This window comes from Ruegeria arenilitoris (genome assembly GCF_013030265.1).
Classification (GTDB): domain Bacteria; phylum Pseudomonadota; class Alphaproteobacteria; order Rhodobacterales; family Rhodobacteraceae; genus Ruegeria; species Ruegeria arenilitoris_E.
Map to the genome: position 1 here is coordinate 55,932 of NZ_WPZQ01000014.1, position 54,263 is coordinate 110,194.

Here is a 54,263-nt window from a genome sequence, read left to right on the forward strand (position 1 = left end):
CACACTGTATGCCTGTGCCTCTGATCCGGGTGGGGCCGCACAAGGCATCGGCAAACTGCGCCCGCCCGTTTATGGCAAACGGCGTGACCGCATTCTGCGGCAGGCGCAAGGTTGGGGTGCACCCAAGCTACAAACCGCACTTACGGTTCTGACCGATACGGACCTGTCTCTGCGGTCAGCCGGACAAACTGCGCCCGCTATGGCGCTGGTCGAACGCGCGATGATCCGGATCGCCATGCTGGCCCGTTCACGCTGAGGTGACCTCCCGTTTGACTTGACGCCCGCCAATTGAACTTCAGATTGGACACAGTCATGTCAGCCGGGAGATTCTCATGTACAAAGTCTATGGTCGCATCCAAAGCCGCGCATCGCGGGTAATCTGGTTGCTGGAGGAGCTGGGACAGGACTACGAGTTCATCAATGTCGGACCGCATGATCCTCAGGTGCTGGCTTTGAACCCGTCGGGTAAAATTCCGGTTCTTGTGGACGGGAACACTGTAATTTCGGACAGCTCGGCGATCATGACCTATCTGGCCGACAAGCATGGCGCATTTACCTTCCCGGCCGGCACCGAAGAGCGCGCTGCGCAGGATTCTCTGTTTCACGCGCTTCTGGATGAATTTGACGCAGTTCTGTGGGTCGCTGCGCGCCACGGGTTCGCTTTGCCCGAAGAAAAACGTGTGCCGCAGATCTCGGATTCAGCGAAATGGGAATTCGACCGAAACTTTCAGCGTATGGGTGATCGGTTCAAAGGTCCCTTCCTGCAAGGTGACACCATGACCATTGCCGACATCCTGTGCATCCATTGCATGAGTTGGGCAAAGTCCGCCGGTTTCCCGCTGAATTCGGACGTGTTGAAAGCCTACGGCAAAGAGGTACGCAATCGCCCTGCCTATCTCAAGTTGGGAGAGCTGGCTCAAGCCGCCTAAGCGTTAACGGTCTGCTGCAACCATTCCGCAGCAGACCTGCCAGCCCACCGACCAGTCGCGAGACACGCGGTCAACAGATACCCCCCGGTCGGGGCCTCCCAATCCAGCATCTCACCGGCACAGAACACGCCCGGCAAGTCGCGTAGCATTAACCCGTCATCCATGGCTGATTGTTTTATGCCACCAGCTGTTGAGATAGCCTCGTCCAAGGGCCGCAATCCCGCATGGCGGATTGGAAGCTTTTTCAGCATCCTGACCGGGTCTTCCTGCATTTGAGGATCGCCTTTTGACATCTCATGAAAAAGGGCAATCTTTTGCGGCGAAAGGCGCAATCCATTCTTAAGCCATTGGGAAAGAGTAGTTTTTGATTTTTTCCTGGCAAATCTGGCCTTCAATTCGTCCCGAGTTAAATCGGGCAACAGATCAACACAAAGCGGCACCCCGTCCCGCAATGCAGGGGTCAGAGGGTAGAGGCCACCACCTTCCAATCCGTTTGCTGATATCGTCGCCTCACCCCGGCTTTCCAATTCTCCGGCGGTCCAGCGCACCGCCTTGAGAGCGGCACCAAAATGGGGCTGCATATATGCGCTCCATTCTACTGAGAGTGCCGAGTTAGCGGGCGCAAACGGAGCGATCGGAACACCTTTATCAGCCAAAACCGGCGCCCAAGCACCATCCGAGCCCAGACGAGACCAACTGGCACCGCCCAGCGCCAGAATCGTCGCATCTGCCTGTACTTGATTGCGGTTGTCAGGGGTCTCAAACACCAGCGAAGGACCCTCCCAGCCAGTCCAACGCCATCGGGTTCTGATCTGAACACCTTTTTCCCCCAGACGCGCCAACCAGGCCCGAAGCAGAGGTGACGCCTTCATGACCTTCGGAAATACTCGTCCTGTAGAACCGGTAAACAACTCTTGCCCCAAATCCTGGGCCCAGCCTTGAACGGATTGTGCGTCGAACTCGGCAATGATCGGGTCCAGCCAGTTCTGCGCCTGATCGTAAGACTGGATCAATTGCTCGAACGGCTCATCCTTGGTCAGGTTCAGACCGGACTTCCCGGCCATCAGAAACTTGCGCGCGACCGAGGGTTTGGCTTCGGCTACGAGAACCGAATGACCAGCATCAGCAAGCTGCTCAGCGGCCATCAGCCCGGCTGGACCTGCCCCGATCACCACGGTCTGCGCCATCATCACCCTCTTGCGTTGCTCTGTTTTCAGCGCGAATTTGCTGTCATCATGACGAACAGCGATCCGATCTGCCCACTTTGCGACCGCCCCATTCCGGATGGGACCGGCAGCCTGCATCATCTGATCCCAAAACTCAAAGGGGGCAAGGGTGGACCAACTGTTTTGCTACATCAGATTTGTCATAAAGAGGTTCACGCCACTCTGACTGAGGCCGAGCTTGCGCGCAGTTTCAATACTGTCGATGCCCTGCGCACCCACCCTCGCCTTGAGAAATTTCTCAATTGGGTTCGCAAACGTCCGCCCGGATTTCGTTCCAAAGTTCCGGGCAAGCGACGCGGGCGATGATCAGCCGGGCAAGACCGGATCGCCTTGCACATCCTGCATCGGCTGGGTGAGGCCCTGAACCTCAATCCCCCGATATTCTGGCACAGAGGCAAACCGAGCCTCAGGAAGGTGTTGGAGTTCAAGCGTTGTATAGGGACGCTTCCAAAGCCACTCTCGGTTTTCAACGGCCCAGAGATCCGGGTTTGGCGGCCTCTCATCGGTGAAAGCATAAAAATGCAGATCGAAACCGTAGGGGGCAACTTCCTGTATCGAAAGCAATTGCATTCCCTGTTTGCGCCAGAATGTATCTTCAGAGGCTATATCCCCTGTCCGCAGCGTGATCTGACCAATGCAGGCTTCCGAAAACGGTAAAGCCGGATCGCCTACATTCTCAGGGCGATTGCCTTCGAAATCATGCTGCAGCAATTCGATGACAAAGCCTTCGGGATCGCTCAGATGGCACATATAGCCGATATCCAGAAACTGGTTCGGCTCACTTACGGGCACACCCATCCGGCGTAGATGCGAGGCTGCTAAATCCACGTTCGGAAGCGTGATGCCAATCTTCCAATACCGATGCCCCCTGTCGTGGCTGTACCCGTTGCCTCCGGGCATCAACAAAAGATCTGCATCCTGCCCGGGGTAACCAACGCGAAGGTTTGGCCCCTCGTGTGATACCGACATCCCCAGAACATCCCGATAGAAGTCGGCCAATCGACCCGGGTCGGCAACACGCAGGCGTAATGCGGAAAGCCTCATCCACATAGCTCCGCAATGCCTGCCGCAATCCTGGGCTCAGCGGCAACGCTGTCAGCAACGAGGTCACGTGCGGTTTGCATCAGCAGGTCGGGTTCAACGATGCGATCCACCAGTCCGAAGGCATAAGCCTCGTCTGCTGAAATTTTCTGCCCTGCCATCAGGATCATTTTGGTTCTCGATGGGCCGATCAATGCAGCCATCCGTTTAGGATCAGAGGGTTGCGGCAGGAAACCCAGTTTCATCACAGGATAGAAAAACCTAGCAGAAGGGACGGCAATACGAATATCGCAGGCCAGTGCCATCCCATTCGCACCGCCAGCCAATGTACCATTCAGAGCGGCAACAGTCAGGCACGGCAGAGCTGCAATAGCACCCGACAAACGCTCCCACACATCCGAGGTTGCAAGCCCGGCACGTGCCTCATCAAGATCTGCACCGGCGCTGAACACTTTGCCAGCACCGGTCAGAATCAAGGCCTTGGCGTCGGTCGCCGACTCGGCGATTTCGGCCAGTTCCGTCAGCATGGCCTCGGTCAGGGCGTTCGCCTTGTCGGGGTTATTGATAGTGACCGTCCACAGATCACCGTCCTGAGCGAGTTCGATCACGACAGTCCGATCCTTTTGCGAATGTCTTCCACTCTCAGCGAGATTTCCGCACCAAGAAACTCATCGGCATCTTCAGAACACATCCACAGCAGCGCGCGGGCAGGCCAATCCGCCGGGATGTGATCATCCCAGTCCAACTGGCTGACGGGGTTGATGCCGCTAGCCTTGATCACACGCTGCATTTCTGTGGCAACCGTTCCGGGCGACAGCCCCATTGCACGGATCCCGTGATGCGCTTCTTCCAGATGCAAACACTCGGTCAGCATCTTTGCACCGGCCTTCGAGGCACAATAGTGGCTCCATGCCTCTACCGGGTTTGATGCCGCACCCGAAGATACTGTCAACACAGTACCTCCGCCTGCCGCTCTCATGATGGGTAAAGCAGCACGCATTCCGTAGAAGACACCCTTGAGGTTGATATCAATCGCCTGGCTCCATGCATCTGTATCAGCGTTGGATAAATGGAATATCGGCTCGATGACCCCTGCATTGCCGATCAGGATGTCCAGACCACCGAACCGGTCAACACAATCAGCAACCGCCTGCTCGACCTGTGCAAAGTTGCTGACGTCGCAGGCCAGCGCGATTGCATTGTCACCCAGCGCGGCCGCGAGCGCCTCGATCTGGTCGCGGCTGCGAGCCACCAAAGCGACATTGGCACCGGCTGCGGCAAAAACGCGCCCCGCCTCTGCGCCAATACCCCTGCTCGCGCCGGTAATGAGTACTGTTTTGCCCTGCAACTGCATCGTCTGCTCCCCATGCTTTGAGATTGAGTAACGTCGTACCGTGCAAAGGGGGAATTGGTCCACCCCTTGCCCCCTTGACGACCGACGCCTCAGGCACGACGATGCGCCCAAAATTGATGAAGAAGGGTTCCCTTATGTCTGTTTTCCTTCGCCGCAGCTGCGGCGCGGCCTTGGCTTATGCCGTTATTACCCAAGGCGCATTTGCTGAAGTTACTGCAAAAGATGTCTGGTCGGACTGGCAGTCCTACATGAGCAGCATGGGTTACACCGTGAGCGGAGATGAGAGTGTCTCGGGCGATGTAACCACCATTTCCAATCTCACCATGACCATGGATATCCCGGAAAATGACGGGAAATTCGACATGGTCGTGCCTGAAATGAAGCTGACTGAAAACGGCGACGGCACTGTGAGCATCAACTTCCCCGATAGCTTCCCCATGACCATCTCCGGAGATGCTGAAGGTGAGGCGTTCTCGGTTGATGTTCTGTATACCCATAGTCAGCTTGAGATGCTTGTCTCGGGCTCGCCCGAAGATATGACATATGACTATTCGGCCGACAGCCTTGGAATCTCGCTGGACAAGATCGAGGTTGATGGGGAAGCCATGCCTGACGACGCGCTTGTCGTGAAAGTCTCGATGAATGACTTTGCCGGCAAATCGCGGATGCTGATCGGTGAAAACCGCGATGTTGATCAGAGCTTTACCGCAGCGGACCTGACTTATGATCTGATGTTCGATGAACCGGACTCAGATGAAAAGGCCCGGATCAACGGCAAGCTGGAGAAACTAGCTTTTGAGGGTGAAAACATCATCCCCGCTGGTTTCAACTTTGCAGACATCCAGAGCGCTTACGAAGCAGGCTTCTCGTTCTCGGGCGTCTTTGACTATGCTGCCGGGATGACAAACATCGCCGGGACCAGCGAAGGCGAAGACTTCTCAATGGCCAGCAGCTCGGAAGGGGGTCGCTTTGCGGCCAGCATCGACGCCGAGCGCCTTGCTTATGACGTTGAGCAGAACAGTTCGAAACTGGAAGTAACAACCGCTGAACTGCCTTTCCCGATCGAAATCGCTATGGCGAAAGCAGGCTTCAAGTTCGAATTCCCTATTAAAGCTTCGGAAGAGATTCAGCCTTTCGGCTTTGCCATGAACCTGACCGATTTCACCATGTCAGATGTACTGTGGAGCATGTTCGATCCTGCAGGCGAATTGCCGCGTGATCCGGCGACAATCTCGCTCGACACATCCGGCACGGCTAAGGTCATGGTGAACATTTTGGATCCTGAAGTCGCAGAATCGCTCGAATCTTCGGATGAGATGCCAGGTGAACTGCACTCGCTGAAGGTTAACGAGCTGCTGGTTTCGCTGGTTGGCGCAAAACTGACGGGCGATGGTGATTTCACCTTCGACAATTCCAACACCGAGAGCATTGACGATCTTCCGGTTCCGGCTGGCGTTGCAAATCTGCAATTGGTTGGTGCAAACGCTCTGATCGACAAACTGATCGGCATGGGTCTGATGTCTGACAACGACGCGATGGGCGCGCGTATGATGATGGGAATGATGGCCGTACCGGGCGAAGAACCCGATACGCTGAACTCGACCATCGAATTCACAGAAGACGGTCAGATTCTGGCTAACGGTCAGCGCATCAAGTAAGCGCCTCAGATTAGAAAAGACCGCACTGCGGTCTTTTCTTCCCTCGGGAACTCAGGGTTACAGTGATCGCTCCAATTTCGCTAAGAATTGACGGCAACCGAACCCTATGAATACCTTCATTATCTCAGGTATATCGCTCGTTTCGCTGGGTTTTGATGCACCCAACCAGGTGTCTGGTCTTGCGGGACGCGCCGTCCAAGGCTAGGTCCAATGAAGTCAGACGGAGGCCTCATGACCAGAACGCCCGAAGAAATAAGCCACCAGTTGCTGGATGCCGCGCGCAAAGCGGGCGCTGAATCTGCGGACGCCATCGTAATCGACGGCTCGTCGGTTTCGGTCGAGGTCAGATCAGGCGTGCTGGAACACGCGGAACGGGCTGAAAGCACAGATCTGGGGCTGCGGGTCTTCCTTGGCAAACGTCAGGCGATCGTGTCCAGTTCGGACAGCCGTACGGAAACATTGGCCGCGATGGCCGAGCGCGCAGTTGCCATGGCGCGCGAAGCACCCGAAGATCCGTTTACAGGGCTCGCAGATGCTGATCAGCTGTCCAAAGGCTGGGACATGGATGTGCTGGAATTGTTCGATCCCACGCCGGAACCCTCTGCTGATGAGCTTATGAACGACGCCATCAGTGCCGAAGCTGCGGCTTTGGCCGTTCAAGGCGTTTCGCAGGTATCGGACGCGGCAGCGGCCTATGGAACTCATGTTGTGCATCTGGCTGCAACCAACGGGTTTTCAGGCGGTTACGCACGCACCAGCCGCTCGACTTCCTGTGTCGCCATCTCGGGCGAAGGCACCGGGATGGAGCGTGATTATGATGGCGACAGCCGAAGCTTTCAGGCTGATCTGCGTGATCCGGAAGAAATCGGGCGTACCGCGGGCGAACGCGCAGTCCAACTTGTCGGCGCCCAAAAGCCTGCAACCGGCAGCTTTCCGGTTTTGTTCGACGAACGCATCTCATCTTCTTTGATTGGCCACCTTTTGGCGGCCAGCAACGGTGCCGCAATCGCGCGCGGTGCATCGTGGTTAAAGGAATGTTTGGGTGAGCAGGTTTTACCTGCGCATCTGTCACTGATCGAAGACCCGCATCGCCCTCGCATTGCGGGTTCCAGACCCTTTGACGCCGAGGGATTGTCCACTCAACGCCGCGCCATCGTTGAGAATGGTGTTCTGACCGGATGGACCCTTGACCTATCCAGTGCACGTAAGCTGGACATGAAATCCACAGGCAACGCCGCACGTGGCGTGTCGGGGCCGCCTTCACCCAGCAACTGGAACCTCAGCCTAACGCCGGGCGACAAGAGCCGCGCCGACCTGTTGCGGGATATGGGAACGGGACTTTTGGTAACCTCGATGATCGGTTCAACGATCAACCCCAATACGGGCGACTATTCCCGCGGTGCATCGGGTTTTTGGGTGGAAAACGGCGAGATCACGCACCCCGTTAACGAATGTACCATCGCGGGCAATCTGCGGGACATGCTGATGCGGATCATCCCAGCCAACGATGCGCGCCCATACCTTTCGCGCGTCGTACCATCGTTGCTGATCGAAGGAATGACACTTGCCGGCAACTGACCTGTCCCTGCTGATAGACGCCGCACTTGAGGCCGGAAAAATCGCCACCCGTTACTCGGGCAGCGAGGCGCAGCGCTGGGACAAGCCGGATGGAGCGGGCCCGGTGACCGAAGCGGACCTCGCAGTCAATGCGATGCTGGAGCAGCGCCTGCCATCAGCCAGGCCCGGATATGGGTGGCTGAGCGAAGAAACCGAAGACAACGCTGACCGTCTCTCACGCGATCGAGTCTTTATCATCGATCCGATCGACGGCACCCGCAGCTTTGCCGAAGGGTCCCGCACGTGGGCACATTCTCTGGCCGTTGCTGAAAATGGCGTGGTCACGGCCGCAGTGATTTATCTGCCTCTGCGTGATCTGCTGTTCGCCGCCGCCCACGATCAGGGGGCAACTCTGAACGGTGAACCGGTTCGGGTTTCGCAGACGAATGACGTCCAGAAAGCCGATATTCTGGCCGCAAAACCAAATCTCGATACCCGCCACTGGCGGTCCGGGCAGGTGCCGGAGTTCAAACGCTCCTACCGACCCTCTCTCGCTTATCGTATGGCGTTGGTTGCGCAAGGCCGGTTCGATGCGATGCTAACCCTGCGCCCCAGCTGGGAGTGGGATATCGCCGCAGGCGATCTGATCCTGCGTGAGGCAGGTGGAGTATGCTCGGACCGTATGTGCAGCCCCCTGCGCTTCAACAACCCACACCCACGACTGAACGGTGTCGTCGGCGCAGGTTCAGATTTGCACCCACTCCTATGTGCACAACTCGATCCTGCGGGTACCGGCATTGACGCATGAGTAAACCACGTTCTCTCAGCCTTGCGGCCTATCGCGTTCTGTCATGGGGTGTCCCAAGCAGCAATGGACGGCAACCCGAGCCTCGTCCCGATGGAGAGCTATTGTGGATTCATATAGGCTCTCACGACCGGCTACGGGCAGTAGAGGACTTTTGTCAGCGTTTGCTTCCGGTTCGTCCCGGTTTGTCTTTGCTGCTGACCACACCGCATGATGCAGATCTCAGGGATTGGGGGGATCACAGCGGTATTCTGGTTAATCTGCCTGCAGAGCAAACAGGTGCCGCGCGCGGTTTCCTCGACCACTGGCGGCCTGACATGGGGGTCTGGATTGGTGGTGGCCTGATGCCCAATCTGATCACCCGCGCCGAAGAACGCGGCATCCCGATGATCCTGCTGGAGGCAGAAGTAGACGTCAAAGTCGGCCGAGGTGGCAAATGGCTGCCCGACATCACACGCTATACTTTCGACTGTTTTCGAAAGATTCTCGCCACTTCCGAGGCTACAGCACGACAGGTTCGAAAACTTGGCATCCCTTCGTCGAAGGTCTCAGTGGCGCCACCCCTACACATCAGTCCCGCACCGCGACCCTGGCCCGAGGATGAATTGATCGAAACAAACCATGCGCTTGCCGGCAGACCGGTTTGGCTGGCCGCTTGGGTGCAGGACAAAGAATTCATTTCTGTGCTCAGCGCGCACCGGCAAGCCTTGCGAATGTTGCCACGTCTTGCACTTGTGCTTCATGTCGCCGACATGTCCGAAGCCGAACCCCTTCATCGTCGTTTGGAAGCAATGGACCTCAGATGCGCAAACTGGGACGATGGGGATATGATCGAAGATACCACACAGGTGATTTTGACATCGGACCCTGAAGATCTGGGTCTGTGGCACCGGGTTTCAGCCGTAACATTCATGGGCAGCTCATTGGAGAGAGGTGCAGGGGGCCGCGATCCTCTGGTCGCAACCGCACTTGGATCAGCGGTGGTTCATGGTCCTTACGTGAACAAGTTCCAAAGCCTCTATGATCAACTAAGACAGGCGAATGCTGCACGCGCTGTCAGGTCTGCCACAGAACTCGGCGATGCGGTTGTTGAATTGCTGGCTCCGGATCGTGCGGCCGACATGGCACTTGCCGGATGGCAAATGGTGACCGAGGGTGCCCCTCAGGCGGATCTGCTTATCGATATGGTACAGGAGACGCTGGATCAGCGGAGAGCGGAAAATGCGGGCGCCTGAATTCTGGAATACCTCGCCGGACCAGTTGGATTTACGCGCCCGGCTGTTGGCGCCGCTTGGGAGAATCTACGCAAATGCCACAGCTCGCCGGGTGGCCTCGGATAGCGGAATCAACCCCGGTATTCCGGTAGTCTGTATTGGCAATCTGAACGCAGGCGGAACCGGAAAAACACCAACGGTCATCTGGGTGGTCGAAAAACTGCGCGATGCCTGGCACACGCCACATGTCGTTACCCGCGGGCACGGCGGTTCCCTCGAGGGTCCTGTCCGCGTTGACCCAGGCAAACACACTGCCGCACAGGTTGGCGACGAACCACTCTTGCTGGCAGCTTTTGCCGAAGTGTGGGTTTCCAAGGATCGCGCAGCCGGAGCCCAGGCCGCCGCCGATGGCGGAGCGACAGTTATCGTGCTGGACGATGGGTTTCAGAACCCATCTGTTGCCAAAGATTTCTCAATCATTGTGGTCGATGCCTCTCGTGGATTCGGCAATGGGTTATGTTTACCGGCAGGGCCATTGAGGGAACCGGTCAAAGTCGGGTTGCGACGCGCAGATTTGGTTTTGTCTCTGGGTGACAATGCAGCTCAGGAACAGTTTGTTGATCGTTGGGGTGATGTGATCACGATCCCGCACGCCGCCGGTGAAGTCAGCCCGCTTCAGACCGGAATGGATTGGAGCGACACGCCGGTTCTGGCATTTGCCGGGATCGGCCATCCCGAAAAGTTCTTTGCAACCCTTCGCCAACAAGGCGCAAGGCTCTTGCGTGCCGAGGCTCTGGACGACCATCAAACCCTGACCCCTGCCTTGATGACCCGACTGGAAAACGAGGCAAAAGCCTTGGGCGCTCAGATGGTAACCACGGAAAAAGATGCTGTCCGCCTGCCACCTTCCTTTCGAAGCAAGGTGATTACGCTGCCGGTACGTCTTCAGATCACCGAGACCGAAATGGTCAAGGACATGTTATTGCAAACAGCGCCTTCGCCATGATCAATCGTCTTCGCCCAGTTTAGGGGCCGGTCGGGTCAGGGCCAGTTCCGCTTCTGAGAAGACAAAGGGTGACCGCACACCGGGCACACCATCCAGATCGATCTTCATCCCGCGTGCGACAACCTGCGGGTCCGCCATCACTTCGTCCAGCGTGTTGATTGGACCAGCTGGAATTCCGTGGGCTTCGCAAGCAGCCAGCAGGTCAGCCTTGTCTCGCATAACAGTTGCACCGTTGAGACGAGCGATCATGACCCGCCGATTGGCGAGACGATCCTTGTTGCGCAAAAACTCGGGCGCCTCGGCCATATCGTCCAGCCCCAGCACGCGGCACAGGCGCTGATACTGGCGATCATTTCCGGTGGCGATGATGATGTGACCATCGGCACAGTCAAATACCTGATAAGGTGCCAGATTTACGTGGGCATTACCCATTCGCTGCGGCACATCACCGGTTGTCAGATAGTTCAGAGCCTGATTTGCGGTGACAGCGACCGCCACATCCAGCAGCGCCATATCCACGTGCTGACCACGTCCGGTCTTTTGCCGTTGATGGAGTGCGGCCAAAACGCCCGTTACTGAATATATACCTGTAAACACATCAGTGATCGCGACACCCGCCTTTTGCGGCTGTCCGTCAGGCTCACCCGTCACGGACATAAGCCCAGACATGCCCTGAATGATAAAGTCATATCCGGCACGGTGGGCATAAGGCCCGGTCTGACCAAAGCCGGTGATGGAGCAATAAATCAGACGCGGGTTCAGTTCTTTGAGACTGTCATAGTCCAGGCCGTATTTTTTTAGGCCGCCGACTTTGAAATTCTCGATCAGGATGTCGGCATCCGCGACCAGCGCCAGAACCTTTTCCCGACCTTCCTCGGTCGTAAAATCCGCGGTGACAGATGCCTTTCCGCGATTGGCCGAATGGTAATACGAGGCTGAAACATCATCACCTCGGGTTACAAAAGGAGGCCCCCAGGCGCGGGTATCGTCACCTGCCGGGGATTCCACCTTGATGACCTCGGCCCCAAGATCAGCAAAAGTCTGGCCAGCCCAGGGGCCAGCCAGAATTCGCGCCAGTTCTACGACCTTAAGACCGGCCAGCGGTGCAGTCATCAGCTGCCCAGTTCTTCTTCGATCAGCTTCTTGAAATCGTCGTAGGACTGGTTCTCGACTTTCTTGCCGTTCACGATGAAGGAAGGCGTGGCATTAATCCCGTCACGTTCTGCGTTTTCCTGGTACCAAGCCACCAACGTTTGCGCACGGGTACCATCCTGCAAACAAGCCTCAAGCTGGTCATTGTCGATGCCAGCCCGACGACCGATCTTACGCAGTTCGTCAACGATTTCAGCAGGCCCACCAGCGCGGGTCCATTCCGACTGACCTTCATAGATCAGATCAGTAATACCAAAGAACTTCTCGGGTCCTGCACACCGCGCGACCATCGACGCCCACAGGCCGTAACGGTCAAAATAGACTTCGCGGTATGTGAATTTGACCTTACCGGTATCAATGAAGTCTTTCTTGAGTTGCTTGTAAGCCCCGGCGTGGAAGTTCGCACAATGCGGGCAGGTATAGGATGCATACTCGATGATCTCGACAGGCGCGTCTTCGGCACCCTGAACCATTTCGACGATGGTTGACGTGTCCAGATCAGCATCCTGCGCCTGGGCAGCGCCAACCAGCAGGTTCGAAGGTGCGGTGTTGGACGACTGCGTCAGCCAGTAGCCGCCTGCGGCCACGGCGACGGCCGCACAGATTACGGTTGCAATACGGCTCATTCTCAGCCCTTTCTCAGCGTTTCTGCTTGGATAAAACGTTGCGGCCCAGTCGTTCAAGGGCCGCGCGCAAATCACCATCGTGAATATCGCGTGACACTTTGTCAGCCTCGGCGGCAATTTCTGGTGCAATTGTGGGTTTTGCCTGTTTCGGCTTGTGATCGAAACTGGCCTGCCCCTCGGCAAATCCTGTCGGAGCGGTCTGCGTAATTCTGACACGGCTGATAGCGTTATAGCCATAAACCGCATTCACCTTGTCGCGCAGCTGTTCCTTTTGCATTTCCAGCATCGGAGCCTGCGGACCGGTGGTTAGCACGGTCAGCGTCGCGCCAAACCCGCCTTTGCCATATCCCACATTCACGGGTCGCGCGATCGAGGCGGTATCCTGTCCGACAATTTCGGCCCAATGAGTCAGCAATCTTGATACGGCAAAGCCCCGGCTTTCACCGGCACGCCGTATCTTGTCGTTCAGCAAAGTCGCGGTACGTTTGAAACCGCGGGTCGAGGAACGTCTGCGCTGCATCTGGTTTCCAACTCCTGCGCCGCTATTGTAATGGGCATGCAGCCGGGCGCCAGCGAAACCCGACAGGGAGTTAGATAAAACTTGCGTGACACCAATGAACTTGATGTGAGCTCTGCCCTGTTGGAGTGGTATGACCGCCATGCCCGCGAAATGCCATGGCGAATTGGTCCAGCAGATCGGGCGATGGGTGTCCTGCCCGATCCTTATCGGGTGTGGCTATCCGAAGTCATGCTGCAGCAAACAACAGTAGCTGCTGTGCGGGACTATTTCATTCGATTCACAACCCGTTGGCCGACTGTCGAATCTCTGGCAGCCGCCCCGGATGAACAGGTGATGGGCGAGTGGGCCGGGCTGGGCTACTACGCCCGCGCCCGAAACCTGTTGAAGTGTGCGCGTGTCGTCGCCAAGGAATACGACGGGAAGTTCCCAAATACCTATGACGCGTTGCTAAAACTGCCCGGCATCGGCCCTTATACCGCTGCTGCAATCTCTGCCATTGCCTTTGACCAACCTGAAACAGTTCTGGATGGGAATGTTGAACGCGTGATGGCGCGTCTCTACGACATCCACGACCCGTTGCCCGGATCAAAGCCATTGCTAAAGGAAAAAGCTGCAGCTTTGACGCCCGAAATTCGGCCCGGTGATTACGCGCAGGCGGTTATGGATCTGGGTGCCACGATCTGCACGCCAAAGTCCGCTACTTGCGGCATTTGCCCGGTGCGAGACCCATGTCAGGCACGGCTTGCAGGGACATACTCAGAGTTGCCCCGCAAATCTCCAAAGAAACCCAAACCCACCCGATTGGGGCATGTCTATGTCGCCTGCCGGTACGATGGCGCCATGTTGATGGAGCGGCGTCCCGACAAAGGTCTTTTGGGAGGTATGCTTGGCTGGCCCGGGTCCGAATGGTCGGAAAACCCTCACGAAACCCCTCCCTATCCGGCAGATTGGAAAGAATTACCCGGCGAAGTACGTCACACATTCACCCATTTCCACCTGATACTTCGCATCTGGTCTGCCGATCTGCCTGCAAATGTGGCCCCTGACACATTGGTCATTCTCGACAAGCACGAATTCCGACCCAGCGATCTGCCTACTGTAATGAGAAAGGCCTACGATCTCTGGCGCGGCCAATAGACCGCTGTGCAAATGTAAAGACGCCGACTAATCTGCACGTGGAATTCGGAGCACCAAACATGATCGCATCTGACACCATGTCTCGTTGGCAATCTGCATTGCCCTTCTGGATTTCATATCTTCTGATTCCACTCCTCTGGTTCTCAGCTTTGGTCGGAGGATGGTGGATACTGCTGGTTCCGTTGTCGACTTGGTGGGCGTTTGCAGTTCTGGATCGGCTGACAGGCCTCAACCTTGAGAATGCGGATCCTGATACTTCGGAAGACCAGTTAAGCTGGTACATCCTGCTGACCAAGTATTGGGCGCCGGTGCAATTCGTCACGCTTTATGGGCTGATCTGGTACACGACGCACACCGACCATCTTTCGACAATCGAGAAGATTGGCCTGTTTTTCGGAATGGGCGTAATTTCAGGAACGATCGGGATCAACTACAGCCATGAGCTGATGCATCAGAAGGGTAAGCTTGAGCGCTGGCTCGGGGATATTTTGCTTGCGATGGTTCTGTATTCTCATTTCCGGTCAGAGCATCTGCTGGTCCACCATCGATATGTCGGTACGCCGCGTGATCCCGTAACGGCACGCTACAATGAAGGCTTCCACCGTTTCTATCCGCGTGTGCTGCGGCAGAGCCTTGTTTCGGCCTTCAATGCTGAGCGCAATAAACTAGCGCGCAAGGATTTGCCCTGGTCCGATTCCACAAACCCGTTTTGGCGGTACTGGGCGCTGCAGGGTGTGATGCTGTTGCTGGCTGTTTTGATCGGCGGCTGGGCTGGACTGGCCTTGTTTCTGGTACAGGCGGGAACTGCCATCTGGCAACTGGAGCTGGTCAATTATGTTGAACACTACGGCCTGACCCGCAAATATCTGGGTGAGGGGAAATATGAACACGTCCGCCCGCGCCATTCATGGAATGCGTCGCAAAAAGCGTCGAACTGGCTGCTCATCAATCTGCAGCGTCACTCTGATCATCACTTCAAACCAAGTCGCCGCTTCCCGCTGTTGCAGCATCATGCCGAAGAGGCCGCCCCACAACTGCCTTACGGGTATCCTGTTATGACCGTGGCAGCGATGATCCCCCCGCTCTGGCGGCGGGTCATGAACCCACGCGTTCGCGCCTGGAGACGTCAGTACTATCCCGAAGTGACCAACTGGAACCCTTACAACAAAGCCCAGAATCCGATGCCGCGCACGTAACCCGTACGTCTCAACCGCATCAATACTCCGGCATCAACCGACAGGCTTGTCTGAAATTATATCATCCAGACATTCATGTTGTTTTCGACGCCCCGAACAGATTTATTATCGTGTCGAGAAAACCCCGCCATCAACTCCGACCCTGTTGGGCTTTCTCGGGCGACCTGTGTGCTTAAGTCGTCGCTCATCACCACGCGCGCGCCGAATTCACGGGTCATCGCCTCCAGCTTCGCCGCCACGTTCACCGCATTCCCGATCACGGCAAACTCCAGCCGATTGGCGCCAATGTCACCCAGAACGACCGAGCCATAGTGCAGCCCGATCCCCACGTGGATTTCCGGCTCGCCCGCACGGCGACGTTCAAGGTTCCAGTGATCAATCACCTCTACCATCGAGCGGGCACAGGCCAGCGCATTGCTGGCATCCAGGGGCGTCGGTACCGGCGTACCGAAAGTGGCCATCAATCCATCACCGAGATATTTGTCGAGCGTCCCGTGATGGCGGAACACCTCGGTCTCCATCCGCGCATGAAAGCCGCGCAAGACTTCGATCACATCATACGGATCACGACCTGAGGCGAATTTCGTGAAACCCACAATATCGATGAACAGAACTGCTACATTCTCTTTGCGCACCTGCTTAAGCGGCTCGTCATTCTGGCTGAGTTCATCGACCACGTTGGGCGAGAAGTAGCGCGACAGGTTTGCTCTCTCGCGTTCAAGTCCGGCATTGGTCATCAGCAATCGGTTCAACCGCCGCATCGATACCCCAAGTGTCACGGCAACCATCAGAAAGACAATCACCTGCTGAATGCGCTGGGGTGCCATAAAGCTGTTGGGATCCAGCATCTCTGCCACATCCGGAAACCCAGCCAGGGCTTCGTTGACGCGTTCCGTGATGCCGGGAATTGGCGTGGCCACCCACCACGCGATGATCCAGCCAGCAGTCCACATCATTGCGGTCCAGGATCCGATCGCGATGACCGTACGCCAGGAATAAGCCAACGTTCCCGCCGCCAGAATGATGAAAAAGTACTGGAAATTGTCGAACCTGTACTGCATCGCCAGCGGTCGCACATCATCGCTGAACGGGTTGGGAATGATCATCCCCAGTGTCATGATCAGCAGATCCACGAATATCAGCAGCAATTCCGTTCGCGACTGCCCCACTCGACCAGCCCTGCGGATCAGCCAGCCGTTTGCGCATATGAGCAACAGAATGAAATGATACCAAAGAACATCCCAATACGGGTTAAGATAAATCAGCAAAATGCCAGTCAAACCCATCGCGATCCAGCGTGCCCGAACAGCAAGTTCCAGCCCTTCTCGCTTGTGCCGCTCCAACGCGGCTTCGGTGTATTTGTTGTCCAGATCGAAGTTGTCCGGCTGCGTGACAAAGAAACGTTCGAAACGGGATTGGTTTGCGGTGGTATCGGACATACCCAATGCTCCCTCGTTGTACTGCCGGATATGGGGATCGGTGCCCCATCCAAACACCCCATAGATGAAAACAAAAGACCCCGCCGGATACGGCGGGGCAAGGCTTAGTGCCTTGTGTCAGGCCACAGGCACCGGCGGTATGGGTGAAATCAGTTGTGCAGTTCGGCCCGGATCTGCTGACGCAGCACGTCAATCGGAACCGTTTTGCCGTCACGTTTAAAGCACCAGTAGGTCCATCCGTTGCAGGACGGCGCGTTTTCCAGATGCGCGCCAACCTGATGGATCGAGCCTTTGACATTGTCGCCGACCAGCGTGCCGTCCGCACGCACCTTGGCCTTGTGGCGCTGGTTCATGGAATAAAGCTCTTCACCGGGGCGCAGCATGCCGCGTTCGACCAACTGGCCAAAAGGTACGCGCGGTTCGGCTCGTTTGCTGGCGCTGACTTCCAGCGCTTCGCGGTCGAACTTGCGAACCTTCGAGATACGCTTTTCGGCGACCTTGCGATAGCTTTCCTCGCGTTCGATCCCGATGAACTCGCGTCCCAACATCTTGGCAACAGCACCGGTCGTGCCCGTGCCAAAGAACGGGTCAAGGATCACATCGCCCGGATTGGTCGAGCCAATCAAAACACGGTGCAACAGCGATTCCGGCTTTTGCGTCGGATGTGCCTTGTCACCGTTTTCGTCTTTGAGGCGTTCGTGGCCAGTGCAGATCGGCAGTACCCAGTCGCTGCGCATCTGCACGCCTTCGTTCAGCGCTTTCAGCGCTTCGTAGTTGAACGTGTACTTGGCACCTTCACGCTTGGACGCCCAGATCATCGTCTCATGTGCGTTGGTAAAGCGCTTGCCACGGAAGTTCGGCATCGGGTTGGACTTGCGCCACACCACGTCGTTCAGAATCCAGTACCCGGCATCCTGCAAGGCCGAGCCAACGCGGAAAATGTTGTGGTAAGACCCAATCACCCAAATTGCGCCGTTCGGCTTAAGCAGACGATGCGCGGCCTTCAGCCATTCGCGGGTGAACTGGTCATAGACACCAAAGCTCGAGAACTGATCCCAGTGATCATCGACCGCGTCGACCTGTGAATTATCGGGACGGTGCAATTGACCTTTAAGCTGCAGGTTATAGGGCGGATCCGCGAAAATCAGGTCAACAGATTCCGCGGGCAGACTGTTCATCACTTCGATGCAGTCCCCGGATAGAATCGTGTTTAAAGGGAGCGCGGTTGCGCCCTTTGTCTTGGTCGTTGTCATATCTCTGCCTCAAGTTCCACGGCGCTTTTGCGCTCATTTGGTTGAGACAAGGATGAGTCAAAGTCGATTCGCCGTCAATTTCTTTTTTGAATCAGCAGCTTACGATTTACTCTTGATACAAGATATTGTGTACCGGTTTGAACGAACGTCTATGATGTGGGGTCACGCCGAGATTTTGCAGTGCTTCTCTGTGTTGTTTTGACGGATAGCCTGCGTTCTTCTCCCATCCATAGCCGGGATGCTGTTGCGCCAAATCCACCATCAGTTGATCGCGCCAGTTTTTAGCTATTATCGAAGCCGCCGCAATCGACACCGAATGCGCATCGCCTTTGACAACCGCCTGGGCCGGAATCGCCAGACCTCTCGGGATCATGTTTCCATCGATCAGCAAATAGTCCGGCGGCGGGTTCAGGGCAGCAACTGCGCGTTCCATCGCCAGATGCGAGGCACGCAAGATGTTGTGTTCGTCAATCTCGGCAACCGAGGCTTCGGCAATGGCAAACTCGGCCCGGTCACGCACAGCCGCATCCATTGCAACACGCCGCTTGGCCGTCAGCTTCTTTGAATCATTCAGCCCCTCGGGAATATCCTTGGGGTTCAGAATAACCGCCGCTGCAACCACCGGCCCGGCCAGAGGCCCGCGGCCAACCTCATCCACGCCGGCAATTCGAAGGTACCCCTGCGCCACTGCCGCCTGTTCAATTGAATAATCCGGTTTTGTCATACCCATCCAGAACCGCGTTTCGCGCCCCGTCGCAAGACAAAAAGAGAGGGCGGCCTGCAACACCCTCTCCTGCGCGGTGCTTCTTTGGCACCGCTCCTGCTCGAAAGTAATTACTTGTAAACGACGCGGTACCCTTGCTGGCGCAGGCATGCGGGTTCATATGCCCGCTTCACCTTTTTGCCATTCCAGAAACCGACCTTGCACTCTTGCGGCAGGCTATTGGCATGTTTGTAGTGTTTCTTGAGGCATTTCGGGGCCAAAAGCGGCTGATTGTTTGAATAGGCGTCATAGGTGCGCAGGCATTGTTGCGGCAGGTCGTACCGCGCAACGTGTTGTGGCAAAGGGCGCACCGGGTAGCTGGGCTGAGCCACGTAGGGCTGTGGCGTATATGTCTGATGGCGCGTCGTCCGTTGCTTGCGCTTTTCCTGATTATAGTAGTGGACCCCTGCCCCGATGATCGCAATCGCGGCCAGACCGCCCAGAATATCATGAGCGTCAGCAGCCCGGGCCTTTGAAGCCGAAACACCAGTGATTGTGACAGCTGTTGCAACGATCAGAGCAATGAATTTCTTGTGCATGATGCGCGTCCTTTCGGATTATGGGGCGAACCGGAGATTGGCCGCGAATTCGATGCGTCAAATCTGGTCCTGCCCCCATCAGACAAGCAATAACGACGGCTTGTTATCGAATATCAGTGCCGCGAAACCCTTTGAGTTATTGAATATCACGCAAACACATGCGCAGGATGCGGCCTATGAAACAGATCGTCTCTTCTCTGACTATCGCGACCCTGATATCGCTTGGAGCCACCGTTGCGGCGGCGGAATGTTATGCCGATTACAAGGCCAAGCAGGATAACCCTCTGCGCCTGCACTACGGCGTCATGCAGGTTTCGGCCTGTGACAAAGGCCAAGCCCAGCGGGAGGTCGCCCAACGACTGAAAGCTTCGGGTTGGACCTTGCTGAATGTTCTGACCGTATTCGGATCGGAAGGATTGGATCAGAGGAAGGCCAATGCCGGAAAATTCTATCTCCGTTTCTGAGGCCCGGCGTTCAGGGGTAAGGCTTGTCGGCGCGGGTATTGCGGCGATTGTTTTGATTCTGGTCACAGCCGCCGTGTTTCTGTTCTGGACCTTGCCGGATGCGAATGCATTCAACGCCCGGGTTGAGAGACTGTTCATAGAAAGCGATCTGACGTCGCAGGCTGAAATCCGTTTGCTGGAAATACTGGCGCAATCCGGCACTGCCTTTGCCGATACGTTGTCCAGCTATCGCATGGTGATTTTTGTTCTGCTGGTCTTCGCCACAGCAATGCTGATCAGTGCATTGGTGTTTCTTGTCATGCTTGTAATGCTGAACCGGCGCATGGCTCAGATCGAACGGACAGGGATTCAGGTGACCTCTCTGCTGATCAGCCGCGAAGAAAACACTGTTTATCTGAACAACATGGATTTCAAGCTGACACCGGCCGCGATGGAGACCCTGTCTGTACTGGCGGAATCCCGACTGGATGATGAAGTTCTATCCGGTGCTCAGATCGAGGCGATGATTTCCGGCAGGGATGCAGCCGATTGTGATGAAGCCGCCGGCGCCACAAGGATCAAGAGACTGCGTGACGCGTTGGGCAATCAAATGGTCAGCGAGTTGCTGGTCAAGAACATCGCCAAACGCGGATACATGTTGTCTATCGAAAAGGATGTCATCCAGATGGTGTGATGCTGACCAATCGGTTGGCGGCCATTATCGGTCTCATTTGGTAAATTCTGCGTCGACCCTCTTGGAAATATCAACCTCAGGGCCCATCCTATAGAGGCCCGGGCACAGGAGGTTACTGATGAACGTCCACGCCACCCCAAAGATCAAAGGCTATGGGATATCCGTTGAACGGTTGAATGGTCGGATCGCCATTTATCGTGATGATACCCTGCTGGCTGAAAGCCACGATGCCAAAGTCATGTATGAAACCCGTCTGCCGCCCGCGATCTACGTCCCGCGCAAAGACGTTTGCGTCGATCTGAGCGACGAAACAGAGTTGCAGACCTTCTGCCCCTTCAAAGGAACTGCCAGCTACCATGATATCCTGTTGCCGGGTGAACAGCTTGCAAACTCGGTTTGGGCATATGAAGACGCTTTGCCCGAAAGCAAGGCTATTCAAGGTCATATCGGCTTTATGCCCGCAGCATATACAAACGTAGATCTCGGCGAAAACCAGTTGCGAGAACCCGATGATGGGAATATCAGTGGCCCGCTTATAGATTGGTTAATGCGGGGCGCTTCGGTCGTTGATACTCCGGAAGCCTTCACCAAAGCGCTCGCCGAAAAGATGCTGGATCATGGGATCGCGATTCAGCGACTCAGCATTCTGGCATGGTCCCTACATCCCCTGATCGCGGGTAAACACTACATCTGGGAAAAGGGTGAAGACGAGATTTCTACCTTCGCGCCCACGTACGAGATTTATGACCACCCCGCTTTCACCAACAGTCCCCTGCGTCATGTGTCAAACGGGCTTGGCGGGGTACGGCAGCGCCTTAACAGCGACAACCCGCATAACAGCTTTCCGATCATGGAAGATTTACGTGCCAAAGGTGCCACGGACTATGTGGCGATGCCTCTGCCCTTTTCCGATGGCCGCACGAACGTGCTGACACTTACCTGCGATCACCCCGATGGGTTCACAACCGAAAACCTGGGTCTTGTCTTTGAGTGTTCGTCCGTTATCGCGCGATACTATGAAGTATTCATGCAACGCGAAAATGCACAGGCGTTGCTTGAAACCTATGTTGGCAAGCGAACCGGCGCACGTGTGCTGGGGGGTGATATTCGCCGCGGCGACGGTGACGACATAGACGCGGCAATTATGTTCTGTGACCTGCGCAACTCAACCAGTCTTGAAGAGCAATTGGGACGCAGCGCTTATATCACACTGCTCAATGAGTTTTTCGAGACAGTCTCGGGCATAATTCACGAAAATGGTGGCGAAGTTCTGAAATTCATTGGCGACGCTGTCCTGGCTGTCTTCCCTGCCGGCGACGATGCCGCAACGGCCAGAACAAACGCCCAGCGCACCGCAATCGAGATTGTCGAACGATTGGCGGAACTTCGAACCTCGGATAATGATCATCACTGCGATTGTTCTATCGGGGTTGCTTTCGGGCGCGTCACATATGGGAATGTCGGTTCGCGCGAGCGACTGGACTTCACCGTGATCGGACAGGCCGCAAATATTGCTGCTCGGTTGGGGGAATTCGGCAAATCGGTCAATCACAGAATCGTCGTGTCTGAAGATATCGAGCCCGCTTGCAAACATGCGGTTCCACTTGGTGATGTCAAACTTCACAACGTTTCCCGACCCGTCACATCTTATGCCCTTCGCACGTCAGCTGACGCGGTTTTAGATGCATGAATTTATCCACGCTGTTCACCTTCACAGGTCTGCTAAATCCAACCCAATTTCACGCACCCAACAAAATCAGCGCTGTTTGACCCGGTGAAATCGTATTCTGGAGTTGTGCAATCTGACTGCGGGCAAGAAAGGTGTCTGTCAGTTTTCGGACTGCATCCGGATCAGAGAATTGTGATAATTCAGCCGATCCTGTCAGATCGGAAAGTTTGTCCCTAAACACGCCAAGTTGTTTGTCGATATCCATTTGAGAGAACGCAGCTGGCAGACCCAGAGCGGTCTCCATCATTTTGCGCAACGGCGGCAGACCCATCAAATCGTACCACTTTCTGGTCTCACTGCCGCTTTGTGATGCCAGATCTGACAACTTATGCTGAGCATAAAGCGCCATCCGCATCGTCTCATCAGTTTCACCGACCGAAATCTCAAACTGTGATATCAGATTGTTTTGGGCGACCACTTCCATGTTTGTGATCAGACCAGTCTTGCGAACGTCCCCGGGGCCCAACCCAAAGGCATCAGCAAATTCGCGGTACCGCTTGTCAGATAGCCTGTTCGCCAAAGCATCATCGGACCGCGTTCCATCCGACAGAATCTTTTGGACAAAGTAACGATTGTTGATATCGCCTTCCAAACCAAACGCACCCAATGCCACCTGCAACAATCTCCGATCCGAGACGAGGTCCTCAGCCGACTTCACATTGCTGATGTTCTCAAGGAAGTACTTGGTCTCCCTGTCGTTAGCCGGCGAAGCGGAGAAAGTTTGCAGTTGAGTATCATAAGTTCGCTGCATAAATCGCCAGCCTGCCACTCCCCCCGCAGGTACCACCGGTTGAAAAGTCATTGGTGGTACGCCATCAGTCGCTCTTCACGTGGCAGTAACGAGCGGAGTGATTTCAGGCATTTGTAGTATTGTTCTGCGACCAGCGCCTCGGTCGCTTCGCCCAACACGCGACGACTGTCGGCATCCGTGAATACCTGGCTCAATTCCTCGACCCGCCGCAGCAATTGCTGGCGTGCATCGCCAGCCGCCATATCTCCGGAGAGAACCAGTTGTGCTGCATAGCAAACCCGACGCACCGGCGTGTTCACCTCGTCCGGATGAATGGCATCGCGCAGTCGTAAAACGTTTGCCTGCGGCGTCATTATTGAAAAGCGACTGCGGCGGTCACCGTTTTCTATTACCACGCCGTTGATCAACACCCTCTCTTTGGGTGCAAGTTTCAGAACCAGCCCGCTCATCCGGTGGCCCTCATCTGACGCAGCCCGCGCAACACGGCCATGTTGATTTCCAGTAACGGTTCAACTGCTGCCTTGTTTCCCAAAACCTGACTGCTGTGTTGTTCGGTGAACTCCGCAAGATAGAAAATCCGTGCCCTCAGATCATGAGGCAACGCATTGTCATCATCCGAAACTCCCGTTGCCAGCAGAGTCCATAGACGCCGGTTTTCGTGCAGTGCCTGCACGAATGCACCGAAATCTGTGGCCTTGCGTGCTGCTGCCGCCTTTAGGCGATGGGTGATTTTGGAAATCGCCTCATATTCCGTATCGCGAGGTGTTCGTGTTGGAGCGGCCGTTTGCGCGTAAGCGCGTTGTGCAAGCGTTTGCGGGGTCACTGTAGATCCTTCCAATTGGCGTTCGTTGGGCTAATCAGGAATGGGGCGCAGACTTGCGCCCCATTCTGTGTTCAGGATTAGCGGAACAGTGACAGGATCGATTGCGGCGCCTGATTAGCAATCGAAAGCGACTGCGTTGCCAATTGCTGCTGAACCTGCAGCGCTTGCAAACGTGCCGACGTCTCTTCCATATCTGCATCGACCAATGCGCCGATCCCGGATTTGAAGGAGTCAGACAGGTTCGAGATGAACTCTTTCTGAGTTTCAATCCGCCCCTGTGCCGAACCAAATGCTGCCGAAGCGTCAATCGAAGTATCGATCAAAGTCTCGACAGTGGCTAAAGCAGCTGTCGCTCCAGCGCCGGTCGACACATCAATACCCGCCATCGCACCAAGGCCACCGGATCCAGCATTCACAAATTGGGCTGAGAACGAGATGTCCGCACCGGTGTTGTTTGCGATCGCCAACGTGCCTGCCGTGCCGGAGTCATATTCGACGGTCAGCCCGGTGATGCCCATCTCTTCGATCTTGGCCTTTAGCCCGACCGCCACGATATCACCGGTTGTCGTGGCGGCAGCATCCGCCGCAGTAACCGTATATGAGACAACGCGGTCATCGATAGCCACAACCACTTTGTCACCAGCTGCAAAGGCGCCGCTGGATTCGTCAGTTACCAGGGCGGTTGCCGAGGTCGCGGTGTTTGCGATCGTTGCACCAACCCGATCATTACCAGTGGAGGACCCTGTCGACCCGTCAAATACCTGCTTGGTGACATAACCACCGGTGGACAGGTTCTGGCCAGCAACGTTGATGGACGATGCGGTCACGTTGCCGGTGTTATCACGGTCCAGAGAAGCCAGGATTGAGGCGGAACCAGCGGAACCATCTACCAGATTCAAACCGTTGAATTGTGCCGCGCCAACAACCGAAGCGATCTGATCCTTCAGTGCTGTAACGTCCGCGTTGATCTTGTCACGGTCAACGTTGTCCTCCTGCGCCGCCACGATCTTGCTTTTCATCTGGGTCAGCAGATCAGTCACGGTCTCAGAAGCGTTTCGCGCAACTGCCACAGTCGATTCACCTAATGCCAGACTGTCTTTGATGGCATTGAAACCTTTTACGTCGGATTCCATCACCTTCGAGATCGCCCAAACAGCCGAATTGTCCTTGGCTGTCGCAACATCTTTACCCGTCGAGATCGCGTTCTGAGTTGTCGCCAGGTTCTTGTTGACCGACTTGAGCGTCTGCAGCGCGACCATTGCGCCATTGTTTGTCAGAATGCTGGACATGTTCTTTCATCCTTTTTCTTTCGGGCATTCGTCGCCCATTTGCGCCTGCGGAAACCCGCAGGCATTTTGTCGTTCTGACCTGTGCGATGTACCATCCGGTGTTCGCGCCACCTGCTGTTTCAGGTGCGAGACCACTTTTGAGCGCGATCCACTAACGGAGTGCTAAGACCGGCTGCCCGTAAATTTTGCATTTGATTCAAACCACCGTTCATGCTCGTTTTTCCAGCTTGGCATGGCTGCGCACGGCATAACCGCTGCGCTGCCCGGATGAGTCATATGTGCTGAATTCCTGACGCACCCGGCGCAGCTCTGCCATACGGGTGGCTACCGCGCGAAGTCCATCCGCTGCGCTATTCAACAAGGTCTGATTCCGCTCGATCTTTTTTTGGACCCGAATCAAATCAGCACTGTCGAACACCTGCACGTCATTGAGTGCTCCGATCAGCTTTTCCTTCTCGGGAAACATATGATCCAGTCTATCCAACTCTCCGTCGACGAGAGCTGCTCGCTCAAGATCCAAAACTTCTTCAAGAGCTTTGATCAGGTCCGATTCAGGGTTTCTTTGCATCCGCTTTCTCCATCATGGCGTTGAACAGGATTTCAGAAAGACCAACCCCACCCGATCGCGCCAATTGCTGCGCCTGGTGCTGTACAAGAAACGAGGTGAACTGATCCTCACCCGCTCCTCCTCCAAAGAGCTGGCGTGATTTTCCCATCCCTGCAGACTTGAGCATCTCTGCCAGAAAGGTCGCTTCCAACTCCGTCGCTGCGGACTTTAACCTTTCCGTAACCGGTCGGACTGGCTCTGAGGATGGGGTGTGCACGATTTCCATCATTATCTCCGAAATTTGCTTCGAACTTTCACGATCAAAGAGGAAAGCGGTTAAAATAAACGTAACCTCCTGCGGGCAAGTTTCCGGACAAACAAACGGAGCCGGAGCAAAATGCCCAACCCTCTGACATTAATGACCGCATCGGCACAGCCGAATGCCAATCCCGATAAAAGTCAGCCGGAGCAACGTGAAACCAATGGCAGGTTGGTATTTCAGGACATCGTTGACGAGAACGCAATTCAAGACGATGTCGATGATGACGCCGCTGTCTTCTCTGAACGGGAAACCGATAGCGATATAGTCGGTGATGAAATTCGTACAGACGCCGACCTTGAGCCCGAACTTGTGGTCCACACTATAACTAGCCCTTCTACCAAAGCGGAGTTGGCAACAGAGCTGCCCGACAAGGACAAAGCATCTCAGCCCGGCTTGCATGAGATTGAGATGCAGCAGTCTCGAAACCCAATTCCAGCCGAGAACATGCTGTCGATCCAGAAGTCAGCTAAACCCATCGATCCGGCCACAATCCAGACAAATCCTGAGTTAGCGGCCTCTTCTGTTTCATTCGAATGGCACAGCAAAGCCAGTCAGCCAAATCTGTTCACTTCGGATCAAACACGTCTCATCGCAGAACAGGCCGTTATCACACGAGCAGTCAGCGCGATCGACTCCAGCTCATCAATCAATGAGAACAAGATGGATCTAGTGCCGGAACACTGGAGCAAACACGCATCTTTGAGTGATACCCCACAGCGGGCTCAAATTCACAATTCAACTCCGCAGATGCTATCAACGCCTGCGCATATGCAATTGCTGGCGAAAACCAATGACTACCGAACTGACGAGCCCTTTGTGCTACAAGAGGTGGGAGAAATTCCGTCCTCAATGGAAGCAGTTCAAACTCAGAATCCAAAAGACACCGGAGCGATCGCGAATTCAGCACCGCCTACAGCGCGTGCCGAGATCGCGCGCGCCATCGCGGGGCAAATGGCAACGATGGTAACGGCACGACCGGGAGCGGGTAGTATTGAAATCGCCCTAAGCCCCGAGGAACTGGGCCGTGTCTCTATTGTTCTGAACGGTCGTGAAGATGGGATGCAACTGGTGATCGCCGCAGAACGGCCCGAAACACTGGATCTGATGCGCAGGCATATTTCGCTGTTATCAGCTGAATTCCAAAAACTGGGATACGCTAACTTGTCATTCGATCTGGATACGCCCTCGGATGCGCATCATGACAGTCAGGTAGATAATTCTGAAGCAACACCAAATGTGGCTGAGCCTGATAGTGAATTTCAACACGCGGCTACCGTTCAAAAAACGATCCCTGATCGGGGTCTGGACATGAGGCTTTAAACAATGATCTCGGCAACCAATTCAGCGGCTCAGCCTGCTTCGCAGCAACAAACCACACAGCAATCGAAAAGCTCGGGCCTGACCTCAGATTTTGAGACCTTTCTGCTGATGCTGACAACGCAGGCCCGAAATCAAGACCCGCTCAAGCCTCTTGATTCTTCGGAATACGCCTCGCAGCTGGCGCAGTTTTCGATGGTTGAACAACAGGTTCAGACCAATGAAATGCTCGCCACTCTTACTCAGGCTATGGGGAGCGTAAAGTTGGAAGAGTTGTCCAACTGGGTCGGCATGGATGTTCGCGCAGCTTCGGCCTTTCAATTCGACAACACCCCTGTCGAGATCTTTGCAAATCCCGAGGACACTGCTGATAAGGCCGTTCTTGTTATCAAGGATGCCGAAGGCACAGTCATTGACCGCATCACCGTATCGGCAACTGAAAAAGAGTTTACCTGGGCGGGCATGGATGAATCGGGAAATCCGCTGCCGTCTGGCAACTACTCGGCCTCTCTCGAAAGCTACAAAGACGGAAAGCTGCAGTCTGACAAACCTGCGTCGGTTTACAGCCGCGTGGTAGAAGCCCAGGTAAGTGAAGGCACCATCATACTAAAACTAGAAGGCGGCACCGTGATTTCCGCAAGAGATGTGACCGCAGTTAGGGCAGGCGCTTGATCTGACAGGTGGGACAGGTCAAGTCTTGGCGAATTGCGATTCGCCTCAAGCCACTGGTAAAAAGCCCTGCCTGATCTTTCCTCACCTCCAACTGGTCTTATCGCGCAACTCTTTGACGAGGGTTTTGTCAGTGCCAACGCCAGTTTTGAAACGCTGTATGGAGGGCGCACCAATCGGGTATGGAAGGTTGTGGGTGGCGACGGTGACAAGGTTCTGAAGCTCTACAACTCTGAGCTACGAAACCCTCTTTTCCGGAACGATGCAGAGCTTGAGGCCCAATGTCTACACGCCCTTGATTCAACCGGTTTCGTGCCCCGCTTGCGGGCCGCCGGGGTCTTCGGACCGGATCGCTGGGTGTTTTATGATCATGCCCCCGGAACGCCATGGAACAGGCAAGCTGAAAACGTTGGGAAACTGCTCAAAAACCTGCATTCCCTTCGGGTAGATATAGATGCGCCTCAAGGGTGCAATGGTAGTGAGGACCTTGCTGATCATGGCGAGCGTATTCTGGCAGGTTGTCAGTCCAAGCGCGTTGCGCAGTTACGGCAATTGCGCCCGCGAAAACACGTAATACCTCTGACGCAAAGACAGCTGATCCACGGGGATCCGGTGGCAGGGAACATCCTTGTCTCGCCGACCGGACTCACTCTGATTGACTGGCAATGCCCAGCTTTGGGTGATCCTTGCGAAGATCTGGCAATGTTTCTCTCACCGGCTATGCAGCAGCTGTACCGAGGTCAGCCACTGTCCGCGTCGGAAACTGCAGAATTTTTATCTGGCTATGACCAGTCAGATGTTACTGCCCGATATGAGGCCCTGCGCCCCTGGTACGCATGGCGTATGGCTGCGTACTGCCTCTGGCGCGCGGAGACAGGTGCTGTGGACTATAACGCAGGGTATGAACTGGAAATCGCAGCCCTTCTATAGGCACCAGACATTCAGAAATCAGCCAATCCCATGAGTGCATAGGCCGGGGGCATCAATGCCCGGCGCCACGTTCCCAAAGGAAATCGGCCCGGTGGTTGTGATATAGGGGAAGGCAACTCAATACTGTGACCCAACGCTAAGCGGGCCAGCGCCTTGCCACAATAGGTTCCCATCGCGACCCCATTTCCATGATATGCAAAGCCTGCGAACATTCCGGATTGTCCGGGCACCGGTCCGACATAGGGGGTTAAGCCGCGTGTCAGGCACACCATTCCTGACCACATATGTGTAGCTTCAACCTCTGCCCAGGCTGGAAACATTGTTCTGAAATCCTTGAGGGCTTTCTTGCGAATTCCAGCCTCTGCGCCGGGTGAAGACAACAACCCACCGCGCATTCCGAACAGGAAACGACGATCCGGCATCAAACGAAAATAATGGAGCAGGTTACGTGTGTCATATGACATCTGATCCGACGTCCAGCCCTGTGCCTGAAGTTCTGCATCTGTTAGCGGACGCGTAACCATCGCCGTCGATTGCGTAGGCATGTAACGTCCAGCCATCCAACGCGGCAGATCTTCGCTGGAATATCCGTTGGTGCAGATCAGGACGGTACTGGCTTTGATGCGGCCACTCCTGGTCCGTAGTTCAAATCCTGACGCCGCCCGATTAATCTCGGTCACTGCGCTTTGCTGAAACAGTTGTGCGCCCTGCAACTGCGCTGCGGCAGAAATTCCAAACAGGTATTTTCGCGGGTTAAGACCAAACCCTATCGGGGTGGTGTAGCCGCCAAAGAAATTCCCCCCAAACCCCAGTTCCGGAAGATCTGCAGCTTCATGCAGCACACCGGTTTCATCGGCATTCCGACGCAGCTTCTCCATGGCCCGTGGTGTATGCGCCAACTGCGTCTCACCATTGGAGTGGATATCGGCGTCAACCTGATGTGTCGCCAATAGTTTCGCAACCAGCGATACGGCGTCTGTTTCGGCCTGCTCATAAGCCTCGGTTTCACCCGAACCATATCGCCTGACCATTTTGGCGTGATCGAGTTTCGATCCGCCGAGGCAGCAAAACCCCCCGTTTCGCCCGGATGCGCCCCATCCCGGCGTTTCAGCCTCAAGCACCGCAACCGAAGCGCCCGCCTCGGCAAGGTGCAACGCAGCAGAAATACCCGTAAACCCGCCACCAACAATTGCCACGTCGACACTAAGATCGCCGTCCTGAATCGGCCAATCCGGGCTGTCGATGGTTTCATCCCACCAGCAATTCGTGCGCGGACCGGGTCCGTAGGTGTAGTCTGGAAAAATCCGCCTCATTCTGCGCGCGCTGCTGCCATTTCATCCTGCCTTTGACGCATCATCGCGCGCTTGGTCACCAGCGACGCAGTAATGACGCCCACTGTGACGACAGCGATCATGATGGTGGACAAGGCATTGATTTCCGGGCTAACCCCCAAACGCACCGCCGAGAAAATCTTGATCGGAAGTGTCGTGGCCGAAGGCCCGGAGGTGAAGGATGCAATCACCAGATCATCCAATGACAGGGTAAAGGCAAGCAACCAGCCCGAGATTACTGCAGGGGCAATGATGGGCAGCGTCACAAGACGGAAAGCCTGAGCCGGAGAACAACCCAGATCGAGTGCGGCCTCTTCCAGCGATTGATCGAAAGTCACCAGACGTGAAGACACAACCACGGAAACGAAACACATCGAGAAGGTCGTATGCGCCAGAACAATTGTCAGGATACCCCGATCCAGCCCGATACCGATGAAGAGCAGCAACAACGACAAGCCTGTGATCACTTCGGGCATCACCAACGGTGCGTAGATCATTCCCGAAAACAGGGTTCTGCCAAAGAAACGACCACCACGTACCAGAACGTAGGCAGCTGCAGTCCCTAAAATAGTGGCGAGAGTTGAGGAGAAAACAGCGACACGCAAAGTAACCCATGCCGCATCAAGAAAGGCCTCATTTTGGGCAAGTTCGCCATACCATTTCGTTGAAAACCCGGCCCAGACCGTCACCAGCTTGCTTTCATTGAAGCTGAAGACGATCAGGATAACCATCGGAATATAGAGGAAGGCAAACCCCAGCGTCAGGGATACTGCGTTGAACCAGCTCAGCCTGTTCATTGCTCGGCCTCCGTCTGTTTCTGCTGATTCCGTTGGAACAGCACGATCGGAATGATCAGGATGAGCAACAGGACCACTGCCACTGCGCTGGCCACTGGCCAGTCACGGTTCGAGAAGAATTCCTCCCACAGAACTTTGCCGATCATCAGAGTACCCGATCCGCCCAACAAGGACGGGATCACGAACTCACCAATCACCGGAATCATGACGAGGAAACACCCAGCGATGATACCGGGGCGCGACAGCGGGATGGTCACCAGCCAAAAGGCTTGCAGGCGCGAGCATCCCAGATCCTCGGCCGCTTCGATCAGTGATCCATCCATACGCTCCAGTGCAGAATAGATGGGCAGGATCATGAAGGGCAGATAGGTGTAAACGATACCGATATAGACCGCAGTATTGGTGTTCAGGATCGTCAGAGGAGTCGAGATGATGCCTGTCCACAAGAGCAGTTGGTTCAGATACCCTTCGTTGCTGAGGATACCCATCCACGCATAGACGCGGATCAGGAACGAGGTCCAGAAGGGCAGGATCACCAGCATCATCAAAGTCGGACGCCATTCTTCGGGTGCCCGGGCCATTCCATAGGCAATGGGATAGCCGACAATCAGGGTCAAAATGGTCGAAATCAGAGCGATTTTGACACTGGAAAGATAAGCCTTCCAATAGAGATCATCTTCGGTCAGCCAGACGTAGTTTTCGAAATCAAGCTGGCTGAAGAAGTCTTTCAAACCGGCCCAGCCCTCGGACAAATCCAAGGTTGGGGTGTAGGGCGGAATCGCCAGTGCTGTATCCGACAGCGAAATCTTCATGACGATGAAGAATGGCACCAGAAACAGCGCCAACAGCCATAGATATGGAACGGCAATCAGAAAGGCGCGGCGCATCAGCTGGCCAACAGAACCGCAGCCGTGGCCGTGAACGACAGCCAGACCGGGTCTTCCCAGGTAAAGGACCGGCGCGAGATACGACGGGTATTTGCCGTTTGCGCCTTGATGATCGTGCCGTTCGGCAACTCAACGTGATAGGTCGATAGATTACCGAGATAGGCAATGTCGTGCACCTTGCCCTGAATCGCGTTGATTGCATCCGCAGGCCGTTCTGCGGAAATAGCCACCTTCTCTGGCCGGATCGCCAGATGACAGTTTTGCCCGTTCGAAAACCCGGAAGAAGATGTCGCGGTCAGAGGTGCCTGACCTTCTGCCCAGTCGATCTGATAGGTTTCATCCCCGTTCGCGGATGCGCGCCCTTCGATGATATTCACGTCGCCGATGAAGTCCGCGACATAAACCGAATTTGGGTTTTCATAGATCCGATCAGGCGTTGCCACCTGCTTGAGCTGTCCCTGATCCATGACCGCGACGCGGCTGGCAACGGTCATCGCCTCTTCCTGATCATGCGTCACGATCACGAAGGTGGTTCCGGTTTTCTCCTGAATATCCATAAGTTCGAACTGCGTATCCTGGCGCAGCTTTTTGTCCAGGGCGCCCAGCGGCTCATCCAGCAGCAACAGTTTCGGGGCCTTTGCCAATGACCGGGCCAGTGCCACACGTTGTCTTTGGCCACCTGAAATCTGATGTGGTTTGCGGCGCGCAAACTGTTCCAGTCGGGTTAGGCGCAACATCTCTTCTACCCGGTCTTCAAGATCCCGTTTTGGCATATTGTCGCGACGCAGCCCAAAGGCGATGTTTTCCCAGACACTCAGGTGCGGAAACAGGGCGTATGACTGGAACATCATGTTCACCGCCCGCTTGTTCGGCGGGATCGGATCAATGTCCTGGCCGCTTAGCAGAATGTGGCCTTCAGTCGGGGTTTCAAACCCGGCCAGCATTCGCATCATCGTGGTTTTGCCACAGCCCGATGGTCCGAGCAGAGCAAAAAATTCACGTTCGAAAATATCCAGCGACAGGTTGTCGATAGCAGTGAATGAACCAAAGCGCTTGGTAACATTCTGAAACTGGATCAAGGGTTTCGCCTGTGGGTCATCCCACGGCGCGAAGACGTCAGAGTTCAAAGCGGCCCCCGTATGTCGGTCTGGACAAATGATGTGCAAGGCGGGTCTGCCGCCTTGCACTGAGCAATCGGATCAGGTGCCCGATTTGATTTTGGTCCAAAGGCGGGTCACGACCCGCTGGGTCTTGGCCGGATAAGGAGTGGTGATATAGAGGTTCTGCATCGTGGCTTCATCCGGATAAATCGCCGGATCGCCGATCACGTCTTCTTCCAGAAACTCTTGTGAGGCTTTGTTGCCGTTGGCGTAGTACACATAGTTCGAAGCAGCTGCCATATTGTTGGCGTCCAGAATGAAATTCAGGAACTTGTGTGCGCCTTCAGGATTCGGTGCATCAATCGGAATTGCCATCTGGTCGAACCACATCAACGACCCTTCGGCAAAGGGGTAATATTCGATGTTCACACCGTTGTCGGCCTCGGCTGCGCGATCACGGGCCTGAAGGATGTCACCCGACCAACCCACCGCCACACAGATATCACCGTTGGCCAGAGCATTGATGTACTCCGAGCTGTGGAACTTCTGTACATACGGACGAACTGCGGTCAGAATTTCCTCGGTCTTTGCGATAACATCCTTGTCGTGACTGTCCGGATCTTCACCAATGTACTGCAGCGCCATCGGGATGATTTCTGTTGGGGCATCAAGAAAATGCACACCGCATTCGGCCAGCTTTTCCATATTCTCCGGCTTCAGGACCAGATCCATGCTGTTCAGCGCCACGTCCTCGCCCAGCGCTTCTTTGACCTTGTCAACATTTACGCCGATCCCTGTGGTTCCCCACATATAGTTGATCGAGTAGGCATTATTTGGATCATAGCCAGCGGTGCGTTCCTGAATGACATCCCAAAGGTTGCCCGAGTTCGCTAGTTTTGACGTGTCGAGTTCCTGAAACGCCCCAGCCTGGATCTGGCGCTGCAGGAAAGTTCCCGAAGGAACAACAACGTCGTAACCCGACCCACCGGCCAACATCTTGGTTTCCAGAACCTCGTTGCTGTCGAACACATCATAGATCAGCGTCAGACCGGTTTCTTCTTCGAACTTACTTAGCAGTTCTTCGTCGATGTAGTCTGACCAGTTATAGACGCGTACCTCTTCGGCGAATGCAGCCGAAGTCCCCAACGCGACGATCGCTGTCATTGTCAGCGTTTTGATTTTCATTTTCTTCTCCCTGCGTGTGTGAGGGTATTTTCCCTTTTTTTTGGATTTGATCAAGTTTTGCGTTTTCACTCGATACAGCGTATGGTTTCACGAGGCTAAGGAACATGACAAGAGAAGGTTCCTCAAAACGGTATGAACCACTTGGATTTGATCAAAAATAAGGCATCCTCGGAGCAGATGGACAACCCAAAGCAACCGGCACATGAGCAAGTTTATCGCACACTGAAATCACAGATCATGTTTGGCGATTTGATACCCGGACAGCCGGTCACGATACAGGGTCTGACTGATTCTCTGGGCGTCGGCATGACCCCGGTTCGTGAAGCGATCCGCCGCCTGATCTCGGATGGAGCATTGATCTTTCAAGGCAATCGGCGCGTGAGTGTACCACTGCTGAATGACGACGATATCGAGCAGATGATTTTTGCGCGAAAGTCAATAGAATCAGACCTTTCGAGAAGAGCGGCAAAGAATATGACCGCTGCCGACATAGACCAGCTCGAAAGGATCGATCAGCGTTTGGACCGCACCATCGCGGACGGGGATGTTGGTGGGTACCTTCGATTGAACCATGCTTTTCACGAAACACTCTATGCCCACGCTGACGCCCCGATTCTCAAGGATCTGGCAGAACGTTTATGGCTTCGGTTCGGTCCTTCACTGCGCGTTGTATGTGGACGATTCGGGACCCAAAGCCTGCCTGATCGCCACAAGGACATCATCGTGGCATTGCGCGATGGCGATGCCGAGAAAGCGGCAATCGCTACCGCACAAGACATCGAGCAGGGAATGGAACTTATGGCCGGTGCCCTCACGAACGCCTAGTTTTGTCTCGATTCGATTGACAGTACAAAATTTGATCATATTGTGATCCGCAACCGCTGTTGCAGGAGATTCTCCGATGTCTACCATCACAAACCACATGCCAACTGCTGAGTTGCAGGCCCTGGATGCAGCACATCACATGCATCCTTTTTCGGCCAATGGATCACTGGGTGAAGAAGGCGCACGCGTCATCACCCGAGCCAATGGCGTTTACCTGACGGACAGTGAAGGCGAGGAAATTCTGGACGCCATGGCGGGTCTGTGGTGCGTCAATATTGGTTATGGCCGCGATGAGCTGGCCGAAGTTGCAGCCCGTCAGATGCGCGAACTGCCTTATTACAACACGTTCTTCAAAACGACCCACGTTCCCGCCATCGCTCTGGCCGCGAAAATCGCGGAACTGGCGCCGGGTGATCTGAACCACGTATTTTTTGCCGCAGGCGGATCAGAGGCGAACGACACCAACATTCGTCTGGTTCGCACCTACTGGGCGGAAAAAGGCCAGCCGGACAAGAACATCATCATCAGCCGCAAAAACGCCTATCACGGTTCTTCGGTAGGCTCGGCATCGCTGGGTGGTATGGCTGGCATGCATGCTCAAGGCGGTATTCCGATCCCTAATATTCACCACATCAATCAGCCTAACTGGTGGGCGGAAGGTGGTGATACGTCGCCAGAGGAGTTTGGCCTTGCCCGCGCACGAGAGTTGGAGGAGGCGATACTCGAGCTGGGCGAAGACCGCGTTGCGGCCTTTATCGCCGAGCCAGTACAGGGTGCGGGCGGTGTGATCGTTGCCCCCGATACCTATTGGCCGGAAATCCAGCGCATCTGCGACAAGTACGATATCTTGCTGATCGCGGATGAGGTGATCTGTGGCTTTGGTCGTACGGGCAACTGGTTCGGGTCCGAAACCGTTGGAATCAAACCGCATATCATGACCATCGCCAAAGGCCTCAGCTCTGGCTACGCCCCCATTGGTGGGTCAATCGTCTGCGATGAGGTTGCAGAAGTTATCGGCGGTACCGAATTCAACCACGGCTACACCTACTCGGGCCACCCGGTCGCAGCGGCGGTCGCGTTGGAAAACCTGCGCATTCTTGAAGAAGAGAAGATTGTTGAGCATGTGCGTGATGTCGCGGCCCCTTACCTGAAAGAAAAATGGGAAGCACTGGTCGACCATCCGTTGGTCGGCGAAGCCAAGATCGTTGGCATGATGGCATCGGTTGCATTGACACCCGATAAAGCAAGCCGTGCCAAATTCGCGTCTGAACCCGGAACGATTGGGTACATCTGCCGTGACCGCTGCTTTGCCAACAATCTTATCATGCGTCACGTGGGCGACCGCATGATCATCTCGCCCCCGTTGATCCTGACACCGGCGGAAATCGATGAGATGTTCGTGCGGATTCACAAATCGCTGGATGAGGCGCACGCTGAAATCATCGAAAGAGGTTTGATGAAGTCGGCTTCGTAAGAAAGCGGTTGTAAGCACGAAACAACAAAGGGGTGGCCAATTCAGGCCCACCCCTTTTTTTGTACTAAGTTTTGTGAGGCAGCACGACAGACGGCTTTGTCACCCTTAAAGCCTGCCTTATCCGTCACGCCCGGGTTCGTCTGGATTACTGGAGAACAGAGCGATCTTGTTGCCTTGAGGATCGCGAAGATAGCCAACATAAAAATTGGGCCCATACGAGTCACGAAAGCCCGGCTGCCCCTCGTCAGAACCACCTGCAGCAAGCGCTGCAGCGTGAAGATCGCGAACCTGCTTTTGACCACTGGCCTGAAACGCAACCATGTTGCCGTTCCCAGCTAAGGCCGGACCGCCATCATAGGGTGATTTCACGTAGAAATCCGGAGAAACGGGAGCCTGGCCCGGCTCTACCGGCAATACGTAACTCAGGTCTCCGTGATACTCTTCCAGCTCGTAGCCAAGAGCTGGCAGGAACGCAGAATAGAAACGTTCCGCAAGCGTCATGTCGTCAACACCAACGGTGACGTAAGCAATCATTCTGCGTGTTCCTTTCGGCAAGTTTGCATAGTGCAAAGCAATAGCAATGCAACAGCAGCCAAGGCTATCCCAGGTGCGAACCTTTTATCGCAACCCTTCCAAAAGATTCAGCGTCGGATACCCGTCCGGTACAAACCCTCGTGCCAATTGATATGCCCGCACCGCTTCGATCGTATTCGGCCCGGTACGTCCATCAATCCCTTGTGTGTCAAACCCGGCCTGCGTCAGACGTTGCTGCAACTCTTTGCGTTCGGTGAAGCTCAGCACTCTGTCGCTACGCGGCCAACCCGCCTGAAATGAGGGTTTTCCAGTCAACCTGTCGGACAAATGACCGATACCGATCACATAAGCATCCGCGCCGTTGTAACGCTCGATCACCTTGAAATTGTCGAAAATCATCAGCGCCACACCTTTCCCACCTGCAGGTAACAGGATCGCGGCCTTACCATGATCGGGGACTGCTCTGCCGTCTATGGACCGAACTCCACGCGCGCGCCATTCTGATGGCATCAGGGTGTGATCCCGCCGGGCCGTTGCATAATCGAATTCCTCCGGCAGGCGGATTTCAACTCCCCAAGGCTGACCCTTGGTCCAGCCGTGACGCGCCAGATAGGCTGCTGCTGATGCCAACGCATCTGTTGGATCATCGGACCAGATATCGCGTCGTCCATCCCCATCGAAATCCACCGCATGTTCCAGATACGAGGTTGGCATGAATTGGGTATGACCCATCGCGCCAGCCCAACTGCCGATCATGTTGCCGGTACTGACATCGCCTGCCTGTATGATTTGCAACGCTGCCACCAGCTGCGTTTCAAAGAACTGGGCACGACGTGCATCAAACGCCAAAGTCGCAAGTGAACGGATGGTCTGATTGCCACCTCGATATGTCCCGAAAGAGGTTTCCAACCCCCAGATCGCCGTAACGACCTCTTTCTCTACCCCGTATTCGGTTTCGATCCGTTCCAGCGTCTGCCGGTTCCGCTCCAGCGCCGCGCGACCATTGGAAATCCGCGTATCGGACACTGCTGAATCGAGATATTCCCAGATCGGTTTCGAGAACTCAGCCTGATTGCGGTCTCTCTTTATGATGTCTTTATCATAACTTATTCCCGTCAACGCCCGATCCAGCGTTGTGTGAGACAAACCCTGTTCTGCCGCGCGTTCCCGAAACGCGCCGAGCCAGGCCTGAAATCTGGCATTTCCACCTGCTGACACGCGATGAACCTCAGCCGAAGGTCTTGGCATCGGACGAACCGATACGGTTACGTCTGCCGATGCCAGTTGGATGTTGTCCAACATTGGCCTGACCTGCGGCCGAAGTGAATTGTTTGTTGTGTCCGCCTGCACGATGGATGCCCACAATGCGGCGGTCATGACGCCACCTACGCATATACGCATTCCGATTTTTCCTGATTACTGCTCAACCTCAGGATAGCGCAAAAACGAAAATTCACAAAGCACTCAGGTTTGCGAGTCACGTTGTTTTGCTGTGTGTTCAGCCCGAATGCGGGCCAGCGCCTCACGCAGCAATGGCACGCGATGGGGCCTAAAGCTTTCATCGGTCACGGACATTTCCTGCATCCTGTCCAATCGAAACACGCGGAAATCCTGCCTTAAATGGCACCAGCTGAGCAGCACGCTGGACCGGTCCATGTAAACGATGCTCAGCGGTTTGACCTTTCGACGTGTGTTGTCACCCTTTGCATCTGTGTAGGCAAATTCGATCGAACGCTCATCCCAGGCAGCCTGCCGCAACTCGGCCACTTCGATCGTTGGCACAGCAGGCCGGTCAAAGCGGGTTGCAGCCAGGACCGCGTGGCTCAGGCGATGCGACTGACGCTGCGGTAACCGCCCCTGCAGCTTTCGCAGAGCTTCAGCGGCGGCCTCGGATAGCGCGGGATCGCCAATGACCTGCACCTCCCGCAACCCCAGAACAAGTGCCTCCAACTCATCGTCGGTAAACCCCAGCGGCGGCAGCGTAGCATCTTCGATCAGAGTGAACCCGAAACCCGCTTCTCCATCGATGACTGCCCCCAGCCCACGCAGGGCGTCGATATCGCGATGCACAGTGCGCGCCGAAACGCCCAGATCCTGCGCCAACTGGACCGAGGTCTTTGGCGACGGACCAGAACGCAAGGCTTGCATCAGTTGAAACAGACGGGCGGTACGAGACATGACAAACCTTAGCTTAAACCTAATGACACTTTCTGTCATCAGAGACGGGTATCCATCAGGCATCCCCACCATGGAGCCGATGATGCTGACCCTTCTGACCTACCCCTCTGCCTTTGGCCTGTTCAGTGCCAGTCCGTTCTGCGTGAAAACCGCCTATATGCTGCAGCAATCCGGTCATCGATGGCAAAGGTCCGACATGCTTGACCCGCGCAAGATGCCCCACAGCAAACTGCCCGTGCTACGCACGCCCGAGCGGCTTGTCCCCGACAGTGATCTGATCCGGGACTGGCTAGAAGCGCAGGGTGCAAATTTTGATACCGGCCTCAGCGACATTCAAAGGGCGCAATCACGTACCCTGATCAGAATGGCTGAAGAGCATCTGTATTTTCAGATCGTGCAGGATCGCTGGGCCAATGACGAGGTCTGGCCCATTCTGCAAAAGACGTTCTTTATCGAAATACCCGCGTTGATCCGAAAGCCTGTTTCAAACTCAATCCGAAAATCGGTTCTAAAAGGCCTTGTTGCACAAGGTGTTGCCCGTTTCTCGCCAGCCGAACGTCTGGACCGGGTCGAACGGGATCTCGAAGCGATCTCTGCCTATCTCTGGCAATCGCCATTTCTACTGGGGGATCGCCCAACCTCGGCGGATATGAGCGTCGGGCCTATGCTGGCCGCGATGCGCGCAACACCTGTAGATACACCGCTGACCCGACGCATCAAAGAGGATAGTCTGATCAACAGCTATGTAGACAGAATGGAAAAAGCGATCCCACTGGCATGAGACCTTTTGAAGACCCCGCCATTTCTGCAGCTTTCGATGCCCTGCCTCAGGACACCCGTACCGGTGTCCTGAAGCTGCGAGAGCTGATCTTTGAAACGGCGCAGGAATTGCCCAAAGCACTACCGTTGCAAGAGGCGCTGCGCTGGGGTCAGCCAGCCTATCTGGCGCCCAAAGGGTCTACGATCCGTCTGGGCGGTCACAAATCAGCGCGGTTCGCACTCTTTGTCCATTGCCAAAGCAGGTTGATGGGCGAATTCACATCGGCCTTTCCAGGCGAAGACCGGATCGACGGGAACCGGGCGATCCTGTTCGACAGCCCGGATCAGATAGACGAAACCCGCCATGGATGGCTGATCGCCCGGGCGTTGACCTATCACCTCTGACGGCGTTTGCGCTCGACCTTGCGTTTGATCTTGTCTTTCTTCCGCTTGGTACTGACGGCCTTGCGTCTTGTCGGCCGCCCTTTCGATCCGCGCCCGCGCGGTAGGGCCTGATCGTCAATCGACAGCAATTCCAGCTCAAGCCCGCCAGTAACCGGCGTTGCCTCAGTCAGGCGCACTGTCACGCGTTGGCCAATTGCGATAATCAACCCCGTGTCGGACCCCATCAGCGTTCCCGCCTCACGGTCGAAATGAAAGAATTCGCGTCCAAGGGAACGGACGGGCACCAGACCGTCCGCGCCGGTTTCGTCCATCTTCACAAAAGCCCCGAACCGGGCGATCCCGCTGATACGCCCGGAGAATTCGTTTCCGACACGTTCGCTAAGATAGGCCGCCAGATACCGATCCGTGGTATCCCGCTCGGCCATCATCGAGCGGCGCTCGGTGTCCGAGATATGGGTGGCCGTTTCCTCCAGCCTGTCGATCTCTTCCTCGGTCAGACCGTCTTTGCCCCAGCCATGCGCGGTGATCAGTGCACGGTGCACGATCAGGTCTGCATATCGGCGGATGGGTGAGGTGAAATGCGCATAATTCCGCAGTGCCAGGCCAAAATGACCAAAGTTCTCCGGGTTATAGTAGGCCTGCGCCATGGACCTGAGCGTGCTGAGATTGATCAGCTCAGCATCCTCGGTTCCTGCTGCCGCGTTCAGCAGGGCATTCAGATGGCGGGTTTGCAGCACCTGACCTTTGGCAAGGTTCAAACCGGCGGCTTGGGCAGTCTCCCTCAGGCTCTCCAGCTTTTCGGGCGCAGGTTCTTCGTGCACCCGGAACAGCAATGGCCGGCGTTTGGCGATCAGGGTCTCGGCAGCGGCAACATTGGCGAGGATCATGAACTCCTCGATCAGACGGTGCGCGTCGAGACGATCGCGAAACGCAACACTTTCGACCTCCCCAGCGTCGCTGAGTACAATTTTACGCTCAGGCAGGTCCAGATCCAGTGGCTGGCGCTCGGCCCGCGCCTTTTTCAGCGCTTCGTAGGCGGCGTAAAGCGGTTTCAGAACGGGTTCCAGCAATGGCCCCGTCCGATCATTCGGATTGCCGTCAATGGCCTCTTGCACTTCTGCGTAGTGCAAAGATGCAGCGGATCGCATCAACCCCCTGACGAACCGATGACCGATCTTGTTACCCTCTGCATCGATTTGCATCCGTACGGCGATACAAGCGCGCGGGACACCTTCGTGCAACGAACACAGATCACCCGACAGCCGATCCGGCAGCATCGGCACCACGCGGTCAGGAAAATAGCTGGAGTTGCCACGCTTGCGCGCCTCGCGATCCAATGCGGTGCCGGGTTGAACGTAAGCGGCGACATCAGCGATGGCGACCCAGATTACATGCCCGCCGGGGTTCTTTGGATCATCATCAGCATGGGCATAACAGGCATCGTCATGATCCCGCGCATCTGATGGATCAATGGTCAGCAAGGGCATCTCGCGCAAATCCTCCCGCCCTTTCAGACCGGCAGGTTTGGCCTTGTCAGCCTCGTCGATCACCTTGTCCGGGAAATCATCCGGAATGCCGTGTTGGTGAATCGCGATCAACGAAACGGCCTTCGGAGCTGAAGGATCCCCCAGCCGTTCCACGATGCGCGCGCGGGGCAAACCCATGCGGTTCTTTGGACCGGCCTGCTCGGCCTCGACCAGTTCACCATCTTTGGCTCCGTGAACCGCTCCGTCGTGAACCAGCCAGTCGGTCTGACCATTCTTGTCGATGGGCACGATCCGCCCGCCTTCGGCGCCCTTGCGAAAAATACCCACAATGCGGCGCGGGTTCGAGCCAATGCGCCGGATCAAGCGGGCTTCGTAATTGTGGTCTTCCTCATGCACCACTGTCAGGCGAGCCAGAATGCGGTCGCCCTCGCCCAACGCCGGATCACTGGCGCGCGCAACGATCAAAACGATGGGCTCCACCCCTTCGCCGTGCCATTCCAGCGGGCGCGCAAACAGATCGCCATCCGAATTGGGCGCCTTGACCTGCAGCACGCTGACCGGCGGCAAGCGGTCAGGGTCGCGATAGCTGCGCTTGCGTTTCTCCAGATGCCCCTCGGCCTCAAGCTCTTTCAATATGCGCTTTAGATCGATCCGGTCCGCGCCCTTGATGCCAAAGGCCTTGGCGATATCGCGTTTCGAAGTAAGGGTGGGGTTCGCCGAGATCCAGTCAAGGACCTCCTGCTTGGTTGGAATACGTGTCATGTTTCCGCCCTAGCACGGGGATGAGACTGCGTCATGACCAAAAAACGGCGCTTTGGGTCAGGTACGCAAATCAGCGACAGTATCCACGTCGCGCAACTGGTCCAGCATCGCGACCCGAAGATCCGGTACCGAGGCAAGCGTGTCGGCCAAAGCGTGTTCCGTCGACCAGCGCACATCACGAAACAGACCTTCTGGCAACGCACCGTATCGCTGCGCACCGACCAGCCAATAACCGCCATCGGGTGCTGGTCCAAACACCATCTGAGCCTTCCCCAACTCATCAAAGGCGCGTGCAATATGTCGACGCGTGATGCCGGGAATGTCAGCACCGATCAGGCAAACCGGTCCTTTCGGCACTGCCCGCAACATCCGCCCCATCCGATGCCCCAGATCACCCCGCCCCTGTGCAGCACGGGTGAGATCGGCAGGCCAGACCCGGCTGTTCAGCCCCTCGCGATCGGGGGATACAGCCAACACAATCTGCCAGCGAGGATCTCGCAGGCGCCGGATCAATGAACGTGTCTGATGCCGGAACCACCAGGCCGCGCCAACCATGCCAATATCGCGCCCAAGACGCGTCTTGACCCGCCCCGGCCGGGGTTCTTTGACCATGATGACCAAGGAACGCTGCATGGATCAGGAAAAATAGTCGGTCAGTATTCGCGAATAGATCGCCTTGAGCTGGTCAATTTGCGCAACTTCAACACACTCATCAACCTGATGCATGGTGCGACCTACCAGACCAAACTCCACCACCGGGCAATGGTTCTTGACGAAACGAGCGTCCGAGGTTCCCCCTGTGGTCGACAGCTCTGGCTGAATACCAGTTTCGGCTTTGACTGCGTTCGCCACCAGATCCGAAAGCGGCCCCGGAGGTGTCAGAAAACTCTCACCTGAGATTTTGATTTTTATCTCGATCGCCACATCAAAAGCCTTGGCAACGGCATCGGCTTCGGTCTGCAGCCATTCGCTGAGGCTGGCACCAGAATGAAGATCATTGAACCGGATGTTCACCGCTCCTGTACACTGCGCCGGGATGACATTTGTCGCTGAATTACCCGTATCAATGTTCACAACCGCAAGCGTCGAGGCATCAAAATGATCACTGCCTTGATCCAGCTCGTGACTGGCCAATCGGTCCATCAGGCGCGCCATGGCCGGCAGCGGGTTCTTTGCGCGATGCGGATAGGCCGAATGCCCTTGCACACCCGTCACGGTAAACCACGCCGTCATCGAACCACGCCGCCCGATCTTGATCATCTCACCCATCTGGTTGGGGCAAGTTGGCTCTCCGACCAAACAAACCGACATACGTTCGTCAGCCTGGTCCATATAGTCCAGCAACGCGGTCGTCCCATCCACCGCATCCCCTTCTTCATCACCTGTGATCGCCAGAATGATCGCCCCGTCCGGAGGCGTTTCACGCACAAAATCAATCGCAGCGGCGGCAAATGCTGCAACACCCGACTTCATGTCGGTCGTGCCACGCCCATACATCACTCCATTATGAACCTCGGCGCCAAAAGGCGGCTTCGTCCACGCGGCTTCATCCCCCACTGGAACAACGTCGGTGTGGCCATTAAAACCGAAACTGCGAGCATGCCCTTTTTTGCCCCAGCGCGCGTACAGATTACTGACATCGCCACGGTCTGCCCGAGCGCATTCGAACCCGGCGTCCGACAGGACACGCTCCAAAAGAACAAGTGCACCACCTTCCTCGGGTGTGACCGATGGGCAACGGATCAGATCCGCTGTCAACTGAACTGGATCGGTCATAGAATACCTCTCAATCTCATTTGCGCCGGGGTTCGCGCACAGATTCAACGAATTGGAAGGATTGCCAACCCCAACCGCTCAAATTCTTCGTGTGATCTTTGCCATGCCCTGAAACAACACCGCAAGAAATCGTCAGCCTTTACCCTGCGACTGTCTTGCCGCGCCTTCCTCATTTGCGTTAGAGGGCCGCGAAACAGGTAAATTGACAATGATGCGCGTAGTTTTCGCCCTGCTCTGCCTGACTTTCGCAGTACTTGCACAGCAAAGCCAGGCCCAGACCCTTACGGTCACGACTGTGACCCGTCCCCCGTTCTCGTATGTCGAGGACGAGGCGCAAACCGGATTCTCGATGGATTTGCTTGAGGCACTGTCTGAGTCGCTGGGCTGGGATTACACCATCAATCGCGTAGACGCCTTCGCCGATATGCTGGACGCCGTGCAGAACGGGACAGCAGATCTTGCCATCGCGAATATCTCGATTACCGCCTCTCGCGAGGCTCGCATGGATTTCAGCCAGCCCATATTCGAGGCCGGGCTGCAGATCATGGTCCCCTCAGATGCGGCGCGCAGGCCATCGTTGCTGCAGGCGCTATTGTCCGCCGAATTGTTCATCGCGATCGGGCTGGCTTTTGCCATCCTCCTTGGCGGTGGCATGTTGATGTGGAGCTTTGAGCGGCGCGCGCAACCCTATTTTGACCGCAAGCTGAACGAAGCGTGGTTCCCGTCGTTTTGGTGGGCGCTCAATCTGGTCGTGAATGGCGGATTTGAAGAACGCATGCCCCGTACACCGTTTGGACGGTTTTTGGGTGTTGTCCTTGTTGTGTCTTCGCTTTTCATTGTGTCGGTATTCACCGCCCGTATCACATCGGTCATGACCGTCGAGGCGATTGCCGGCAACGTGAATTCGGTCAACGACCTGTACGGCAAACAGGTGGGCACAATATCCGGTTCGACTGCCGCCAGCTTCCTTGAAAGGCGCGAGGTTCAATACAGCGGTTATGCCGGACTGGAACAAATGCTGACGGCATTCAGGAATGAAGAGCTCGACGCCGTTGTGTTCGACGCACCTATCCTGTCCTACTTTGCCTCACACGAGGGGCGCAAAATTGCGACCATGACTGGTGGTGTATTCCTGCGTGAGAATTACGGGATCGCCTTCCCAACCGGGTCCCCACTGGTCGAAGATGTCAATCAGGCGCTGCTGTTCCTGCGAGAAGACGGCACCTATGACGAAATCTACCGCAAGTGGTTTGGAGTGCGAAACTAAGCTGTTTCCTGATCCCCGAAAAACGGTGTCATTTGCGCTACGATAACCGCGTTTTCATCAAGTGCGCGCTGCATCAGGGCCCGTTCATCAGGTTCGATGTCATGTCCCTGTGCCTCGCGTTCGGCCAAAGTGCCATACCCGGTCACATCAAGCGGCGCAGTGTCGGCTTGCTTTAGGATGGCAACGGTCTCACGCACGGCTTCTGCCTCGTCCACGCCGCTGGCGTAGCACATAAGCGCCGCCCCGGTTGCGCCTTCGGGCAGGCCGTCGCCGTCTTTGCGACCAATCTGAACCAAAAGGGTATAGACTTGCTGACGTGAGGGTTTCTTTTGCTTTTCCATAGACGCGGCCTTAGCGACATGCCCGAATGTGGTCAAGTTCAACCAAGTCAACCTTGGTAATGACTGATTGGAACCGACAGGAGCGCACGCAGCAATCGTATCCGGTGTTGAATGTGGAATTCTTGGCTGTGCGAGACGTTGCTTCCGTTCGTCAAGGACGAGGGAAAACAATTGAAACCGCAGACTTAGGCACATCTTCGATCACTACGCGCGCCCCGTGCACCTGTGCAATCCGCGCCACCAGGGACAAACCCAATCCAGAACCCTGAATGTTCTGTTTTCCTACGCCCCGATAAAATGGTTCCAAGACCTGCTGCTGTTCATTCGGGGAGATGCCTGGACCTTGGTCAGAAACTTTGAGCTGCACCCCATTTTCGTTGGTATGGACGGATACTTCTATCGGCGGAGCACCGTACTTTTGTGCATTCTCCAGCAGGTTTCGAATCAAATGGCACAGCATCCTGCGGTCTCCTGACACTTCTACGTGGTTTCCAGTAACTGTACCTCCCTCCACGCGACTGACCTCTTCGGAGACAAGCGTCAGTAGATCCAGAGGCTCAAAACAGATCTCCGCTGCCCCCGCGTCAAATCGGGCCATGGCTATCAGGTCGTCGATCAAGGCATTCAACTCGCCAATGTCCTGCCGAAGGCCAGCGCGCCTTTCTGGCGTTTCTTTTGTGTCTAACAGTTCAAGCCCCATCCGAATACGCGCAAGCGGCGTGCGCAACTCGTGAGAGGCGTTGGCAAGCAGCATGCGCTGGCGGTTCAGCAGATCTTCGATGGTCTCCGTCGAGGCGTTAAAACTGGCCGCCAGTTTGGCGATTTCGTCATCTCCCTCCACCGTGACGCGCCTGGACAGATCACCGGTACCGATCGCTTCGACCTCATTCTGAAGGCGTTCCAGCCGGCGAGTAATGCGCCGAACCAGCGGATACATAAGCGAAAATACAAGCAAGACCAGAAGTCCAAAAACCAAAGTGACCGCCAAGCTGTCACCGGCAAATCCAAGAAGGCTAAGATCCGCAATGACAATACGCCCGTCCGCCAGGCGGCTGATCCAATGGGTGCCGTCGATCAACTCCTCCCATTGACCTTCCGTGACTGGTTGTAGCGAAAGCGGAACGGGTGGCCCGCTGGAGCCAATCAAACGGCTATCTGGTCCGTAGACTGTCAGGTTAACGGAAAGACCTTCGGCAATTCGCTGGATCGCTGCCTGCTGCGTAGCGTCTGGCACCCCAGCCGCGGGCAACAGCAGCACGGATACATCAGAAGTCAGCTTGTCCAGCGCCACGTTGAAACGCGCGTCGAACACACGACTCCAAAAAACTGACACCATCACAGCAAAAAGGACCAGCCCGGTGATCATCACCAGCGCCACCTGTATGAAAAGACGGCTTTTCATTTCAATCCTGAGACTTCGCAAACAGATAACCTGCCCCGCGAATGGTAATCAGCCTTTTGGGGTGCTTGGGATCATCCTCTATGGCCGCGCGGATGCGTGAGACATGCACATCGATGGATCGATCGAAGGCATCAAGATCCGTGCCCTGCAAATAATTCATGAGGTGATCCCGGCTCAGGACGCGTCCAGCGCGGGTCGCAAGCGCCGACAGCAACTGGAACTGATAGCTGGTCAGATCACATCGCTGCCCGTCGATCCGCGCCTCCATGGCATCGAGATCGATGCCCAGCCGCCCGAATGTCATAACCTGTGTCGGTTGATTGCGAGACCCACGACGGATGATCGATTTTAGCCGGGCGAGCAACTCGCGTGGTTCAAACGGTTTTGCCAGATAGTCATCGGCACCCAATTCAAGACCCAGGATGCGATCCATCGGATCACCACGCGCTGTCAGCATGATGACCGGCAAGGCTGCCGATGCGGGAATGTTTCGGAACACCTCCAATCCATCTATATCCGGTAAGCTGAGGTCAAGGATCAGCGCATCGAACTGACCATCGCGAAGAGCTTCAAGCCCTTCGACCCCGTTTCCGATCACGGACACAGAGTAGCCGAATCCCTGCAAGTACTCGCCGACCATTTCGGCAAGCCGGGCGTCATCATCGATCAGCAGAATGCGTTCTGCCATCGTAGCGGGCTCCTTTCCTCTTTGTTTTGGCGCGAACTGGCACATCTGAAAAGGCTGCTGCTGTCGACCTTTACATAACTTTACGTTGCAGAAAGGCGGCAGAAAAACAGCAAGGCCATATGACGGTCGATGTAAATCGGAGAACCGAAATGGCCCAGCGAGCCAAACTGAAAACCTCTGCGCGGATATCACGCTCGAACGCGCAAATGACCTGCACACTGAATGACGCGCAGGTCTTCAAAACTCTTGAAACGTTGCATGGAAACGCCCGAAGTGACTGGTTGCCCATGCTGAAATATGCCCCGCAGGCGATCTGGGGCCTGCTGCGCGGCCAAAGCATGATGAAGGCGCTCACGCCCGAAATGCTGAAAGATGCCTACATCCCCGTGTCGCCCGAGCAGGGTCGCTATCTCTACAGTATGGCGGTGTCCACGAACGCTCGGCGCATCGTCGAATTTGGCAGCTCGTTCGGGATTGGCACGATCTATCTGGCTGCGGCCGCCAAGGATACCGGCGGCCATGTCATCACGACAGAGATTGAGCCCAACAAATGCGCAGCCACGCAGGAAAATCTCGATCGGGCAGGCCTTGGCAAGTATGCCACGATGCGCAAAGGCGATGCGTTGGAAACGTTGCAAGACGTCGATCCTGACGTGGATCTGGTATTCCTCGACGGCTGGAAAGACCTCTACAACGGTGTGCTGGACGTGCTGCTTCCCAAGCTCAAGAGCGGCGCGATTGTTATCGGCGACAATATCAACCTCTCGGAAGGCAAAGAGTATTTTGCCCGCGTTTCTGCGTCGAATTCAGGCTTCATCACCACGGCGCTGAACCGGAACACATCAATCTCTGTCTTTGTCGACCAACAAGGAGAGCCTTCATGAAACGTATCCTGATTTTCACAGGCATCATCTGTATGGCTGCGGCTGTACTCCTCGGTGGTGTTGTCGGAGGCTTTTTCCTCAATCCCCGCCTGATCACGAGCGTAGCCTTCGGAGTGAATACGGCTCCGGTCGAGCTGCCCCTGCGCGTCAGTTTCAAGGACCGTGCTCCGGATGCCAAGACCTCGTCCATTGTCTCGGCTGCGGACGCCTTTCTTGGCTCGCTCGACACGACCCAACGGGATGCTGCCACATACTCGTTCTCCGACAATGAACAACGCTCGAAATGGTCGAACTTCCCCGAAGGTATGATTCCACGAGGCGGGCTGCGCATTGGTACACTGTCCGAGCAGCAATATGTTCTTATGGATACTCTGATCGCAGAATTCATGAGCGAAGACGGTGTTCGCAATATTGACTATCAGCTCGCCGCAGAGCGTACGTTTCCAACGGACGACCCCTTCGGCGAATATGGTGTCGATAAATTCTACGTCGCGTTTCTTGGCGAGCCCTCTGAAACGCAACCATGGATGTTCCAGTTCGGCGGCCATCATCTGGGAATCAACATTACGGTTTATGGGGCTGACGTGACCTTCTCGCCCATGCTGACCGGAGGCCAACCACTAGACATCGATTATGAAGGCAAGAGGGTGTTCATCATTCAGAATGAAGTGGACGCGGCTCAGGCCGTGCTGGAGAGCCTGACCGACCTGCAAAAAGCCGATGCCGTGCGTGGAGACACGGCTATCAATTTGCTGCTCGGCCCCGGCGAATATGGCACCATTGTTGCACCAGAAGGTGTGAAAGGCAGTGACCTTTCCCTAAAGCAAAAGAACCTTCTCATCTCACTGATCCAAACGCGTCTCGGTTTCATCAATGACAACGACAACGCGGCCAAGATGCAGACCGTCATGGCCGAATTAGACGATACATATTTCGGTTGGTGGGGACCACAGGACGCGCCCGGGTTCGCCTACTATCGGATCACCGCGCCTTCGACCGTGATCGAATATGCTCCGCAGGACACATTGGCTGAATCACCAGAGCAGGAGCACGCGCACAGCATGTTCCGGAACCCGTCGAACGATTATGGCGCAGCCTGGATCGGAGCAAAATGATGCGTATTCTTATGGCACTGCTCTTTCTGGCGGGCCCGCTTTCGGCACACCCGCACAGCAAAGTCGAACAGCAAGCCATGCTCTCTATCGATCTCGATCAAGCTGTCCTCAACATACGTATCGTGCCCTCGTATGATGAAGGCTCTGTAATTTTCGCCCATATTGATCTGGACGGCGACGGAAAAGTCTCCGCTACCGAAGCCACGCAGTTCGGAGAGGAGGTGCTTGCCGCAACAGAGCTTATCATCGACGAAACCACAGCCACATTCGACAACCGGTTGGTTACGGTCCCCGATTTTCAGTTCGTTGCTGCAGGCGAAGGAGTTATTGAGGTAAAGGCTAATACCCGGTTTCGGAAACTCGACAACGCCAAGCACGTGATAGGCCTCTCGGTCAGATATGAGGGTCTGTCACACGATTGGTTCATCCAGCCTTTCTTCTTTGGCAAATTGTCCGAAGCTTTCCCCAAGCAAGGCATAGAAAGGTCAGAGAACGGATCGACGCTGACGATCAGATTGTCGGATAAATAATGTCAACCGGAAGAGAGGCAAGACACCGGTCTCGCAGCAGAAATATCCTATAGGCACAGATGCCGCCAAGGCGGCACAACACCGCGCGTCTTCTGACGGTCAAGCGAGCTTTCCGCTTTGGCGCGGAGTTTACTGAGGATGCTTTCAGCCCACTGGCGGCGTGATGCGTCGGTATAATTGTCGAAACGCAATATCTGACGGATCGCATCATCATCCATCCCCATCAGGACCATATTGTAAACTGAGGTGCGCACTGAGGGGCTGTGTTTAACCGTGCCAAGGTGCCTTTCGCGTTGTGCCATATCATTCAGATAGGGCACCCCCTGAGGCCCCATCAGGCACAACCCGTGGAATACAGTTTGAAATCCGTCTTCGGGATCTCCGTCCGCGATGCGCGCGTCAAGAAAATCAAACAGGATCGCGGCCTGGTCCGGCCCAATGATACCGCGCGACGCCATCAGGCCACCGGCCATTTCGCGTCCCAAAGGGGTGGCGACCAATTGGTCGAGACGATCGGTGCGCGCAGCGATGTCTTCGGCGGGCTGATCTTCAGCCAGGCGTAGAATCTCAGCATATCGTTGTTTGGATTTTCCAGGCATCGGCCCTTCGCCTGCCGCGATCAACCGGTCCAGAATTGCATCGACCACTGGCATGAGCACTTCGGGTGGTGCATCGTCCAATACATGATACGCCGTCCTCTGCGGGTCCCCCGGCGCTGACATCAGTGCCACAAACAAGGGCACATCCGATGGTTTGACGCCACCTCCGGTCAGCTTGCGCAGATAGCTGTTGGCAATCTTGATTCCTTTGGTGATTTCTATCGCGTCGCCTGATCCCAGGGCCGTCAGGGCGGCATCATAACGCGCAGTGGCCAATCTCTTGCGCATCTCAGCTTCTCGCTTTCGCAGAGCATCCCGCTGATCCCGGCTCAGATCAGCGTAAGCCTCGAAACTTGGTAAAACAATGTCACCGGGCAGAACAGCTTGATAGAGGACCACGCGCGACAGGTCGGGAACGGGGCTGGCCAGTGAAACCATTTCTTTGGGTGGAGCGAGCGAAAGGCCCAAATCAAGCCCATTGCCATCCTCCGAAAAGAACACCATCGGCACGGACAGTTTGTTACGAAATCCCGTTGTTGTCCGGTATGATAACCGCAGATTGTCTCCGTTGCGCAGGAACAGTTCGGTACGTTTGTCATCCCGGACCTGGCCCGGAGCATCACCCGGCAGATCATAGCCCTGGATCACCACGTCAATCTGTTCTGCCATAGGCACTTCTGCAAAGCAGTAACCGTCCAGTTCAGCCTCGGCAATCGCGATGCGCAAGGCTGATGAGGCCTGATTTAGCGGCCACGGGCACAAACCGATCCCTGCCGGAACGAGCCCCCAGGTGGCAGAACCGGCAGGAGGTGTAGCGGGGTCGCCCTCTTTGATCCGCTCAAAACGGCCAAGCACCACCTGAATATCCGGTGATGACATCAACAACTCGGCACAGGTTTGACCGCATCGGTCGGCGTTGGAATACAGCCCAACAACCAATCCCTGAGCCTTTGCCCCGGACAAAGGCACATCCTCGGCGACCGCAAGTGGAAGAGCTTTGTCGACTTGTTGGTTGTGATAGATCGGAACTACATACATCACCCCAGCGACCAGCGCCGCGCTTAGCCCAAAGAGAACCAACCCGTGCGCCCGCCGGAACCCCGGCAAATGACGCAGCACTGTTCGGATGAGCAGGTAAATCCCCAGAATCCCGGTGGGAATCGGCACATACATCAGGGCCACTGCCAAAGGTATGCCAACCATGCTGAGCATGAGCACGATCAAAAGACCCTGCCCCGCTTCGGACAATACAATTGCAGACAGAACAACGCCGACGCCGAACAACGCCCACAACCATTTCATACAGACCACTCCAACAGCTTTTTTGGGTAAATCTGGATGGCAATCTGGGCCACAGTACGGCGAAGTTTCTATAAATCTCGTTTCGCAGCCATTGTTGATCAGCGCAGTCAGCTAAACGCTGGTATGGCTCGAGTCCACGAACCGACCAGATTCAAGCCTGCGATCCGTTTTCGCCTTTGTCCTTCTGGTTGTCAGAGTTAACCGAGCGGAACAGAGCGGCCAACAACGGACCTGCCAGTCCTCCCATCAGCGCGCCCAGAGGATCGCGGATGATCTGGCGAACGCCGTCGGCGATATCCGTTATTTCATCAAAAGCCTCTTCCAGATCGGCTTCTATGTCGGCAATCGCTATATCCCGTACCTCTACCAGAGGCTCCAGTTCCGACTCGGCGGTCATACGCATCGCGACCAGGACCAGAATTCCCGCTATGACGAACTCGCCAGCGGCAAGGATAAGCCCCGCATTTGCATTCCCGACATGCTCGGCAATCACAAAGAATACGGCGACGTTAAGCATGATGATCCCGATCCCCGCAAGCAGCCCCGCAGCTGCAAGCATACCCGTCTGCATCCTGAGTACCGCAAAGCGTCTTCGGCTGATTGTCTTTTCGGCCCGAAACGCAATGTTGGCGTTGCGGCCAATGCGGCGCGTGCTACGGCTGATTTCTTTGCGCAACGAATAGCTCATGATGACCCTTTCACTTCGATGTACGTCCAAGGAGGAAACCGGCGGCGAATGCACCGACAATCGTCAGACGCGGGTAACGTTGTTGAAACCTCTCCAGTTCTTCCGAAATCTCAGGCCAGAGTGTTTCGAGATCGCCCAGCTGCGACATTGGTTCATCGCCGTTTGGAGGGTCATCATCGGGTGGCTCACCGGTCTCTGCGCCGGGCGAAGTCTTGGTTTTTCGGGTCTCAGCCAGTTTCGCCCTTAGGTCTTCAAGCTCTTCTAGAAGCTCAGCTTTTGTCGCCATATTTTGTCCGTCCGAAATTAGAAAAAGGTGAATATCTGTCCTTTCGTAACACATTTCCAAGAAACGGTACTGATACGATTGATAGCCTCTCAGCCCCGAGGTCTTTTGGTCCGAATGTGTGGAAAACTTCGATGCGCTAAGCAGATCATCAACCAAGGAATGGTCTCATTGGCGCAAATTGGCGTTTGCAGATTTACCAAATTCCACACGACGTTAATCATCTCAGGAGATCTCGCCAAGGGGCGGCGTGAACAGTTTTATAACGGTCGTCCTCTACTGCGTTATCCGTCAAGTCCGGTAGAAAACGCCAACTGGACTAACAAGTGGAAAGGGCCGAACAGCTTGCAACGAATATACGACGCCGATCAGCTTCCTTTTGCGTTGAAAAGCACTGAGTTGGACTTTCTGACACTCTTGGAAGATGGATACAGACCACCAATTGCATTCAAGAGTTGGGCGCATCTTGAAAACTGGTGCTCGACGCAGCCGGAGCTCGTGTCAGTCAAAGTTGGCCGAAGATTTGAGAACAGCACCAGATATCTAACCGGAAAAGTCCGAATCCCATCTAACAATGGCAGCTTGTTCTACTCTCAGCTTTGGGTTCGTGCATCTTATTCACTTTACCGGAAAGCTATGTTGGAAGTCATCAAGGAGTCAGAGGATTTTGATCACCCGCTACCCACGCACAATGTGGATCATATGGTTTCCAAATCCTGGCTGGAAAAATATTGG

The 54,263-nt window shown here is 55.6% G+C and carries 59 protein-coding genes (2 of these 59 cut by a window edge); 25 read left to right on the forward strand and 34 right to left on the reverse strand.

What is annotated here, in order from left to right; all coding sequences use genetic code 11:
- Together holA and GOX61_RS20910 are read left to right on the forward strand one after the other, a co-directional pair.
- Positions 1-256, forward strand: partial view of a DNA polymerase III subunit delta gene (gene holA, locus GOX61_RS20905; protein WP_170336841.1) — the final stretch only. Its footprint begins 773 nt before the window's first position; 256 of the gene's 1,029 nt are visible here — the last part of the coding sequence; the start codon falls outside the window, past its left edge; it ends in the stop codon at positions 254-256.
- A gap of 76 nt (positions 257-332) precedes the next feature.
- Complete coding sequence (locus tag GOX61_RS20910) at positions 333-929, forward strand: glutathione S-transferase family protein (protein ID WP_170336843.1); 597 nt, start codon at positions 333-335, stop codon at positions 927-929.
- On the opposite strand, the gene GOX61_RS20915 is transcribed toward GOX61_RS20910, so the two are convergent.
- Positions 926-2,116 carry a TIGR03862 family flavoprotein gene (locus GOX61_RS20915; RefSeq protein ID WP_170336844.1) on the reverse strand — a complete coding sequence of 397 codons (1,191 nt, stop codon included), beginning with the start codon at positions 2,114-2,116 and terminating at the stop codon, positions 926-928. The genes GOX61_RS20910 and GOX61_RS20915 overlap by 4 nt on opposite strands.
- Before the next feature lie 48 nt (positions 2,117-2,164).
- Between GOX61_RS20915 and GOX61_RS20920 the strand changes: the two genes are divergently transcribed.
- Complete coding sequence (locus GOX61_RS20920; protein ID WP_170336846.1) at positions 2,165-2,461, forward strand: HNH endonuclease; 297 nt, start codon at positions 2,165-2,167, stop codon at positions 2,459-2,461.
- On the opposite strand, the gene GOX61_RS20925 is transcribed toward GOX61_RS20920, so the two are convergent.
- Genes GOX61_RS20925 through GOX61_RS20935 form a run of 3 tightly spaced genes read right to left on the reverse strand, consistent with a single transcriptional unit; the run spans position 2,462 to position 4,550 of the window.
- Positions 2,462-3,199, reverse strand: a complete 738-nt coding sequence (locus tag GOX61_RS20925; protein ID WP_170336848.1) for a VOC family protein — start codon at positions 3,197-3,199, stop codon at positions 2,462-2,464. It lies immediately after the preceding gene.
- Positions 3,196-3,804, reverse strand: a complete 609-nt coding sequence (locus GOX61_RS20930) for an enoyl-CoA hydratase/isomerase family protein (protein ID WP_170336850.1) — start codon at positions 3,802-3,804, stop codon at positions 3,196-3,198. The genes GOX61_RS20925 and GOX61_RS20930 overlap by 4 nt, the downstream gene beginning before the upstream one ends.
- A complete protein-coding gene (locus tag GOX61_RS20935) occupies positions 3,801-4,550 on the reverse strand; it encodes an SDR family oxidoreductase (RefSeq protein WP_170336852.1) in 750 nt (249 codons plus the stop codon). Before GOX61_RS20935 ends, GOX61_RS20930 begins: the two co-directional genes overlap by 4 nt.
- A 134-nt stretch (positions 4,551-4,684) precedes the next feature.
- Here GOX61_RS20935 and GOX61_RS20940 point away from each other — a divergent pair, with 134 nt between their 5' ends.
- The 5 genes from GOX61_RS20940 to lpxK all read left to right on the forward strand — a co-directional run bounded on the left by GOX61_RS20940 (position 4,685) and on the right by lpxK (position 10,790).
- A complete protein-coding gene (locus tag GOX61_RS20940) occupies positions 4,685-6,208 on the forward strand; it encodes a DUF2125 domain-containing protein (RefSeq protein ID WP_170336854.1) in 1,524 nt (507 codons plus the stop codon).
- Between the two features lie 231 nt (positions 6,209-6,439).
- The gene (locus GOX61_RS20945) at positions 6,440-7,786 is read left to right on the forward strand and encodes a TldD/PmbA family protein (RefSeq protein ID WP_170336856.1); all 1,347 of its coding nucleotides are present in this window, start codon (positions 6,440-6,442) and stop codon (positions 7,784-7,786) included.
- Positions 7,773-8,573 (forward strand): 3'(2'),5'-bisphosphate nucleotidase CysQ, encoded by an 801-nt coding sequence (locus tag GOX61_RS20950; RefSeq protein WP_170336858.1) that lies wholly within the window; start codon positions 7,773-7,775, stop codon positions 8,571-8,573. Before GOX61_RS20945 ends, GOX61_RS20950 begins: the two co-directional genes overlap by 14 nt.
- Positions 8,570-9,805: a 3-deoxy-D-manno-octulosonic acid transferase gene (locus GOX61_RS20955; protein ID WP_170336860.1), complete on the forward strand. Its 1,236-nt coding sequence runs from the start codon at positions 8,570-8,572 to the stop codon at positions 9,803-9,805. Before GOX61_RS20950 ends, GOX61_RS20955 begins: the two co-directional genes overlap by 4 nt.
- Positions 9,792-10,790 carry a tetraacyldisaccharide 4'-kinase gene (gene lpxK / locus GOX61_RS20960; protein ID WP_170336862.1) on the forward strand — a complete coding sequence of 333 codons (999 nt, stop codon included), beginning with the start codon at positions 9,792-9,794 and terminating at the stop codon, positions 10,788-10,790. The genes GOX61_RS20955 and lpxK overlap by 14 nt, the downstream gene beginning before the upstream one ends.
- Here lpxK and GOX61_RS20965 read toward each other — a convergent pair whose 3' ends face one another.
- Genes GOX61_RS20965 through GOX61_RS20975 form a run of 3 tightly spaced genes read right to left on the reverse strand, consistent with a single transcriptional unit; the run spans position 10,791 to position 13,088 of the window.
- Positions 10,791-11,903, reverse strand: a complete 1,113-nt coding sequence (locus tag GOX61_RS20965; RefSeq protein ID WP_170336864.1) for a CaiB/BaiF CoA transferase family protein — start codon at positions 11,901-11,903, stop codon at positions 10,791-10,793.
- The gene (locus tag GOX61_RS20970) at positions 11,903-12,568 is read right to left on the reverse strand and encodes a DsbA family protein (RefSeq protein WP_155145849.1); all 666 of its coding nucleotides are present in this window, start codon (positions 12,566-12,568) and stop codon (positions 11,903-11,905) included. Before GOX61_RS20970 ends, GOX61_RS20965 begins: the two co-directional genes overlap by 1 nt.
- 13 nt (positions 12,569-12,581) lie before the next feature.
- Positions 12,582-13,088: a DUF721 domain-containing protein gene (locus tag GOX61_RS20975; RefSeq protein WP_170336866.1), complete on the reverse strand. Its 507-nt coding sequence runs from the start codon at positions 13,086-13,088 to the stop codon at positions 12,582-12,584.
- An 81-nt stretch (positions 13,089-13,169) separates the two neighbouring features.
- Between GOX61_RS20975 and mutY the strand changes: the two genes are divergently transcribed.
- Together mutY and GOX61_RS20985 are read left to right on the forward strand one after the other, a co-directional pair.
- Positions 13,170-14,225, forward strand: coding sequence for an A/G-specific adenine glycosylase (mutY, locus tag GOX61_RS20980; RefSeq protein WP_170336867.1), 1,056 nt, complete (start codon positions 13,170-13,172; stop codon positions 14,223-14,225).
- A gap of 59 nt (positions 14,226-14,284) precedes the next feature.
- Positions 14,285-15,421 (forward strand): alkane 1-monooxygenase, encoded by a 1,137-nt coding sequence (locus tag GOX61_RS20985; RefSeq protein WP_170336869.1) that lies wholly within the window; start codon positions 14,285-14,287, stop codon positions 15,419-15,421.
- Positions 15,422-15,477: 56 nt separating this feature from the next.
- Here the strand turns inward: GOX61_RS20985 and GOX61_RS20990 are convergent, their stop codons facing one another.
- The 4 genes from GOX61_RS20990 to GOX61_RS21005 all read right to left on the reverse strand — a co-directional run bounded on the left by GOX61_RS20990 (position 15,478) and on the right by GOX61_RS21005 (position 19,415).
- Positions 15,478-16,860 (reverse strand): adenylate/guanylate cyclase domain-containing protein, encoded by a 1,383-nt coding sequence (locus GOX61_RS20990; protein WP_170336871.1) that lies wholly within the window; start codon positions 16,858-16,860, stop codon positions 15,478-15,480.
- Between the two features lie 149 nt (positions 16,861-17,009).
- Entirely contained in the window at positions 17,010-18,113 is a 1,104-nt protein-coding gene (locus GOX61_RS20995; RefSeq protein ID WP_170336873.1) for a site-specific DNA-methyltransferase, read from the reverse strand.
- Positions 18,114-18,219: 106 nt separating this feature from the next.
- Complete coding sequence (locus tag GOX61_RS21000; RefSeq protein ID WP_170336875.1) at positions 18,220-18,837, reverse strand: ribonuclease HII; 618 nt, start codon at positions 18,835-18,837, stop codon at positions 18,220-18,222.
- A gap of 110 nt (positions 18,838-18,947) precedes the next feature.
- Entirely contained in the window at positions 18,948-19,415 is a 468-nt protein-coding gene (locus tag GOX61_RS21005) for a hypothetical protein (protein WP_170336877.1), read from the reverse strand.
- Positions 19,416-19,591: 176 nt separating this feature from the next.
- Here GOX61_RS21005 and GOX61_RS21010 point away from each other — a divergent pair, with 176 nt between their 5' ends.
- From GOX61_RS21010 to GOX61_RS21020, 3 genes are all read left to right on the forward strand, one after another.
- A complete protein-coding gene (locus GOX61_RS21010) occupies positions 19,592-19,879 on the forward strand; it encodes a hypothetical protein (RefSeq protein WP_170336880.1) in 288 nt (95 codons plus the stop codon).
- Positions 19,851-20,552: a winged helix-turn-helix domain-containing protein gene (locus GOX61_RS21015; RefSeq protein ID WP_155145867.1), complete on the forward strand. Its 702-nt coding sequence runs from the start codon at positions 19,851-19,853 to the stop codon at positions 20,550-20,552. The genes GOX61_RS21010 and GOX61_RS21015 overlap by 29 nt, the downstream gene beginning before the upstream one ends.
- Positions 20,553-20,670: 118 nt before the next feature.
- Complete coding sequence (locus GOX61_RS21020; protein ID WP_155145869.1) at positions 20,671-22,242, forward strand: DUF427 domain-containing protein; 1,572 nt, start codon at positions 20,671-20,673, stop codon at positions 22,240-22,242.
- A gap of 49 nt (positions 22,243-22,291) precedes the next feature.
- On the opposite strand, the gene GOX61_RS21025 is transcribed toward GOX61_RS21020, so the two are convergent.
- From GOX61_RS21025 to GOX61_RS21050, 6 genes are all read right to left on the reverse strand, one after another.
- Positions 22,292-23,083, reverse strand: a complete 792-nt coding sequence (locus tag GOX61_RS21025; protein ID WP_170336882.1) for a DUF1217 domain-containing protein — start codon at positions 23,081-23,083, stop codon at positions 22,292-22,294.
- A complete protein-coding gene (flbT, locus tag GOX61_RS21030; RefSeq protein ID WP_155145873.1) occupies positions 23,080-23,481 on the reverse strand; it encodes a flagellar biosynthesis repressor FlbT in 402 nt (133 codons plus the stop codon). Before flbT ends, GOX61_RS21025 begins: the two co-directional genes overlap by 4 nt.
- Positions 23,478-23,855: a flagellar biosynthesis regulator FlaF gene (flaF, locus tag GOX61_RS21035; RefSeq protein WP_170336883.1), complete on the reverse strand. Its 378-nt coding sequence runs from the start codon at positions 23,853-23,855 to the stop codon at positions 23,478-23,480. Before flaF ends, flbT begins: the two co-directional genes overlap by 4 nt.
- 77 nt (positions 23,856-23,932) lie before the next feature.
- Positions 23,933-25,144 carry a flagellin gene (locus GOX61_RS21040; protein WP_155145877.1) on the reverse strand — a complete coding sequence of 404 codons (1,212 nt, stop codon included), beginning with the start codon at positions 25,142-25,144 and terminating at the stop codon, positions 23,933-23,935.
- A gap of 208 nt (positions 25,145-25,352) precedes the next feature.
- Entirely contained in the window at positions 25,353-25,712 is a 360-nt protein-coding gene (locus GOX61_RS21045) for a flagellar biosynthesis protein FlgN (protein WP_170336884.1), read from the reverse strand.
- Positions 25,696-25,977: a rod-binding protein gene (locus GOX61_RS21050; RefSeq protein WP_170336886.1), complete on the reverse strand. Its 282-nt coding sequence runs from the start codon at positions 25,975-25,977 to the stop codon at positions 25,696-25,698. The genes GOX61_RS21045 and GOX61_RS21050 overlap by 17 nt, the downstream gene beginning before the upstream one ends.
- 111 nt (positions 25,978-26,088) lie before the next feature.
- On the opposite strand from GOX61_RS21050, the gene GOX61_RS21055 reads away from it, so the two are divergent.
- The 3 genes from GOX61_RS21055 (at position 26,089) to GOX61_RS21065 (ending at position 28,929) form a co-directional block, all read left to right on the forward strand.
- Positions 26,089-27,333 carry a flagellar hook-length control protein FliK gene (locus GOX61_RS21055; protein ID WP_170336888.1) on the forward strand — a complete coding sequence of 415 codons (1,245 nt, stop codon included), beginning with the start codon at positions 26,089-26,091 and terminating at the stop codon, positions 27,331-27,333.
- 3 nt (positions 27,334-27,336) lie between these two features.
- On the forward strand, positions 27,337-28,002 hold the full coding sequence (locus GOX61_RS21060) for a flagellar hook capping FlgD N-terminal domain-containing protein (RefSeq protein WP_170336890.1): 666 nt from the start codon (positions 27,337-27,339) through the stop codon (positions 28,000-28,002).
- Positions 28,003-28,155: 153 nt separating this feature from the next.
- Positions 28,156-28,929, forward strand: coding sequence for an aminoglycoside phosphotransferase family protein (locus GOX61_RS21065; RefSeq protein WP_170336973.1), 774 nt, complete (start codon positions 28,156-28,158; stop codon positions 28,927-28,929).
- An 11-nt stretch (positions 28,930-28,940) separates the two neighbouring features.
- Here the strand turns inward: GOX61_RS21065 and GOX61_RS21070 are convergent, their stop codons facing one another.
- The 5 genes from GOX61_RS21070 to GOX61_RS21090 form a co-directional block, all read right to left on the reverse strand.
- Entirely contained in the window at positions 28,941-30,242 is a 1,302-nt protein-coding gene (locus GOX61_RS21070) for an NAD(P)/FAD-dependent oxidoreductase (RefSeq protein ID WP_170336892.1), read from the reverse strand.
- Positions 30,239-31,057 (reverse strand): ABC transporter permease, encoded by an 819-nt coding sequence (locus GOX61_RS21075; protein WP_155145888.1) that lies wholly within the window; start codon positions 31,055-31,057, stop codon positions 30,239-30,241. The genes GOX61_RS21070 and GOX61_RS21075 overlap by 4 nt, the downstream gene beginning before the upstream one ends.
- Positions 31,054-31,944: an ABC transporter permease subunit gene (locus tag GOX61_RS21080; RefSeq protein ID WP_155145890.1), complete on the reverse strand. Its 891-nt coding sequence runs from the start codon at positions 31,942-31,944 to the stop codon at positions 31,054-31,056. The genes GOX61_RS21075 and GOX61_RS21080 overlap by 4 nt, the downstream gene beginning before the upstream one ends.
- Positions 31,944-33,071, reverse strand: coding sequence for an ABC transporter ATP-binding protein (locus tag GOX61_RS21085; RefSeq protein ID WP_170336894.1), 1,128 nt, complete (start codon positions 33,069-33,071; stop codon positions 31,944-31,946). The genes GOX61_RS21080 and GOX61_RS21085 overlap by 1 nt, the downstream gene beginning before the upstream one ends.
- Positions 33,072-33,143: 72 nt before the next feature.
- Positions 33,144-34,229: a polyamine ABC transporter substrate-binding protein gene (locus GOX61_RS21090; protein WP_155145894.1), complete on the reverse strand. Its 1,086-nt coding sequence runs from the start codon at positions 34,227-34,229 to the stop codon at positions 33,144-33,146.
- A gap of 177 nt (positions 34,230-34,406) precedes the next feature.
- Here GOX61_RS21090 and GOX61_RS21095 point away from each other — a divergent pair, with 177 nt between their 5' ends.
- Positions 34,407-35,054: a GntR family transcriptional regulator gene (locus GOX61_RS21095; RefSeq protein WP_209016167.1), complete on the forward strand. Its 648-nt coding sequence runs from the start codon at positions 34,407-34,409 to the stop codon at positions 35,052-35,054.
- Between the two features lie 76 nt (positions 35,055-35,130).
- Positions 35,131-36,528 (forward strand): aspartate aminotransferase family protein, encoded by a 1,398-nt coding sequence (locus tag GOX61_RS21100; RefSeq protein ID WP_170336896.1) that lies wholly within the window; start codon positions 35,131-35,133, stop codon positions 36,526-36,528.
- 117 nt (positions 36,529-36,645) lie between these two features.
- Here GOX61_RS21100 and GOX61_RS21105 read toward each other — a convergent pair whose 3' ends face one another.
- The 3 genes from GOX61_RS21105 to GOX61_RS21115 form a co-directional block, all read right to left on the reverse strand.
- Complete coding sequence (locus GOX61_RS21105; protein WP_170336898.1) at positions 36,646-37,062, reverse strand: VOC family protein; 417 nt, start codon at positions 37,060-37,062, stop codon at positions 36,646-36,648.
- An 84-nt stretch (positions 37,063-37,146) separates the two neighbouring features.
- Complete coding sequence (locus GOX61_RS21110; RefSeq protein WP_170336899.1) at positions 37,147-38,463, reverse strand: lytic murein transglycosylase; 1,317 nt, start codon at positions 38,461-38,463, stop codon at positions 37,147-37,149.
- Between the two features lie 63 nt (positions 38,464-38,526).
- Entirely contained in the window at positions 38,527-39,240 is a 714-nt protein-coding gene (locus tag GOX61_RS21115) for a helix-turn-helix transcriptional regulator (protein ID WP_170336900.1), read from the reverse strand.
- Positions 39,241-39,262: 22 nt separating this feature from the next.
- Between GOX61_RS21115 and GOX61_RS21120 the strand changes: the two genes are divergently transcribed.
- Together GOX61_RS21120 and GOX61_RS21125 are read left to right on the forward strand one after the other, a co-directional pair.
- Positions 39,263-40,021, forward strand: a complete 759-nt coding sequence (locus GOX61_RS21120; RefSeq protein ID WP_254436936.1) for a glutathione S-transferase family protein — start codon at positions 39,263-39,265, stop codon at positions 40,019-40,021.
- Positions 40,018-40,404: a DUF1801 domain-containing protein gene (locus tag GOX61_RS21125; RefSeq protein ID WP_170336901.1), complete on the forward strand. Its 387-nt coding sequence runs from the start codon at positions 40,018-40,020 to the stop codon at positions 40,402-40,404. Before GOX61_RS21120 ends, GOX61_RS21125 begins: the two co-directional genes overlap by 4 nt.
- On the opposite strand, the gene rnr is transcribed toward GOX61_RS21125, so the two are convergent.
- Genes rnr through dapE form a run of 3 tightly spaced genes read right to left on the reverse strand, consistent with a single transcriptional unit; the run spans position 40,395 to position 44,429 of the window.
- A complete protein-coding gene (gene rnr, locus GOX61_RS21130; protein WP_170336902.1) occupies positions 40,395-42,653 on the reverse strand; it encodes a ribonuclease R in 2,259 nt (752 codons plus the stop codon). The genes GOX61_RS21125 and rnr overlap by 10 nt on opposite strands.
- Positions 42,654-42,710: 57 nt before the next feature.
- Positions 42,711-43,286, reverse strand: coding sequence for a TIGR04282 family arsenosugar biosynthesis glycosyltransferase (locus GOX61_RS21135; protein ID WP_170336904.1), 576 nt, complete (start codon positions 43,284-43,286; stop codon positions 42,711-42,713).
- A 3-nt stretch (positions 43,287-43,289) separates the two neighbouring features.
- Complete coding sequence (dapE, locus tag GOX61_RS21140; protein WP_170336906.1) at positions 43,290-44,429, reverse strand: succinyl-diaminopimelate desuccinylase; 1,140 nt, start codon at positions 44,427-44,429, stop codon at positions 43,290-43,292.
- Positions 44,430-44,637: 208 nt separating this feature from the next.
- Here dapE and GOX61_RS21145 point away from each other — a divergent pair, with 208 nt between their 5' ends.
- Positions 44,638-45,696, forward strand: coding sequence for a transporter substrate-binding domain-containing protein (locus GOX61_RS21145; RefSeq protein ID WP_155145918.1), 1,059 nt, complete (start codon positions 44,638-44,640; stop codon positions 45,694-45,696).
- On the opposite strand, the gene GOX61_RS21150 is transcribed toward GOX61_RS21145, so the two are convergent.
- The 3 genes from GOX61_RS21150 to GOX61_RS21160 form a co-directional block, all read right to left on the reverse strand.
- Positions 45,693-46,037, reverse strand: coding sequence for a hypothetical protein (locus GOX61_RS21150; protein WP_170336908.1), 345 nt, complete (start codon positions 46,035-46,037; stop codon positions 45,693-45,695). The genes GOX61_RS21145 and GOX61_RS21150 overlap by 4 nt on opposite strands.
- A gap of 151 nt (positions 46,038-46,188) precedes the next feature.
- Positions 46,189-47,439 (reverse strand): sensor histidine kinase, encoded by a 1,251-nt coding sequence (locus GOX61_RS21155; RefSeq protein WP_170336910.1) that lies wholly within the window; start codon positions 47,437-47,439, stop codon positions 46,189-46,191.
- 1 nt (position 47,440) lies between these two features.
- A complete protein-coding gene (locus GOX61_RS21160; protein ID WP_170336912.1) occupies positions 47,441-48,127 on the reverse strand; it encodes a response regulator transcription factor in 687 nt (228 codons plus the stop codon).
- A gap of 149 nt (positions 48,128-48,276) precedes the next feature.
- Between GOX61_RS21160 and GOX61_RS21165 the strand changes: the two genes are divergently transcribed.
- The 3 genes from GOX61_RS21165 to GOX61_RS21175 are packed head-to-tail and all read left to right on the forward strand — an operon-like array spanning position 48,277 to position 50,656.
- The gene (locus tag GOX61_RS21165) at positions 48,277-49,011 is read left to right on the forward strand and encodes an O-methyltransferase (RefSeq protein WP_170336914.1); all 735 of its coding nucleotides are present in this window, start codon (positions 48,277-48,279) and stop codon (positions 49,009-49,011) included.
- Positions 49,008-50,126, forward strand: coding sequence for a DUF3500 domain-containing protein (locus tag GOX61_RS21170; RefSeq protein WP_170336916.1), 1,119 nt, complete (start codon positions 49,008-49,010; stop codon positions 50,124-50,126). Before GOX61_RS21165 ends, GOX61_RS21170 begins: the two co-directional genes overlap by 4 nt.
- An 11-nt stretch (positions 50,127-50,137) precedes the next feature.
- Positions 50,138-50,656: a DUF1007 family protein gene (locus GOX61_RS21175; RefSeq protein ID WP_170336918.1), complete on the forward strand. Its 519-nt coding sequence runs from the start codon at positions 50,138-50,140 to the stop codon at positions 50,654-50,656.
- Positions 50,657-50,703: 47 nt separating this feature from the next.
- On the opposite strand, the gene GOX61_RS21180 is transcribed toward GOX61_RS21175, so the two are convergent.
- The 3 genes from GOX61_RS21180 to GOX61_RS21190 form a co-directional block, all read right to left on the reverse strand.
- Positions 50,704-52,557 (reverse strand): hypothetical protein, encoded by a 1,854-nt coding sequence (locus GOX61_RS21180; protein WP_170336920.1) that lies wholly within the window; start codon positions 52,555-52,557, stop codon positions 50,704-50,706.
- A gap of 151 nt (positions 52,558-52,708) precedes the next feature.
- On the reverse strand, positions 52,709-53,245 hold the full coding sequence (locus GOX61_RS21185; protein WP_170336922.1) for a phage holin family protein: 537 nt from the start codon (positions 53,243-53,245) through the stop codon (positions 52,709-52,711).
- A gap of 10 nt (positions 53,246-53,255) precedes the next feature.
- Positions 53,256-53,531 (reverse strand): hypothetical protein, encoded by a 276-nt coding sequence (locus GOX61_RS21190; protein WP_170336924.1) that lies wholly within the window; start codon positions 53,529-53,531, stop codon positions 53,256-53,258.
- 114 nt (positions 53,532-53,645) lie between these two features.
- Here GOX61_RS21190 and GOX61_RS21195 point away from each other — a divergent pair, with 114 nt between their 5' ends.
- On the forward strand, positions 53,646-54,263 hold the 5' portion of the coding sequence (locus GOX61_RS21195) for a hypothetical protein (RefSeq protein WP_170336926.1). Its footprint extends 288 nt past the window's final position; the window shows 618 of its 906 coding nt (coding positions 1-618); the start codon lies at positions 53,646-53,648; its stop codon lies off the right edge, out of view.

What these genes read in the sequence shown, in the direction of transcription:
- GOX61_RS21180 (WP_170336920.1), bottom strand. Translation starts at nt 52,557, where the DNA reads ATGAAATGGTTGTGGGCGTTGTTCGGCGTCGGCGTTGTTCTGTCTGCA.
- GOX61_RS21190 (WP_170336924.1), bottom strand. Translation starts at nt 53,531, where the DNA reads ATGGCGACAAAAGCTGAGCTTCTAGAAGAGCTTGAAGACCTAAGGGCG.
- GOX61_RS21005 (WP_170336877.1), bottom strand. Translation starts at nt 19,415, where the DNA reads ATGCACAAGAAATTCATTGCTCTGATCGTTGCAACAGCTGTCACAATC.
- GOX61_RS20925 (WP_170336848.1), bottom strand. Translation starts at nt 3,199, where the DNA reads ATGAGGCTTTCCGCATTACGCCTGCGTGTTGCCGACCCGGGTCGATTG.
- GOX61_RS21050 (WP_170336886.1), bottom strand. Translation starts at nt 25,977, where the DNA reads ATGGAAATCGTGCACACCCCATCCTCAGAGCCAGTCCGACCGGTTACG.
- GOX61_RS20990 (WP_170336871.1), bottom strand. Translation starts at nt 16,860, where the DNA reads ATGTCCGATACCACCGCAAACCAATCCCGTTTCGAACGTTTCTTTGTC.
- dapE (WP_170336906.1), bottom strand. Translation starts at nt 44,429, where the DNA reads ATGACCGATCCAGTTCAGTTGACAGCGGATCTGATCCGTTGCCCATCG.
- GOX61_RS21175 (WP_170336918.1), top strand. Translation starts at nt 50,138, where the DNA reads ATGGCACTGCTCTTTCTGGCGGGCCCGCTTTCGGCACACCCGCACAGC.
- GOX61_RS20910 (WP_170336843.1), top strand. Translation starts at nt 333, where the DNA reads ATGTACAAAGTCTATGGTCGCATCCAAAGCCGCGCATCGCGGGTAATC.
- GOX61_RS21080 (WP_155145890.1), bottom strand. Translation starts at nt 31,944, where the DNA reads ATGCGCCGCGCCTTTCTGATTGCCGTTCCATATCTATGGCTGTTGGCG.
- lpxK (WP_170336862.1), top strand. Translation starts at nt 9,792, where the DNA reads ATGCGGGCGCCTGAATTCTGGAATACCTCGCCGGACCAGTTGGATTTA.
- GOX61_RS20965 (WP_170336864.1), bottom strand. Translation starts at nt 11,903, where the DNA reads ATGACTGCACCGCTGGCCGGTCTTAAGGTCGTAGAACTGGCGCGAATT.
- GOX61_RS21010 (WP_170336880.1), top strand. Translation starts at nt 19,592, where the DNA reads ATGAAACAGATCGTCTCTTCTCTGACTATCGCGACCCTGATATCGCTT.
- GOX61_RS21060 (WP_170336890.1), top strand. Translation starts at nt 27,337, where the DNA reads ATGATCTCGGCAACCAATTCAGCGGCTCAGCCTGCTTCGCAGCAACAA.
- GOX61_RS21165 (WP_170336914.1), top strand. Translation starts at nt 48,277, where the DNA reads ATGGCCCAGCGAGCCAAACTGAAAACCTCTGCGCGGATATCACGCTCG.
- GOX61_RS20935 (WP_170336852.1), bottom strand. Translation starts at nt 4,550, where the DNA reads ATGCAGTTGCAGGGCAAAACAGTACTCATTACCGGCGCGAGCAGGGGT.
- GOX61_RS20970 (WP_155145849.1), bottom strand. Translation starts at nt 12,568, where the DNA reads ATGAGCCGTATTGCAACCGTAATCTGTGCGGCCGTCGCCGTGGCCGCA.
- GOX61_RS20915 (WP_170336844.1), bottom strand. Translation starts at nt 2,116, where the DNA reads ATGGCGCAGACCGTGGTGATCGGGGCAGGTCCAGCCGGGCTGATGGCC.
- GOX61_RS21125 (WP_170336901.1), top strand. Translation starts at nt 40,018, where the DNA reads ATGAGACCTTTTGAAGACCCCGCCATTTCTGCAGCTTTCGATGCCCTG.
- GOX61_RS21155 (WP_170336910.1), bottom strand. Translation starts at nt 47,439, where the DNA reads ATGAAAAGCCGTCTTTTCATACAGGTGGCGCTGGTGATGATCACCGGG.
- flbT (WP_155145873.1), bottom strand. Translation starts at nt 23,481, where the DNA reads ATGAGCGGGCTGGTTCTGAAACTTGCACCCAAAGAGAGGGTGTTGATC.
- GOX61_RS21185 (WP_170336922.1), bottom strand. Translation starts at nt 53,245, where the DNA reads ATGAGCTATTCGTTGCGCAAAGAAATCAGCCGTAGCACGCGCCGCATT.
- GOX61_RS20940 (WP_170336854.1), top strand. Translation starts at nt 4,685, where the DNA reads ATGTCTGTTTTCCTTCGCCGCAGCTGCGGCGCGGCCTTGGCTTATGCC.
- GOX61_RS21040 (WP_155145877.1), bottom strand. Translation starts at nt 25,144, where the DNA reads ATGTCCAGCATTCTGACAAACAATGGCGCAATGGTCGCGCTGCAGACG.
- GOX61_RS21135 (WP_170336904.1), bottom strand. Translation starts at nt 43,286, where the DNA reads ATGCAGCGTTCCTTGGTCATCATGGTCAAAGAACCCCGGCCGGGGCGG.
- GOX61_RS20945 (WP_170336856.1), top strand. Translation starts at nt 6,440, where the DNA reads ATGACCAGAACGCCCGAAGAAATAAGCCACCAGTTGCTGGATGCCGCG.
- GOX61_RS21170 (WP_170336916.1), top strand. Translation starts at nt 49,008, where the DNA reads ATGAAACGTATCCTGATTTTCACAGGCATCATCTGTATGGCTGCGGCT.
- GOX61_RS21055 (WP_170336888.1), top strand. Translation starts at nt 26,089, where the DNA reads ATGCCCAACCCTCTGACATTAATGACCGCATCGGCACAGCCGAATGCC.
- GOX61_RS21105 (WP_170336898.1), bottom strand. Translation starts at nt 37,062, where the DNA reads ATGATTGCTTACGTCACCGTTGGTGTTGACGACATGACGCTTGCGGAA.
- GOX61_RS21100 (WP_170336896.1), top strand. Translation starts at nt 35,131, where the DNA reads ATGTCTACCATCACAAACCACATGCCAACTGCTGAGTTGCAGGCCCTG.
- GOX61_RS21070 (WP_170336892.1), bottom strand. Translation starts at nt 30,242, where the DNA reads ATGAGGCGGATTTTTCCAGACTACACCTACGGACCCGGTCCGCGCACG.
- GOX61_RS21090 (WP_155145894.1), bottom strand. Translation starts at nt 34,229, where the DNA reads ATGAAAATCAAAACGCTGACAATGACAGCGATCGTCGCGTTGGGGACT.
- GOX61_RS21095 (WP_209016167.1), top strand. Translation starts at nt 34,407, where the DNA reads ATGGACAACCCAAAGCAACCGGCACATGAGCAAGTTTATCGCACACTG.
- GOX61_RS21160 (WP_170336912.1), bottom strand. Translation starts at nt 48,127, where the DNA reads ATGGCAGAACGCATTCTGCTGATCGATGATGACGCCCGGCTTGCCGAA.
- GOX61_RS21045 (WP_170336884.1), bottom strand. Translation starts at nt 25,712, where the DNA reads ATGCAAAGAAACCCTGAATCGGACCTGATCAAAGCTCTTGAAGAAGTT.
- GOX61_RS21075 (WP_155145888.1), bottom strand. Translation starts at nt 31,057, where the DNA reads ATGAACAGGCTGAGCTGGTTCAACGCAGTATCCCTGACGCTGGGGTTT.
- GOX61_RS20975 (WP_170336866.1), bottom strand. Translation starts at nt 13,088, where the DNA reads ATGCAGCGCAGACGTTCCTCGACCCGCGGTTTCAAACGTACCGCGACT.
- GOX61_RS20955 (WP_170336860.1), top strand. Translation starts at nt 8,570, where the DNA reads ATGAGTAAACCACGTTCTCTCAGCCTTGCGGCCTATCGCGTTCTGTCA.
- GOX61_RS21150 (WP_170336908.1), bottom strand. Translation starts at nt 46,037, where the DNA reads ATGGAAAAGCAAAAGAAACCCTCACGTCAGCAAGTCTATACCCTTTTG.
- GOX61_RS21145 (WP_155145918.1), top strand. Translation starts at nt 44,638, where the DNA reads ATGATGCGCGTAGTTTTCGCCCTGCTCTGCCTGACTTTCGCAGTACTT.
- GOX61_RS20920 (WP_170336846.1), top strand. Translation starts at nt 2,165, where the DNA reads ATGACGAACAGCGATCCGATCTGCCCACTTTGCGACCGCCCCATTCCG.
- GOX61_RS21025 (WP_170336882.1), bottom strand. Translation starts at nt 23,083, where the DNA reads ATGACTTTTCAACCGGTGGTACCTGCGGGGGGAGTGGCAGGCTGGCGA.
- GOX61_RS21110 (WP_170336899.1), bottom strand. Translation starts at nt 38,463, where the DNA reads ATGCGTATATGCGTAGGTGGCGTCATGACCGCCGCATTGTGGGCATCC.
- GOX61_RS21115 (WP_170336900.1), bottom strand. Translation starts at nt 39,240, where the DNA reads ATGTCTCGTACCGCCCGTCTGTTTCAACTGATGCAAGCCTTGCGTTCT.
- GOX61_RS21000 (WP_170336875.1), bottom strand. Translation starts at nt 18,837, where the DNA reads ATGACAAAACCGGATTATTCAATTGAACAGGCGGCAGTGGCGCAGGGG.
- GOX61_RS21015 (WP_155145867.1), top strand. Translation starts at nt 19,851, where the DNA reads ATGCCGGAAAATTCTATCTCCGTTTCTGAGGCCCGGCGTTCAGGGGTA.
- GOX61_RS20985 (WP_170336869.1), top strand. Translation starts at nt 14,285, where the DNA reads ATGATCGCATCTGACACCATGTCTCGTTGGCAATCTGCATTGCCCTTC.
- GOX61_RS20995 (WP_170336873.1), bottom strand. Translation starts at nt 18,113, where the DNA reads ATGACAACGACCAAGACAAAGGGCGCAACCGCGCTCCCTTTAAACACG.
- GOX61_RS21120 (WP_254436936.1), top strand. Translation starts at nt 39,263, where the DNA reads ATGACACTTTCTGTCATCAGAGACGGGTATCCATCAGGCATCCCCACC.
- GOX61_RS21020 (WP_155145869.1), top strand. Translation starts at nt 20,671, where the DNA reads ATGAACGTCCACGCCACCCCAAAGATCAAAGGCTATGGGATATCCGTT.
- rnr (WP_170336902.1), bottom strand. Translation starts at nt 42,653, where the DNA reads ATGACACGTATTCCAACCAAGCAGGAGGTCCTTGACTGGATCTCGGCG.